Origin of the sequence: Pseudomonas sp. NPDC088429 (assembly GCF_044753305.1) — a bacterium.
Classification (GTDB): domain Bacteria; phylum Pseudomonadota; class Gammaproteobacteria; order Pseudomonadales; family Pseudomonadaceae; genus Aquipseudomonas; species Aquipseudomonas rustica.
Map to the genome: position 1 here is coordinate 1 of NZ_JBIVMX010000017.1, position 57671 is coordinate 57671.

Below are 57671 nucleotides of genomic sequence, written 5' to 3' on the forward strand. Positions count from 1 at the left end.
ACCAAAATTAACCACAAGCCTAGCATTCGCAGCGTTCCGGCACAGACCGGGTCCATATCGAGATGATTTCTATCATGTCCTCCGCTGCATCTTTCCGCACAGAAAACGACCTGCTTGGCGCCCTCGAAGTACCGGCTCAAGCGTATTACGGCATCCAGACCCTGCGAGCGGTGAATAACTTCCGTCTCTCCGGCGTTCCGATTTCGCATTACCCGAAACTGGTTGTCGGTCTGGCAATGGTCAAACAGGCCGCTGCTGACGCCAACCGTGAGTTGGGTCATCTGAGCGAAGCCAAGCACGCTGCCATCAGCGAAGCCTGTGCCCGATTGATCCGCGGTGATTTCCACGAAGAGTTCGTGGTCGACATGATTCAAGGTGGCGCCGGTACTTCCACCAACATGAACGCCAACGAAGTGATCGCCAACATTGCTCTGGAAGCAATGGGTCACCAGAAAGGCGAGTACCAGTTCCTGCACCCGAACGACGACGTCAACATGGCGCAGTCGACCAACGACGCTTACCCGACGGCAATCCGCCTGGGCCTGTTGCTCGGTCACGACACCCTGCTGGCCAGCCTCGACAGCCTGATTCAGGCGTTCGCGGCCAAGGGCAAAGAATTCGATCACGTCCTGAAAATGGGCCGTACTCAATTGCAAGACGCCGTGCCGATGACCCTCGGCCAGGAATTCCGTGCTTTCGCCACCACCATGGGCGAAGACCTGGCCCGTCTGAAGACGCTGGCCCCGGAACTGTTGACTGAAGTGAACCTGGGCGGCACCGCGATCGGTACCGGCATCAACGCCGACCCGCGTTATCAAGCGCTGGCGGTTCAGCGTCTGGCCCTGATCAGCGGTCAACCGCTGGTTCCAGCCGCCGACCTGATCGAAGCGACTTCCGACATGGGCGCCTTTGTACTGTTCTCCGGCATGCTCAAGCGCACCGCGGTCAAGCTGTCGAAGATCTGCAACGACTTGCGTCTGCTGTCCAGCGGCCCACGCACCGGCATCAACGAAATCAACCTGCCAGCGCGTCAGCCAGGCAGCTCGATCATGCCTGGCAAGGTCAACCCGGTGATCCCGGAAGCTGTGAACCAAGTTGCTTTCCAGGTCATCGGTAACGACCTGGCGCTGACGATGGCAGCCGAAGGCGGCCAACTGCAGCTGAACGTGATGGAGCCGCTGATCGCGTTCAAGATCTTCGACTCGATCCGCCTGCTGCAACGCGCCATGGACATGCTGCGCGAGCACTGCATCGTCGGCATCACCGCCAACGAAGCGCGCTGCCGTGAACTGGTCGAGCACTCGATCGGTCTGGTCACCGCATTGAACCCGTACATCGGCTACAAAAACGCCACCCGCATCGCCGGCCTCGCCCTTGAAAGCGGCCGCGGCGTGCTGGAACTGGTGCGCGAAGAAGGTCTGCTCGACGAAGCCATGCTCGCCGACATCCTGCGCCCGGAAAACATGATTGCTCCGCGTCTGGTTCCGCTGAAAGGCTGAATCGACGCGTTACTTGTAGCACCGCTCACCAGGTCGAGGGACTAGACACCTCTCACCTTTTGAGGGCTTGGGGATTTAGTCCCCAGGCCCTTTTTTTTAACTTCTTTGCGGGCAGGACGTTAAATGTTTTGTGTATTTGATACCGCCAAGATCGCAGCCTTCGGCAGCTCCTACATGATGGATGTACACCTGTAGGAGCTGCCGAAGGCTGCGATCTTTTGATCTTGCAGCATCCTCGTTTCGTCGCTTGCACCACGACTGTGCAGACGGGCGCCGCACTGATCGGTATAGTGCCGCCCCTCTTCGCATGAGCGGTCGTCGGTAACGAGGCCATCACCCATGTGAAACCCGAACTAATAACAAACCCGCGATTTGGAACCGGGACGAAACCTTCGCCTCACCTGTTGTGCCGCGCGCAAACCGGTGTAACACGATGTTTCTCCCATCCAGCATTTGCTTACACAAAAAACAGCGAGGAAAAATCCATGCTCGAAGTCATTAACGACTTCCTCTCAGGCAAAGTACTGATCGTGCTCATTGTCGGGCTCGGTAGCTACTTCACGATTCGCTCGCGTTTCGTTCAACTGCCGCACTTCTTCCACATGTTCGCGGTGTACCGCGACAGCCTCACAGGCAGCGCCGGCCAACTCAGCTCGTTCCAGGCCCTGATGCTCAGCCTCGCCGGCCGTGTCGGTGCAGGCAACATCGCCGGTGTCGGCATTGCCGTGACCCTCGGCGGTCCGGGTGCGGTGTTCTGGATGTGGGTGACCGCACTGGTCGGCATGTCCAGCAGCTTCTTCGAATGTACTCTGGCCCAAGTCTACAAACGCGCCGATGGCGACGGTCTGTACCGTGGTGGCCCGGCCTACTACATTCAGCACGGCCTGAAGCTCAAAGGCATGGCAGTGGTGTTCTCCGTTCTGCTGCTGGTCACCTACGGCTTCGCCTTCATCGGCCTGCAGTCCTACACCGTGACCCACTCGCTACAGAACGCCTTTGAGTTCAATCCACAACACACCGGTATCGTCCTGGCGGTGCTGCTGGCCATCACCTTCCTCGGCGGCATCAAACGCATCGCTTCGGTGTCCGACCTGTTGGTACCGATCAAGACCCTGGCCTACATCGGCGTGACCCTGTACGTGATCGGCACCCAGATCGAACACGTGCCCGCCATGCTGGAAACCATCATCAAGAGCGCCTTCGGTCTCGACCCGGCCTTTGGTGGTCTGCTCGGCAGCGCCATCGTCATGGGCGTGAAGCGTGGCGTGTTCGCCAACGAAGCGGGCCTGGGCAGTGCGCCGAACGTCGCCGCCGTGGCTGCGGTGAAACACCCGGGCGCGCAAGGCGTGGTTCAGGCTTTCAGCGTGTTCCTCGACACCTTCGTGATCTGCACCTGCACCGCGCTGCTGATCCTGCTGTCGGGCTTCTACACGCCGGGTTTCGAAGGTGACGGCATCGTCCTGACCCAAAACTCGCTGGCCGCCGTGGTCGGTGACTGGGGCCGCATGTTCGTCAGCGTCGCGCTGTCGCTGTTCGTCTTCACCTGCATCCTCTACAACTACTACCTGGGCGAGAACAGCTTGCAGTTCCTCACCCGCAACCGCGCTGCGCTGATGATTTTCCGTGGCCTGGTGCTGGCGCTGGTTGTCTGGGGTTCGATGCAGGATCTGTCGACCGTGTTCGCCTTCGCCGACATCACCATGACCTGCCTGGCCTTCGTCAACCTGGTGGCCCTGGCCATGCTGTTCAAGGTCGGCATGCGCGTAATGCGCGACTACGACGAGCAGCGTCGCGCCGGCGTCAAACAGCCGGTGTTCGACTCCAGCAAATTCACTGACCTGGATCTGGACCTGAAAGCCTGGCCAACCAACCCGCCGGCAACAGCGGGCAAGACCGAAGCCGAGCCGCAAGGCGTACCTGCAGCGCAACGCTGACAGGTGAATGACGGGCGCATCCCCTGCGCCCGTCAGTTATTGTGATGCAATAACTTGTAGGAGTGAGCCTGCTCGCGATAGCGGTTCATCATTCAACATTTATGTTGGCTGAAAGACCGCTATCGCGAGCAGGCTCACTCCTACAGGAACTCATCGTTTCGGAGAATCCTATGAATTCGTCGACTTATCCCGCCGCCCAACACGTCATGGTGCTCTACACCGGTGGCACCATCGGCATGCAAGCCAGTGCCAACGGCCTGGCCCCAGCGTCCGGTTTTGAAGCGCGGATGCGCGATTACCTGCACAGCCAGCCTGAACTCGTCGTGCCGCAGTGGCGCTTTCGCGAGATGTCGCCGCTGATCGACAGCGCCAACATGACCCCGACCTATTGGCAGCAACTGCGTGAAGCGGTGGTCGATGCCGTGGACGTGCAAGGCTGCGACAGCGTGTTGATCCTGCACGGCACCGACACGCTGGCGTACAGCGCGGCGGCGATGAGCTTTCAGTTGCTCGGCCTGCATGCGCGTGTGTGCTTCACCGGTTCGATGCTGCCGGCGGGCGTGACCGACAGCGATGCCTGGGAAAACCTCGGTGGCGCACTGGTTTCCCTCGGCCAAGGCCTGGCGCCGGGCGTGCATTTGTACTTCCACGGTGAACTACTGGCACCGACCCGTTGCGCAAAAGTGCGCAGCTTTGGCCGTCATCCGTTCAAGCGTCTGGAGCGTCAGGGCGGCGGTGTGAAAGCGCCTTCGATTCCGGCGTCGTTGAACTACAACCAGCCGAAGCAACTGGCCAAAGTTGCCGTGCTGCCGCTGTTCCCCGGTATTAGCGCTGGAGTCCTTGATGGTGTGCTCGACAGCGGCATTCAGGGTCTGGTGCTGGAGTGTTATGGCAGCGGCACCGGGCCGAGCGACAACCCGGAGTTTCTGGCGAGCCTCGGCCGCGCGCGGGACAACGGCGTGGTGGTGGTGGCGGTTACGCAATGCCATGAAGGTGGGGTTGAGCTGGATGTGTATGAGGCGGGCAGCCGCTTGCGCGGGGTTGGCGTGTTGTCCGGTGGCGGCATGACCCGTGAGGCGGCGTTTGGCAAGTTGCACGGGTTGCTCGGTGCTGGGCTTGAAACTGAAGAAGTGCGCCGACTGATTGAACTCGACCTCTGCGGCGAACTCCTCTGACACCACCCCGCCCTTGTAGGAGCAAGGCTTGCCCGCGAATGGCCCACCTCGATGACACAGATACACCGTGTCATCGTTCTTCGCGGGCAAGCCTTGCTCCTACAAGGATCGCGTACGGCATGCAACTTGCTGCATTCCAGCCATCTCAAGGCTGGAAGATCCCATGCTGCACTCCCACCTCACCACCCTCAACGCTGTCTCGCTAATCCTCAACACCTTCAAAGCCGAAGGCCTGTCGAGCGAGGCGCTGCTCAACGGCAGCGGCATCAGTGCGGCGGATTTAAACCGTGCCGACACACGCATCACCACCAACCAAGAGATGCAGGTCTGCGCCAACGCGGTCGCGCTCAAGCACGATATCGGCCTGGAACTGGGCCGGCGCATGCACGTTTCCTGCTACGGCATCCTCGGTTACGCGCTGCTGACCTGTGCCACCTTCGGTGACGCTTTGCGCCTGGCGATCCGTTATCCGGCGCTGTTGGGAACACTTTTCGAACTGAGCCTGGAAGACGATGGCGAGCGCGTCTGGTTCGTTGCGGCGGACTATCGCGAAAGTCCGGCAATGGCGGTGTTCAATGCCGAGTTCTGCTTGGTCTCGCTGAAGGTGATTTGCGATGACTTGCTCGGGCATCCGCTGCCGCTGCTCGCCACGCGGTTCGAACACGCCGCGCCGGATTACCGCGACAGCTATGCCGAACACTTCAACGCGCCGCTGCACTTCGCCGCCAAGGACAACGCCTTCGCCTTCGACCGACACTGGCTCGATCAGCCGTTGCCCTTGGCGGATGCCATTACGCATCAAGCCATGGCCGAACGTTGCCGCAAGCAGAACCTCGAATTCACCGGGCGTCAGGCATGGCTGGGGCGCATTCGTCAGTTGCTCAGTGCGCAATTGAATGCCGCGCCGGGGCTGGAAGGATTGGCGCAGCAGATGAAATGTTCGCCACGCACCTTGCGCCGCCATCTGAAGGACATGGGCAGCAGCTATCAGGAACTGCTCGATGAACTGCGTTTCGAGCGGGCCAAGCAGATGTTGTGTGAGGATCAGTTGCCGATCTATCGCATTGCCGAAACGCTGGGCTTCAGCGAGACCGCGAGTTTCCGCCATGCCTTTGTACGCTGGAGCGGCGTTGCCCCCAGCCAATTCAGGGCTTGAAAATCTAAAGATCGCAGCCTTCGGCAGCTCCTACAGGGATCGGTGTAGGAGCTGCCGCAGGCTGCGATCTTTTGATCCTCAGGGGGCGAATTGCGGTCAGAGGTTTTGGCCAGATCAATCCCCTTTTGGCCTTTCCTGCCGTTCTCCGATTCGTCTCGCGCCGCAACACTGGACGCAACCGAACCAGCCTTGCGGAGAACAACAAATGCTGACGATCTACTCAGACGATCACCACCTGCACCATGGCCGCTGCGAACTCATCGATGGCCAGCTAAAACCGTGTTTCGAGATGCCCTCGCGCGCCGACCATGTGTTGCAACGCGTACAAAATCAGAACCTTGGCGCGGTCGAAGCACCGAAGGATTTCGGCCTCGACCCGATCGCCCGCATCCACAGCCGCGACTACCTCGATTTCTTCAAAGGCGCCTGGGATCGCTGGACTGAATTCAACACCGACGGCGACTTGCTGCCCTATACCTGGCCGGCGCGAACCTTGCGCGCGATCAAACCGACCAGCCTGCACGGCCAACTCGGTTATTACAGCTTCGACGGCGGCGCCCCGATCACCGCCGGTACCTGGCAAGCGGCCTACAGCGCGGCGCAGGTTGCCCTCACCGCACAAGCAGAAATCCAGCGTGGCGCACGCGCTGCTTTCGCTCTGTGCCGCCCACCGGGACACCACGCTGCCAGCGATTTGATGGGCGGTTATTGCTACCTCAACAACGCCGCCATCGCCGCGCAAGCCTTCCTCGATGCAGGCCACAAGAAAGTCGCGATCCTCGACGTCGACTACCACCACGGCAACGGCACGCAGTCGATTTTCTACGAGCGCAGCGACGTGCTGTTCACTTCGATCCACGGCCACCCGGAAGCGGAATTCCCGTTCTTCCTCGGTTATGACGATGAACGCGGTGAAGGCGCCGGTGAAGGCTTCAACTTCAACTATCCATTGCCGGCCGGTTCCGGCTACGACGTCTGGAGCGCAGCGCTGGAGCAGTGCTGCGACGAGATCGACCGCTACGGCGCCGACGTCATCGTCGTGTCGCTCGGCGTCGATACGTTCAAGGACGATCCGATCTCGCAGTTCAAACTCGACAGCCCGGATTACCTGGCGATGGGCAAGCGCATTGCCGCTCTCGGCAAGCCAACCCTGTTCGTCATGGAGGGCGGTTACGCGGTAGAAGAAATCGGCATCAACGCGGTGAACGTGCTCGAAGGCTTTGAACAATGAAAACGCTCAAGCAGGTGATCGCCCCAGCAATGTGCGCGGCGCTGCTGAGCGGTGTCGTCCACGCCGAAGAACGCACGTTGCGCGTCTACAACTGGTTCGACTACATCACGCCCAAGGCGCTGGAAGACTTCAAGGCGCAGAACACCCAGACCAGATTGATCTACGACATCTTCGACACCAACGAAGCGCTGGAGGCCAAGCTGCTCACCGGTAATTCCGGCTACGACGTAGTGGTGCCGTCCAACGTGTTCCTCGCCAAGCAGATCGAGGCCGGGGTGTTCCAGCCGCTGGATCGCAGCAAGCTGCCGAACTGGAATCACCTCGATCCGAAACTGATGAAGCTGATCGAAGCCAACGACCCGGGTAACAAGTTTGCCGTGCCGTACATGTACGGCACGATCCTGATCGGCTTCAACCCGGCCAAGGTCAAAGCCGCACTGGGTGACAACGCGCCGGTGGACAGTTGGGATCTGATTTTCAAGGAAGAAAACATCAGCAAACTCAAACAGTGCGGCGTCGCCCTGCTGGATTCGCCGTCAGAGATTCTGCCGCTGGCCTTGCAACATCTCGGCCTCGATCCGAACAGCAAAAACCCGGCCGACTATGCCAAAGCCGAAGCACTGCTGATGAAGATCCGTCCATACGTGACCTACTTCCACTCGTCCAAATACATGGCCGATATCGCCAACGGTGACATCTGCGTTGCGGTCGGTTATTCCGGCAGTTTTTCGCAGGCCGCCAATCGGGCGAAGGAAGCCAAAAACGGCGTGGTGGTCGACATGCGCCTGCCCAAAGAAGGCGCACCGATCTGGTTCGACATGCTCGCCATTCCGAAAGGCGCGAAGAACACCGAGGACGCCTATACCTTTATCAACTACCTGCTACAACCGGCAGTGATTGCCCCGGTCAGCGACTTTGTCGGCTATCCGAACCCAAACAAGGACGCCACCGAACGGGTCGATCCGACGATCCGCAACAACCCCAATCTGTACCCGACCGACGCGGCGATGAACACCCTGTACACCCTGCAACCGCTACCGCGTGATGCCGAACGCGCACGCACCCGGGCCTGGACGAAAATCAAATCCGGTACCTGATGATTTGCTTCTGAAACAATCCGACCCGCCATCGTGCGGGTCTTTTTTTGGCGTGCGATACATAGATACCACCACGCCCCACAAACGCCTCGCTACCGTCATGTGCTTTCCCGACCCAACCGTCAGAAGGATCTGCACATGCCCACCCTCGAGCCCAACGCGCCAAACCTATCCGTCCCCGCCACCGATTTGCTGACGCAACTGATCACTGGCCCGTCTCTGCGAGAAGTCGCCACCACGGTGCTGCGCGCAGAACTGAACGTGCTGTATCCGACACTCGAACTCAACCCCGATCTGGTCATGGTCGGCACACCGTCCTGGATCAATCGGGATGGGCACATCGTTGCCGGCGCCACCCGATTCGAATCATTGACCGACGCACTGTTGCGTCACGCGATCGCGCGCCAACCAGTCATGTACATCGACGGCGAACACTTCCTGACCCGGCAACCGGGCGCCAGCCCTTCCATCCAGTTGCCGGTCAATATCGACGCGGTCGGACGTCAGCTCAACTTGCTCGTTTCGATCCTCTTCTCCGCCTACCAGGAACAGCAACTTGATTACTGGAATCAGCCGGTCACTCTTCGCTTGCCGCGATGGCAGGAGCTCTCGCTGGCCTTGCGCGTACGCTGGAACATCAAGCAGGCCAAACACTGGGATGCCGATCAACTCGCCCTCGCGCGCCTTGTGTTCAACTACCCCGATCGTGCCACGCGCAAGCCTCACGACCCCTATCAGACGCGCGTCTGCCTGATCGATCTGGACAGCGCCGGCGAAACCTCCACCCACCTGAACATGATGGATATCGCCGTGGTCATCGGCGTGTCGAATGAGCGCACCCTGATTCTTACGCATTCAATCATCATGGGTTTTCGTACTCATTCGTCATTCGAAGCACTGGGCAACTATCTCAGAATGTTCACCGCTGGCTTGTCCGCTGATAGCCAGCTCGACTGGCGGCTGGTTGAGCCCGAGGGCGATTTTTTCGACACCCAGGCCTGCACGCTGATTGCTCTGCAAGCGCAGGCGCTGGGCGAGCTGGACTTCAGTAGTCCTGCGCCGACGACTGTCACCCAGGCCAACGCCCACCACGTCCACAAGACCGATGCGCGCTTTAATCGCATCGATCCGCTGTTGCCAGACTGGCTGACCCAAGCGCTTCCCAACGACCTCAGTGCCTTCAGCCGACATTTGATGGATCTGGCCGCCGTGCGGCAGAGCAGCACCACCTCTTTCGACGATGAAATTCCCCCCATCGAGCGCTTTGCCTTGAAAAGTCTCAGGCGGCAAATTGAAAAGACCCACCCGCAGGCCACTCAACTAAAACTCAAGAACCTGCGCATCAGCATTACCACCCCGGTGGTCTGGGGCACCCAGGCAACGGGCTCCAGCGAAACACTCACACTGAGCATTGCCGAGCTGGCTCTGGAAAACCTGATTGCCGTCCCGCTCGGCAATAAAGTGCTCTGGTTTACCACCGGTGAAGCGGTTCCGGACTGGCTGACCCCGACCTACGTCGAAGGGTTGGTGACCACGGTCAATATCGGCAAAACCTACCCGGCACTGATCAAGGAGCGACTGGTTGATGACCCGATCAAATCTTTAGAGTTGTCGAGGCTGTACCGCGCGCACTTGCAGGTGCAGCTGCCATTGCTGGCCCTGCAATGCAAGATCCGCAAAGAAGGCGCTATCGATGAGCAGGGTTACCGCTACATCGTGGCCGTGATGAGTGCGGCGGGTGAAGCGCGGCGGGTCGATGATCAGGAAATCGTCATCCGTCCGTTATCGTTTGTGCTCGATCAACAGACCGACGACAGCGCCGACATCGTCACCAACATGTTCGTGATCGGCCCGCGTGATCAAAGCAAAGGGCCGTGCTTGCTTTATCGTCCGCTGCTGGAAAACCCGCTGACTCAGTACCCGACGCCGTCGAGCCTGATCTACGCGATCAAACACTCGAAAAAGATCCGTGAATCAGTGCTCGCCTGGCTGCCGGACAGCGTTCGCGCCAACTATTCGAACTTCATTTACCACGGTGACGTGCCCGACCTCGCGGTATTCGCCGAGCTGCTGACCAATCCACTGCTGAACATCAACCTCAACACCCCGGTGCGGCTGGGTAGCAATGTGCTTGAGGGTGATTACCTGCGCAGCTTGTTCACCGCCAACGCCAATGCCCTGATCGAGCTCGCTGACCGGCAATCCTTATCGAACGCCGAAAGCCATTGGGCGACGCTCAAGCAAGGCGCGTGGAAACTGTTCAACGCCGTCCTGCCGTTTCTCGACCCGACCGTAGGCACGGCGGTGTGGATATGGCAGTTGTTCGATGATCTGCAACAGACCATCGAGGCGACCCACAACGACGATCGTGAGCTGGCCGCCAGCGCGCTCACCGATTTGCTCCTGTCACTGGCCATGGTGCTGGCGCATCGCGCAGCGACTCGCGGCAAGCCGGCACGACGTGCAGATGAGTTACCCGCAAAGACCAAGACCCCACTCATCGAAACACTGTCGCGCCCCGGTAAGATCCAGTTGAAACAGCTGGCGGACATCGCGCCCGTTGACCTGCCAGGCAACCATGAGTCGGCCATCCACATTCTCGGCGCGCTCAATCGTGAAGCAACGAGCCTTGGCCAGACGCTTGAGCGATTCGCCATCGACCCACCGCCAGATCTCGGCCAGCCCATCAGCGAGGGTGCGCAACAACACCTCTACGCCCTGGGTGAAAAACGTTACGCCAAAGTGGGTACGCGCTGGTTCGAGGTGCGCCTCAATGAACAGCAAGATGTGCAAATCATCGACGCCCGCAAACAGCCGCCACGCTCTGGGCCATTGCTGATTAACAATCGTCAGGGACGCTGGTTCATCGACACGCGCCTGCGTTTGCGCGGGGGCGGCCTCAAGAGCCGAAAGGCCGATCTGCTACGCAAGAATGCGCAACGGATCGATGAACTGCGCCAGAACCTAAAAACGTTCAACGATAATCTCAGCCCTGCCAAAGACGCATTGATCGCGGCGCGCAAAGCGCTGACGTCGGCAACCGATGAGACGTACAAGGCGCACGAAGCGGTGTTTCTGGAAAAGCTTGAAGCACAGATCCGCACCTACGACAACACTATCGGCTACATCAAGGAGTTGAACCGCATTGATGCGGTGCCACGATACCGCGCTTCAATGGTTGAAATGCTCAGCTCCCAGCTGTTTTTCAACCAGTCGTGGATCGAGCAGATCGGACCCGCATTCAAATCGTCGCTGGATCTGACGTTGACCCTGCTGGCCGAAGAAGAGGCCGGCAACAGACCCACCGATAACGCGCCCTACCAGGAGATGCGCCGGCTGACCACGCTGATGATCGAGCGCATCGAAATGGCTCAGGCGAGTTTTAACGAACTGAGCGTGCTTGGCAAAGAAGCCGCGCAAGTCGTCAGCAAATTTAAACAGAAGTTGCCGGTCTTCGACGTGCAGGACATGAAAGCGTTAAGGATTACCCTGGCGCGCGAATTTTGCGTCAAAGAAGGCAGTGGCCGCGCACTCGAGGAGGCGCGCGAGCAGGTCGAGCGCCTGGTTGATGAGGCCGATCTGGCGATCCAGAACTCGCTCGATCTGCAACGCGAAGACCATCAGCTCAGCGACCCGCAACGTATTGAGGCGCTCAACACTTTGGTCGAACAATTCGTCAGTATCGATTCCCGGCTGCAGGATCTGCCCCAGCAATTTGCCGAACAGATGCTGACTGATCAGCTTGCGCAACTGCAGCTCAATATCGATGAGTTCGGCCAGCAAAGTACCCGACAACTGTCGCAGCTGCTGCGTGATCGTGGCCCTCAACATCCGCAGCCCGGGCCGTCGCGGGCACCGGCAAAAAAAGTCATCAAGACCCGCTTCAAAGGCACGCAACTCGCGGTGCCGCGCAAAGAAGCACAAGGTCATGCGCAATTTGCAGACGTCAAAGCCAGCCTCACCGGCAAGGTGCTGGCAACCTTCCACGAGAAGGAACCCGGCGTGTGGGTGCAGCGCTTGCGCAGCAAACCGGCGAAAACCCTGCCCGCCAAAAGTTTGAGCAACGCCATGAGTTCAGGGCAGACGCTGCTGGATGCGGTGCAAGGCTTTATCGAACAGCAAAAGGCCCGCGCCCATGAGCCGAATCGCTTGCCGGTGGAAATCGAAGAAGCCCTCGCCCGTCACGCCACGCAACTGAGCGACACCGCCAAAGCCATCGACCAGTCGCTGGCGTCCGGCCCCTCCTCTCATGCGCAAGCCAGCACGGCGGCGCAGCTCAAACAGAAAATCGAAGTGGCAGTAAAACTACTGAAAAGCGAAGGTCATACGCTGCGGGTGAACATGACCAAACGCCAGTTGCCCACCGCGCCGCGTGTGGAGTGGTTGCTCGCTCAGCAAGAGGTGACGATCGAGATAATCCCTGGTCGCCGGCAGCTCAAAGGCTCGAAGAAAGACTTTCTGCAGGAATACGAAATTCGCGATCGCAAGAGCAAAGCGGTGCTGTGGTACGCGCATTTTCACTATGAACGAGCCAATACCGCCGATGAGTTTTTCAGCGCCGCGCACCTTAAAACCAAAGAGCAACGATTGCTCGGCAGCGGTTACTCCCTGGAAAACGCGTCGAGTACCCAGGAGGTGATCGCCATCTACCGCAGCGAAATCGGCGTGACACTGGCAAAAACCCTGTTTTTCCCGGTCAAGCCGCCCACCGCGCCCGTGGCCTGAATCTGCCGCTGTCACTGTGGAGAGGGACCTTGCGCCCTCACCACAGTTTTTTTACCGAACAATATCTATGTACCACCATCGTACGGCGGCCATTCATTACTTTCGGGGTTTACGCAGGAGGCAATCCAGCTTCCTCGACCGCTTTGGAATTTTGAACATGAGCCCCCCGGTCACCCTGTCCTCCCACAGCTCCACACCCTTGCTCGACAAAAGCCGGCTGGTGAATCTGACCAGCCACGGCCCGACGCTGGGTGATGTCGCCGCACAAATGCTCAGTGAAGCCTTGCGTGCGCTGTATCCTGACCTGGCCCTTGACCCGAATGAATGCATGATCGGCACGCCGCAATGGCGTGAGGAAAACGGTCATGTAGTCGCCGGGATCACCCGTTTCGAATCACTGAGCCATGCACTGGTTCGTCTTAATCTGTACAGCGTCTCAGCCAATTTCATGGCTGCCGAACATTTCCTCACCCTGGAACCCGACATTGCAACACCGCGACATCTGGCGGTCGACATCGAAGAGATCGGCCGGCTACTCAATGACAACGCACCGTTGTTGTTCGTCGAGTATCAGGAACGCCAACTGGATTTTTGGAACAACGACGACCGCAGCCTGCCGCGCTGGCAAGAACTCGCCGACGCCTTGCGCAAAGCGCTGGATATCACGCAGGTACAGGGTTGGAGCGATGAAGAATGCGCGTTGGCCCGAGTGATTTTCACCTCGCCGGACAAGCAAACCCGGCAAGCGGTGCACGGCGAATTCAGCGACATTCAGGCCGGCCTGGTCGATATCGATACCCTGGAAAGCACCAGCATCGCCCACCTGCTGCTCGGCGGCGCGCTGGTCATGCGCGCGCGACTTGAGCAGCGCGAGCTGGTGTTGATGTACACCATTGAAAGCGGCTACGAGTCTTTTGCCTCGATGGACGCCCTCGGCGCATCACTGCCTTCGCGTATCTCAGAGCAATTGAATGGACGTCCGATGCAGTGGCGCCTGTTCGAGCCCGAAGGAGATATTTTCGATCAAATGGCCTGGGCGTTGGTCGCCTCGCAACTCGACGCGATTGTCGCGATTGGCGACGGCTCGGCCTCATCCGCTCCGGCCACCTTGAGTGCGCCGGTGGTGCCTGCGGACGAGCAGGCCCGCCTCGACAAACTCGAATCAGCGATCCCCGCCTGGCTGCACAGCGCCTCGGCCAAGGATCTGACGGCTTACAGCAAGTACATCACCGGTCTGGGCAAGCTCTACCGCGATCCGCAGATGAAAGCCGGCAAAGATCTGATCGAACCCATCGACCGCTTTGCTCAACGCCTGATGCGCGAAGCCATTACTCGTGACAAACACGCCGAAGGCGCATCGACACTGCCGCTGGATGAACTGGAAATAACCATCACCAACAGCTTCACCGCCGGCGACCTGACCCTGCCCAACGCGCTCGACACCTACACGCGAACCCTCGGCCAATTTGCCCTGGAAAATACCGCGCCCTATCAGGCCACTTTGCGCTTCAAAACGGCTGAAACCGTTCCGGCCTGGCTGACGGTCGATCTGTTGGTGAATCTGTCCCGACAAATCGACATCGGCAGCGTTTATCCGCAGCTGATCAAACGCCAACTGATCGACGATCCACAGGAAAACAAACGTCAGGCCGGGCTGTATCAAAAACAACTGCGCTTGCTGCTGCCGCTGGCGGCGCTTGAAAGCAAAGTTCGTTCGCAGAGCGGTTTTGATGAAACCGGCTACGCCTATATCTGCCAGCTGGTCGGTGAGCGGGTGGTGTCCTCACAGAAAATATCGATCTGCCCGCTGACATTGATCCCACAGCATCGCTTGGTCAGCGCTGCGGACAACGTGACCAACATGTTCATCATTGGCCCGACTGATCCTGACAGTGGCCCCTGCATCCTCTATCGCCCGTTGTTCGAACCGGCCTTGCTGCAATTCCCGTCCCGACAGAATCTGTTGTACGCGCTGCATCAACCGGGCGAACTCAGGGACTCGGTACTGGCCTGGTTGCCTGACCGCCACTTGAGTTTCGAATACGCGCAATACGTGTTCCCTGTAGGTTTGCCGTCGCCCTGGCTGATCACCCAGCAACTGTCCGACCCCAACCTGCGCCTCGATGGACTCGGTCACGTGAGCTTCGGCAATGACGACATCACCGGCGATCGCTTTCAGGCGCTGTTTGAAAGAAATGCGAAAGCCCTGGTCGAACTGGCGGATCGTCAATCGATGTCCAACGCCGACCAACGCTGGCTACTGCTGCAGGAAAGCAGCTGGAGTCTGTTCAATGTCGCCTCCAACTGCCTCAGTGGCGCGCTCGGAACTGCCGTATGGGTGTGGCAAAGCATTGAAGAAATCCAGCAGGCACTCGACGCCCATACGCGCGGTGATCGTCTCGGCGAATGGAGCTCGCTGGCCAATGTATTGCTGACTCTGGGAATTATTCTGACCCATCACGCCGTACGGCATCGCCGACGCGTGGCGGGTGAGCTGAAGCCGGAGCCACACTTCGTCGACGACTTGCGTAAAACCGATAACGCACTGGTCATTTCACGTTTTGACGCCGAGCCGTTGCGGGGTGAACTGCCGAGCACGCATTGCACCTCCGTCGAGGTGGGCGGATCGGTTCCTCGACGCGATCCGACCGCGCTGGGACGTTACCTGGACACGCTCAAGGTCGAGGCGCCCGATCTGGCCCAAGATGACATGATCAGGCTCAACGACCAACCGCCCCACCTCTATCAACTCGAGGACAAGACCTACGCGCAAGTGCGCGAACGCTGGTTCGAAGTTCATCTGGATATCAACGAACAAGTCACGATCCTTGATCCACATGACGCCTCCCGCAGCGGACCGCTGCTGACCCACGGTCTGCAGGGTCTGTGGTACATCGACACACGCCTGCGTCTGCGGGGTGGCGGGCGCAAAAGCCGGATTCAGCAACTCAGGCATGTTAACGCTCATCGCAAACTGGAACTGGAAAGTACCCTGCAAGCGTTCAAGGATCGCGAAACAACCCTCAAGACCGAATTGCGCGCAGCCCTCGATGCGCGGCTCAAGGCCACCGAGCAAACGATGCAAACCGTCACGAACGCCTACGCGGCAAAACTCGAGGAAACCATTGGCGAATACCAGAAAGCCCTGGAACATCTTCGCGAATGGCGCACCAAGGGTGGCTCGGTCGGTTATCTCTACGACACGGTGCGCCTGACCATCGAGCTGCAAAAAAACATCGCTCAGTGGTACGTCATTAAAGTGCACGCCTACACCAAGACCACTGAACCGCTGTATCTCACCCGGCCCGATGATCCGCCGGCGCAAGGCGCGAGCTACGCTGCGACCATTGCTCAGGCCATCGAGCTGGGCCAGCAACTGGAAGAAAAACTGAGTCTCGCTGATACCTCGCTGGAGCAGTTGAAACCTCTCGGCAAAACGGGCATTTCCAAAGCGGCGCAACTGCGCGCCATGTTGCCGTCTGCCACCGCCCTGGAGTTCAAAGCCAACGAAATTGGCATGTCGCATGAGCCCTGCATGGAGGAAACAACGGGGCCACTGATGGATCAGGCACGCGATCAAATGGGCAGCATTATTGTCAATGCGGCGAGCGCCGCACAGGATCTGGCGATGCTGATCAAAGAGCCTGCACCGATGGCCGAACCGTCAGCCACTCTGGAAAAAATGAGCCACTTCGTCGACACCTTCAACGATGCCGACCAGCGTCTGCAGGAGCTACTCGACAACTTCCCGCAACAGGTCAAGCGCCCGCGCGTGATGCATCTGCGAACACTGATCGAAGAGTTTCGCCAACTGGCTCAGGCCCGGCTCGATTCCTTGTTGCTGAATGATCCGACGCTGCAGCAACGGAAGGCCACCACCACCGAGCAACCCGGTCCGTCGCGCGCGATGATCAAGGTTTACAAGACCCGACCACGCGAACCAGCACCTGCCGTACCTGAGAAAAGCAGTGCCGATCCGATCAACAGAATCCTTCCCGACACACGCCCCGCGCTAAGCCCGGTTCGCGATGATCTCGATACCATCGACAATGCCCTTCTACTGAATCTCGATTGCCCGAATTTTCTCAAACGCACCCGAAAAGACGCACTGCGCCCTTCACGGATCCCTGCCGATATGCAAGATATCCACGAACAGTACGCGCGGAAACTGGAGCAAAGCGCAACAGACGTCGAACAAGCCTTGAGCAACTTGCGTGCGGCAAAAAAAAGCGTTCCCCCTATTGCCAGTCTGAGTACCGAAATGCGTGAATCGGCCACACGGGTCAGGCGCGAAGGCGTGGACATCCGCGCGAGCATGTACAAACTGCGCAAACCGACTCAAACCAATTTCAAATGGATGCACGAGAATGCTCAACTCAGCCTCGCTCGCGACGAGCGTGGACGTATCCCGACGAAACAGTTCGGCGATTATTTTCAGGAGTTCCGGATTCTCGACAAGGCAAACAACGACCAACCCCTGTGGGTCGCGCACTTTCACTACAAAACCCTGAAAACCCCGGCGGATCAACCGACCACCGCCCACCTGAAAGTCGCCGACAGTTACCTTGCGACCCTTACACCGGATCAGCAAAAAACCTTGAACGCTTTCGAGCCGATCAATGGCGTGTTGCGCAAGTTGAGCGATCCAGACCTGCGCAAATTGTTTCTTGATCTGCCCATACCGGAGAAACCAGTGGCCGGTGCTTCCGGGAAAAACTGATTTCAGTCGCGCCAGGCTTTCTTCAATCGCCCGAGCGCAGCGCTGATCGCTGCCTCGGGCACGGCGGCAAAACCCAACACCAGGCCGGCGCGTTGATCCGCCGGCAAGGTTGAATCCGGCAGCCAATAACTGCTTAAACCGTTGATCTCGACATCGGCGCTGGCGGCCAGACCGATCAACTGTTGCTCGCGGACCAGTGTGTCCACGGCAATGGTCAAATGCAGACCGGCCGCCACACTCGGCAGGCTGCCGACGCCGGGAATATCGCTCGGCCAACCGACCAACAAGGTATTGCGCCGGCTCAATGCGGCACGGCGCATCCGCCGGATGTGCCGCTGAAAATGCCCGGCCGCCATGAACTCGGCCATCACCGCTTGGGTGCTCACTTCCGAGTGGCGCACGTCCACCGCGCGGCGCTGGGAAAAGGCGTCCACCAGCGCTGGCGGCAACACCAGATAACCCAGGCGCAGCGCCGGGAACGCAACTTTGCCGAAGGTGCCGACGTACAACACCCGCCCCTGCCGATCGAGCGCCGCCAATGGCGCCAGCGGTGCGCCGGTGTAACGGTACTCGCCGTCGTAATCGTCCTCGACGATCCAGCCTTGCGTGCGCTCGGCCCACGCCAGCAATTCCAGACGTCGCGCCAGACTCATCACCACGCCGGTCGGGTATTGATGAGATGGCGTCACGTAGGCAACCCGACAATCCGTTGCCGCTGCCAATGCCGCGCAATCAATCCCCTCCTCGTCCACCGCAATTCCACGCAATCGCGCACCTGCTACAGCGAACGCGTGACCAGCGGCGCGGTAACCTGGATTTTCAATGCCGACGCCATCGCCCGGCTCCACCAGCAACTGTGCACAAAGGCTAATGCCCTGCTGCGCGCCACTGGTGATCACAATTTGCTCAGCGTTGCACTGCATGCCGCGCGAACTGCGCAGATAGGCGGCGATCATCGCGCGCAAACGCGCATCACCAGCCGGGTCGCCGTAACACAGCTGCTGCAAATCCGGCTTGCGCCAGAAAGCCGCGTTCAGCTTGGCCCAGACCTCAAAAGGGAACAGATCGAAGGCCGGCACACCGACACGAAAAGCACGCGGTGGACCACTCGGCGGCTTGGCCAAATGGTTGTTTTCGATGCGGGAAAAAGTATCGCTGTGGATAACTTTACTGGATGGAATCACAGGTAAATCCAGCCAATTTGTGGATAAGGCTGTGGGTAAGCCTGTTGAAAACCCTGTGGATACTTTTGTGGATAGTTTTTTTGCCGAGGGCGGCGGCGCCGACAATTGTGCGACGTAAGTGCCGTCGCCGACCCGCCCTTCGATAAACCCTTCGGCATACAACTGATCGTAGGCGCGCACCACGCTGTTACGCGAAATCGCCAACGCTGCCGCCAGATCGCGACTGGCCGGCAGCCGCGTGCCACTGGCCAAGCGGCCATCGAGTACGCGCAGACGCAATGCCTGATAGAGCTGGCGGCTCAGGCCCTGCCGGCGATCAAGCTCGATACCGGCGGGATTGAAGGGCATGGACAGCGTTAACGAATCAGGCATGGTAATGGACCTATGAAATTGGTCATCAATGGCTCTTACAACAGACCAATAGCCTGCCTAGGATGCAGGCATTCGCCAAGGAAAATCTGTCCATGTACACGCCGCGCGCCTTTGCCATCGAAGAACTATCCCAACTGCACGAACTGATCCTCGCCACCCGCCTCGCCATTCTGGTGACCCACGGCGAAAACGGTCTGCAAGCCAGCCATGTGCCGGTGCTGCTGCATTGCGAACAAGGCGAGTACGGCACGCTGTACGGGCACCTGGCCCGCGCCAATCCACAATGGAAAGACCTGCGTGACGGCGCCGAAGCCATGTTGATTTTTGCCGGCCCCGACGCCTACGTCAGCCCCGGTTTTTACCCGAGCAAGGCCGAGCACGGCAAAGTCGTGCCGACCTGGAACTACATCGCCGTGCACGCCTATGGCCACGCCGAAACCTTCAGCGATGGTGGACGCCTGCTCGACATCGTCAGCACCCTCACCGACCGTCATGAAGCCGGCCGCGCGCAACCGTGGTCCGTCGCCGATGCGCCCGCCGATTACATCGACGGCATGCTCAAGGCGATTGTCGGTTTTGCCATTCCCATCGACCGTCTCGAGGGCAAGCGCAAACTCAGTCAGAACCGCAGCGCCGAAGACATTGCCGGCGTGCGTGAAGGTCTGGCCGCCAGCCCCGAAGTCAACGATCAAACCCTCGCCCAATTGATGCGCTAAGGAAATCACCATGAGTCAGATCGACATTCGCCAGGTCAGCGCCGCCGACCGCGCCGCGTGGCTGCCGTTGTGGCAGGCCTACCTGCGCTTCTACAACACCGAACTGCCGGACGCCGTCACCGACAGCACATGGCAGCGTTTCCTCGATCCGAGCGAACCGACCCACGCAGCGTTGGCCTGGGCCGATGGCAAAGCGGTCGGCATGGTGCATTACATCTATCATCGCTCGAACTGGAGCATCGAAAATTCCTGCTACCTGCAGGATTTGCTGGTGACCGAGGAAACACGCGGCACCGGCGTCGGCCGCCTGCTGATCGAACACGTTTACGCCACCGCCAAGGCTGACGGTTGCTGCAAAGTGCACTGGCTGACCCACGAATCCAACGCCACCGCGATCCAGCTCTACGAGCGCATCGCCGAGCGCCCGGGCTTCATCCAGTTTCGAAAAGCCATTTAAGGAGAGGCACCCATGATCATTTCACCTGCTGACTGGAAAGGCGTCCCCGCCCCTACCGCCACATTGCTTGAAGGGCGTTTTATTCGCCTCGAACGCCTCGACCCGGCGCGCCATGGCGAACAACTGTTCGCCGCCCTCGAAGGCCCCGGCGCCGACCCGAAGCTCTGGGATTATTTGCCCTACGGCCCGTTCCCGGAACGCAGCGTTTTCGACGCCTGGCTGAACAACCATGCCGCCGCCAGCGACCCGTATTTCTTCGCGGTCATCGACCGTGCGAACAACCAGGTGCAAGGCATCCTCAGCCTGATGTCGATCGTCCCGGCGCAGGGCCGCATCGAGATCGGCCACGTCACCTTCGGCGCGCCAATGCAGCGCTCGCCGAAAAGCACCGAGGCGGTATACCTGCTGGCCAAACATTCCTTCGACCTCGGCTACCGCCGCCTCGAATGGAAATGCAACAACGGCAACGCCCGCTCCAAATACGCCGCCGAACGTCTGGGCTTCAGCTTTGAAGGCGTGTTCCGCCAGCACATGGTGGTCAAAGGCCAGAACCGCGACACCGCGTGGTACTCGATTGTGGATTCGGAATGGCCGGCGATCGGCGCCGGGTTCGAGCGCTGGTTGAGCGATGAAAACCAGACGCCGGATGGACAGCTGAAAGGCTTGGTTGAGTGCCGTAGCTGAAGCGCAAAGCAAAAGATCGCAGCCTGCGGCAGCTCCTACATTGACCTGTGCAGGAGCTGCCGCAGGCTGCGATCTTTTGATCTTTAACCCACGTCCCTACGGATGCGCACCACGCTCATTTTCATCCCGAAACAACGGAACACTGCATTCAACGACTTCATCGTCTGATTACCTTCACCGTGCTCGATATGAACTAATGTACGGACTGAAATTTTGCACATCCTTGCGAACTGGTTTTGATGCAACCCAGTCACTTCCACGCGTAAACGCCGAACGGCTTCACCGATTTCCAGTGTGCCCTCAGCGATTGCCTCTTGGATGCTTTCCATTAGCACCATTCGCTCAGCAACTGTCATTCCCACATCATTACCTCCGCTTTTTTTAACGCAGTAGGCTTCACAGCCATATTGGAGTGAGTCTGATGAACTAATCAGCGCTCAATCTGCAATGTATTGCGATTCAAAGGGCAAAGGCGCTAAGAAAACTGCAACAAAATGCAGATATTCCCCAGCTATTTCCATAAAGCTGCAAAACAATGCAGATCACTCACCGACATCATTTTTTAAAAACCCTTCGCTATACAGGACGGCCCGCTTATAACAAAAAGGCCTTCCGCCCATGTCCTTCCCGCCGCAGCGTCTCTCCCTCGCCATCACTTTGCTGATTTCCGCCACGGCGGCCCACGGCAAAAACATTCAGATCGACACCGCCACCACCGCCGCGCAAACCTTGGGCGGGAATGACACGTTGACCATTTCAGCGCCGGGCAGCATCACCAATAGCGGCAAGACCGTCAGCCTGAAAGACAAGACCAGCGGCACCGGTGTGGTGATCGATAACGCCGGCAAAATCATCTCCACCGGTGGCCGCGCGATTGATAGCAGCGGCGACGAAAGCAAGGCGCGCGACTACGCGATCTATAACCGCAGCGGCGGGCAGATTCTCGGCGCCAACGACGCTTTGCGCATCGACAGCAATTTCGTCAGCGGCAGTCTGTTGATCGACAACAGTGGCGTGATTCGCTCCAGCACCGGCCAAGGTCTGGATCTCGATGCGCTGCGCAGCGACGGGGTGAAAACCACCATCATCAATCGCGCGGGCGGGCTGATTCGCGGCGACGCCAGCGACGGCATGAAGACCGGCGCCAACGCCACGATCACTAACTACGGCGAGATTTCTACCGGCGATTCGCACAACGCCGACGAGAAGTTCGACGGCATCGATATCGATTCGGCTGGCGGCGTTAGCGTGACCAACTACGGGGTGATTTCCGGTGGTCGTCACGGCATCACCACCGATCTCGGCGCGACTTTGGTCAACTATGGACAGATCACCGGGCGCAACGGCTCCGGGTTCGGTTCCGACGGTGACGGCACGGTGATCAACCACGGCACCATCACTGGCGCTTACTCCGGGTTGCAAGCGAACGGTGACGGCGACGGCGTGGACATCGACAACATCGCCCACATCGAAAACTACGGCACCATTCAAGGCGTCGGCGCGGGCGGCGTGGACAAGGGTGGTTTCGCCAATGGCAGCGAAGGGATCGCGCTGGGCGGCGGCTATATTCTCAACGGCAAAGACGCACTGATCAGCGGCGCCGACAGCGCGATTCTGGTCGACGACGGCAGCGGCAATTCGGGGCTGGCAGCGACCACGCTGGAGAACTTCGGCACCATTCAGGGCCTCAACGGTTTCGGCGTGAAGTTCGTCGGCGAGTTCGATGACAACGTGGTCAACGGCGGCACCATCAGCGGCAGCAATGGCCTGGCGCTGGATCTCGGTGGCGGCAACGACAGCCTGACCTTGCGCAACGGCAGCCGCTTTGGCGGCGTGGTCGATGGCGGCAGCGGTGATGACCAAGTGGTGATGGACGACGCCGCGGGCGGCAGCTTCGGCGACAGTCGCAACTTCGAATGGCTGGAAGTGAAACAAGGCGCGTGGACGCTGACCGGCAACGGCGATTTCAGCGACGGTGGCGCGGTGCGCAATGGCGCGACGTTGATCAACCAGGGCAGCATCGCTGGCGACCTGACCGTCGATGCGGGCGGTGTGTATGCCGGCGGCGGTTCGGTGGGCAGTCTCGACGTCAACGGTACCTTGCGCACCGACACCAGCCTCGGTCGTGCAACCGTCGTGCATGATTTGAATATGGGCAGCGGCTCGACCCTCGCCTATGGTGTCAACGCCGACGGCAGCAGCGCCCCGGTGCAAGTCGGCGGCACCGCCAACCTTAACGGCGCGACGCTGGCGGTCAATCCCGGCCCCGGCACGTATCCGTGGCAAAGCCAGTACACCGTGTTGCAGGCCGGGCAAGTCAATGGCACCTTCGGCAGCGTCACCAGCGACTACGCGTTCCTCACGCCGACCCTCGCCTACACGCCGACGCAGGTTGATCTGAGTTACAACCGCAACGACGTGGCGTTCAACGAGTTCGCTACCACTGGCAATGGCCGCAACGCCGCCAACAGCATCGCTTCGATGGGCAGCAACAACGCGTTGTACAACGCGCTGCTCAACACCTCGCAAAGCACGGCGGGCGCCGCAATCGAACAACTCGCCGGTTCAAGCAACGCCAACCTGACCAGCGCCACCCTCGCCGCCAGCAGTCAGGTCGGCAACAGCATGCTCTCGGCGATGCAACAAATCGGCGGCAGCCCGGGCCTGGCTGTCGGCCTCGATCAGCGCGATACACCGGTGCTGGCGGCGAACGGCGTGCCTTCCGAGGCGCGCAATCTGAATGACCCGAACGCCCGTGGCCGTCTGTGGCTGCAAGGCATCGGCGGCTACGGCAAGCTCGACGGCGAACATGGCAGCAGCGGTCTGGAACAACGCACCAAGGGCAGCGTGCTCGGCGCCGACTGGTCGATGACCCCGGCGTGGCGCGTGGGTGTGCTCGGCGGTTATTCGAAAACCGATCTCGACGCCAGCGGTGTCGACGGCAACGTCGAGAGCTGGCACGCCGGCGTTTATGCGCTGCATCAGAATGGCCCGATTTCAGTGCGTCTCGGCGCGGCGTACAGCGGCCATCAGGGGGACAGCAAACGCACCGTCGCCTTCAACGGTTTCAGCGATCGCCCGAAAGGCGATTACGACGCCGACAGTCAGCAAGCCTTCGCCGAACTCGGCTACGCCATGGGCAGCGGTCGACTCAACGCCGAACCCTTCGCCAGCCTCGGCTACCAGCGCTACCACCGCGATAGTTATCAGGAAAAGGGTGGTGCCGCCGCGCTGCAAGTCGACAGCGAAACCCAGGACAACTTCAGCAGCACCTTCGGCTTGCGTCTGGCCCACCTGAATACGTTGGATAACGGTATGAGCCTGACGCCGCGCATGACGGCTGGTTGGAAGCATACCTATGGCGATGTGAGCAATTCGACGCGTCAGGCTTTCGTCACCGGTGGCACCGCGTTCAGTGTCGATGGCAGCTCGCTGGATCGTGACAGCCTGGTGCTGGAAGCGGGTCTGGAAGTCGGCATCTCGGCGCGGCATACGCTGGGTGTCGGTTACAGCGGCGAGATCGGCAGCAACAGCCGCAATCACGGGCTGATCGGGCAATGGCAGATGAGTTTCTGAGAGTGCCAGCGGGTTACATCTGTAAACATTGTAGGAAAACACGTCGTAAGGGCTGGATAAAAACAGCCGTTGCTTCGGTCTCGACGATTTTCCCCGGAGGAAACTGAAGGAAGCCGCAAGCCTGTGGGAAGCAGCTGACATCGGCCCCACAGGCCTTCAACTTAGAGTTTGGCCTCCAGTCAAAGAGGCCTTACTTGATGCCCGTTCAACACTTTTACCAACCGAAAAAACTGGCGCTGGCCATCACCCTCGCGGTGAGCTGCGCTCAATACACACAGGCCGAAGAAGTGCCTGCCAACGTGCCAACCCCTGGCGCGCTGACGGCGCTACTCGACACCTTCATCAACGATCCCGACACCCTTAAAACACCGATCGACAAGAAGGGTTATGCCGAGCCTTTTAGTGAGCGCAGTGATCTGCTCATCGTCACCGGTAAAGGCAGCTTTGCAGGCCCGGTGGATGGCGCCGGCGGTGTGAATGTCCTGCAACTTGATGCGGCCAAGGGCTCGCTGGGTGATACGCAGAACTTCCATGGCCTTGAGGTCAAGCAAGGTGTCTGGACTCGAGTCAAAAATACGCCCTCGGACTTCACCGCAGGGGTTGTGGTGCGCCCTGAAGCGACCTTCACCAATGAAGGTGCGATTGCTGGACATGCCGTGGTCGAAGGCACGCTGATCAATAAAGGCGGGATCAATCAAGGCGCCTTTGTATCTGCTGGCGGTAACCTCAACAACCGGGGAATCATTGGCGGGGCAGTCCACGTTGATGAAAAGGGCCAATTCGCTGGTGGAGGTGCAACTGGCACATTGAATGTTCATGGAATGCTGAAGGTTAATCAGGCGCTCGGCGCACCTTCCGTGAATGGCGATTTGAACCTGAAGCCCAGCGCGACGTTGGCTTACGAGGTTAAAGCGAAAGGAGTTAGCAAGACCATCGTGGTCGCCGGGACGGCCGATCTGGGTAATTCGACGTTGCAACTCACAACGGCGGGCGACTACCCGAAAAGCAGTCAGCACACGATTCTGACAGCGGGAAAAGTCGTTGGGGAATTTGGCCGTATTGAAAACGATCTGGCGTTCATGACACCAACGCTGAAATACGGCGAGAAACAGGTCGGGCTGACGTTTAGCCGAAATGCAGAGAAGGTTGAAAACGCCGCCTCATCGGAAAATGCTGGCGAAATTGGTAAACAAATCGATCAGATGCTTGATGCTTCCACCACTCCGGTCGCGCCGCCAGAAGTAGTGCCGGTGGTGGCTGAGACGACGGGAGCGCAGGTGGAAACGCCAGTGATCGAAACGGCGATTTCGGAGTCTTCTGCTCCAGCGATAGCGACGGTTTCTGAGGTGGTTACGGAGCCAGCGGACACTGCTGTTTCGGTTGTTTCTGGTGAGGCCGCCGCTTCAATCGGAACTGCCGTCTCCGCCGAGGCGGTTATTTCGGCTGTTGCGGCTAATCCCGTTGATACTTCCCCTACAGTTGAAACACCTGTTGCCGTTGCGGCTACCGAGCCAGCTGAAAATGCAGCCCCTGTCCTGGCTTCCGCGTCGGCCGCGACTCAAGCTGTTCCTGCGGCGCCTGCAACGACTGCACCAACTGCAAGCGTCGTCCCGGCCAGTGTTTCTGCACCGATCGCACCTGCGAACCAAGCCCTCGTCGCCCTGCTCGGCAGTAACAGAAACACCGCTGCTTTGGCGCTCGATCAACTCGCCGCCGGCAGCAACGCCAACCTCGCCAAAGCCACACTAAGCGCCGTGTCACCGGTCAGCGACAGCATGCTGTCGGCCATGCGTCAGCTCGACACCGATGCAAGATCAGCTAAAGCAGGTGACGGTAACGGCCGAGTCTGGGTTCAGGCATTAGGCAATGGCGGCAAAATCGATCGCGACACCGATAGCACCCTGAAACACTCCACCCAAGGTCTCGTTGCAGGTGCTGACTGGCGTCTCGATGAGCAATGGCATGTCGGGATCATCGGTGGTAACTCGCAGACCAAACTCAATGCGCGCCATGCCGATGGCGATCTCGACAGCTGGCATGTCGGTGCCTACGCGGTGCGTCAGGACGGCCCGCTGGCACTGCGCCTTGGCGCCACCTATGCCAGTCACGACGGCAGCAGCAAACGTCGGGTCGCGTTCAACGGTTTTAGCGATCGCCTCAAAGGCAGTTATGACGCCGCCACCCAACAGGCCTTTGCCGAACTGGGTTACGACTTCGGCGAAGGCGATTTCACACTCGAGCCCTTCGCCAATCTCGGTTACCAGCGCTACCAGCGTGACAGTTACAGCGAAAAAGGTGGCGACGCGGCGTTGAAGGTTCACGGGCAGTCACAAAAAAACCTGAGCAGTACCTTCGGTTTGCGCATGGCAAAAACCAACAACCTCGACAACGGCATGCAACTGACGCCACGTCTGAGTGCGGGTTGGAAACATACCTACGGCGAACTCGACATGCACACGCGCCAGCAGTTGCTGAACGGCGGGATCGGCTTTGAAATCGCTGGGGCGCAACTGGATCGCAACAGTTTGTCGCTGGATGCCGGCCTCGATCTGGCGCTATCAGCCAGTCATACGCTGGGCATGGGCGTCACCGGCGACATCGCCTCCGACAGCCGCAACACTGGCCTGATGGGCCAATGGCGCATGGCGTTCTAACGACCTGATGGGCTGTTGTGGGGGCGGGCTTGCCAGCGAAGAGGTAATGTCAGCCAGTTTTTGCTGCAACTGACACACCGCTTTCGCGAGCAAGCTCTGCTCCTACAAGGTTCTGCGCCACCCGCAAATCCCCTGTAGGAGCTGCCGCAGGCTGCGATCTTTTGATCTTGCCCTTAAACAACAACATCAAAAGATCGCAGCCTGCGGCAGCTCCTACAGAGAAAAAAAGGCAAAAAAAAGGGGAGCACATGCCCCCCCGAGGTTTAAAGCGTTGGATCGCGGCGGTTATCTCAGCCTTCGATCTCGATCAGGATTTCGCCCGGATTGACCCGATCACCCTTGGCCACATGAATCGCGGTGACCTTGCCGGCAATAGCTGCCTGGACTTCGGTTTCCATCTTCATCGCTTCGGTGATCAGCACAGCCTGGCCAGCCTTGACGGTGTCGCCTTCCTTGACCAGTACATCAACGATGTTGCCCGGCATGGTCGTGCTGACGTGGCCCGGTGCCGAAGCTTGCTTACGCTTGCTACTGCCACCGCCGACGAATTCATTGAGCGGTTCGAACACCACTTCTTCCGGCATGCCGTCGATGGACAGGTAGAAGTGACGTTTGCCTTCCGCTTTCACACCGACACCGGTGATGTCGACGCGGTAGGTTTCGCCGTGCACGTCGATGACGAACTCGGTCGGTACGCCTTCGCCGCCCGCCTTGGTCACACCGCCCGCTTCAGGAATCGGCAGCAGCACTTCAGGGGTCAGGGTGCCGGCGGCACGCTCTTCGAGGAACTTGCGGCCGATGTCCGGGAACATGGCGAAGGTCAGCACGTCTTCTTCCGACTTGGCCAGTGCGCCGATGTCGGCACGCAGCTTGGTCATTTCCGGCTTGAGCAGATCGGCCGGACGCACGTCGATGACTTCTTCGCTGCCGATCGCCTGACGACGCAGCTTCTCGTTGACCACGCCCGGCGCCTTGCCGTAGCCGCCTTGCAAGTAGAGCTTCACTTCGTTGGTGATGGTCTTGTAGCGCTCGCCGGCCAGCACGTTGAAGAACGCCTGGGTGCCGACGATCTGCGAAGTCGGGGTCACCAGCGGCGGGAAGCCGAGGTCTTCACGCACGCGCGGGATTTCCGCGAGCACTTCGCCCATGCGGTTGAGAGCGCCCTGCTCTTTCAACTGGTTCGCGAGGTTGGAGATCATCCCGCCCGGCACCTGGTTGACTTGCACGCGGGTGTCGACGGCGGTGAATTCGCTTTCAAACTGGTGGTACTTCTTGCGCACGGCGTAGAAGTACAGGCCGATCTCTTGCAGCAGTTCGAGGTTCAGACCGGTATCGAATTCGGTGCCCTTGAGCGCAGCGACCATCGACTCGGTGCCCGGGTGGCTGGTGCCCGAAGCGAAGCTGGAGATCGCGGTGTCAATGTGGTCGGCGCCGTTTTCGATCGCCTTGAGCTGGCACATGGTCGCCAGACCGGCCGTGTCGTGCGAGTGGATGAAAACCGGCAGCGATTGCTCGGCCTTCAACGCACGAACCAGTTCACCGGTGGCGTACGGGGTCAGCAGACCGGCCATGTCCTTGATCGCCACCGAGTCGCAACCCATGGCTTCCATTTGCTTGGCCTGGGTGACGAACGCGTCGATCGTGTGCACCGGGCTGGTGGTGTAAGCGATGGTGCCTTGGGCATGTTTGCCGGCCGCTTTCACCGCTTCGATGGCCACGCGCAGGTTACGCACGTCGTTCATTGCATCGAAGATGCGGAACACGTCGATGCCATTGACGGCAGCTTTGGCGACGAAGGCTTTGACCACGTCGTCGCTGTAGTGACGGTAGCCCAGCAGGTTCTGCCCGCGCAGGAGCATTTGCAGTCGGGTGTTAGGCAGCGCCGCGCGCAGTTGGCGCAGACGCTCCCACGGGTCTTCTTTCAGAAAGCGTACGCAGGCGTCGAACGTCGCGCCGCCCCAGCACTCCAGCGACCAGTAGCCGACTTTGTCGAGCTTGTCGCAGATCGGCAGCATGTCTTCGGTGCGCATGCGGGTGGCGAGCAGCGATTGGTGAGCGTCGCGCAGGATGGTGTCGGTAACGAAGATCTTCTTAGTCATTGGTATCTCCTCATAGCGGCAAGCTTCAAGCTAAAAGCTGCAAGAAAAAGCCAATCTGCTTTTACTTGCCGCTTGCAGCTAAAAGCTCGCAGCTGTTTCATTCATAGGCCTGCGTGGGCGGCGATGGCGGCGGCGATGGCCAGGGCCAGCTCTTCGGGTTTGCGCTTGATCGAGTAGTTGGTCAGTTCAGGGTGGCTTTCAACGAAGCTGGTATTGAACTGGCCGCTACGGAATTCCGGGTTGCGCAGGATTTCCTGGTAGTACGCGGCGGTGGTCTTCACGCCTTGCAGACGCATGTCGTCCAGCGCACGCAGGCCACGATCCATCGCCTCTTCCCAGGTCAGTGCCCAGACCACCAGTTTCAGGCACATCGAGTCGTAGAACGGCGGAATGGTGTAGCCGGTGTAAATCGCTGTGTCGGTGCGCACGCCCGGGCCACCGGGGGCGTAGTAACGGGTGATCTTGCCGAAGCTCGGCAGAAAGTTGTTCTTCGGGTCTTCGGCGTTGATACGGAACTGCAACGCGAAACCACGGTGCTGAATGTCTTCCTGTTTCACTGACAGCGGCAGGCCGGAAGCGATGCGAATCTGTTCGCGGACGATGTCGATCCCGGTGATTTCTTCGGTGATGGTGTGTTCCACCTGCACCCGAGTGTTCATCTCCATGAAGTACACCTCGCCCTCGGCGAGCAGGAACTCTACGGTGCCGGCGTTCTCGTAACCCACTGCCTTGGCCGCACGCACCGACAGGTCGCCGATGTAGGCGCGCTGTTCCGGGGTCAGTTGCGGGCTAGGGGCGATTTCGATGAGCTTCTGGTTGCGACGCTGGATCGAGCAGTCACGCTCGAACAGGTGCACGACGTTGCCGAAGCTGTCGCCAAGGATCTGCGCTTCGATGTGCTTGGGATTGACGATGCATTTTTCCAGGAACACTTCGGCAGAACCGAACGCCTTGGTCGCTTCGGAAATCACCCGAGGGAAATTCTGTTCGAGTTCTTCACGGCTGTTGCAGCGACGGATACCACGGCCGCCACCACCGGAGGTGGCCTTGAGCATCACCGGATAACCGATGCGGTCGCCCTCGACCAAAGCTTCTTCGATGTCGGCGACGTTGCCTTCAGTGCCCGGCGTGACCGGTACGCCGGCCTTGATCATGCTGCGGCGCGCTTCGGTCTTGTCGCCCATGCGGCGAATGACTTCTGCCGACGGGCCAATGAACTTGATCCCGCGTTCGGCACAGATATCAGCCAGTTCGGCGTTTTCCGAAAGGAAACCGTAGCCGGGATGCAGGGCATCGCAACCAGTTTCCACGGCGAGGTTCACCAGCTTGCGCGGGTTCAGATAACCGGCCAGTGGCTCGGCACCGATGCTGTGGGCCTCGTCCGCACGCTTCACATGCAGCGCATGGCGGTCGGCGTCGGAAAAAATCGCTACCGAGCGAATGCCCATTTCGGCGCAGGCTCGCACGATTCGTACGGCAATCTCACCACGGTTGGCGATCAGGATCTTTGTTATCACTTGGAGGTTCCCTTGAGCCGGTGGCACCACGACCTGCTAGACCCAGGTCGACGCGTGACCAAATGTTTCAATTTAGTCGCAGATCCACACTAGCGCTCATAAGGGATTAACAAAAATGAATAATAATTGGGTTAGCCATAAGTAAAGACTTATAGTTCAAACATCTATCCGCGTGCCGAGCCCGAATAAAATGCGTAAGTCCTTGATGCGTATGACATTGCGTCAGCTGCAGATCTTCAACGAGGTGTGTGATTTACGCTCTTACAGCCGCGCCGCGGATGAAATGTCGCTCACCCAACCGGCGGTTAGCCTGCAAATAAAGCAGCTGGAAGAGCTGATCGGCCAGCCATTATTCGATTATGTCGGCAAAAAACTCTACATGACCGAAGCCGCTGAAGCTCTTCAGCGCGCCAGCCGGGATATTTTCGGGCGTCTGGAAAACCTCGATATGCAGCTGTCGGACATGCAGGGTTCGCTGCAGGGTCAGCTGAAACTGGCGGTGGAATCCAGCGCCAAATATTTCGTCCCACACCTGTTTGCCGCGTTCAAACGCCAGCACCCGGAAGTGAATCTGCAACTGACCGTGGTCAACCGTGGCCAGGTCATTCGCAGGCTCTCGGACAACCGTGACGATCTGGTGATCATGTCGATGGTGCCGCAGGACATGGGCCTGGAATTTTTGCCATTCCTCAACAACCCGATTGTTGCCGTGGCGCGCCCGGATCATCCGTTGGCGCACATGGGCCCGTTGCGGTTACAGGATCTGGAACCCTACACGCTGCTGATCCGCGAGCCCGGCTCGGGTACGCGACTGGCGTGCGAAGAGTATTTCAAAGAGAAACGCGTGCACTTCACTCAGACTCAGGAAGTGGCGTCGGCCGAAGCGCAGCGTGAATGTGTGCAAGCGGGTCTGGGCCTGGCGCTGTTGACGCGCCATGCCCTGAACCTGGAGCTGGCGACCGGCGGGCTCGTCGAGCTGCAGGTCGAGGAATTGCCGCTGTTCCGTAGCTGGTGCCTGGTGCAAGCGAAAGCCAAACGCTTGTCACCGGTGGCGCACGCCTTCCTGGCGTTTATCCGCAGCGAACGCGTGCAGATCAGCGCGCTGGTTGAGCGCTTCGACGGGAAGCTGCGGGTGCCGCCTGCCAGTGAGTGATATCGGGAAAGTCGCCGATTTCGGCTTGAAGCTGACGGAGTTCGAAGCGATCTTCGATAGCGCGGCGAAATTCCATGCGGCGCTGGTCTTCCTGCTGACGACGGGTTTTCGCGGCGCTGTTGCGTTCTTCGTAGGGCTGAGCCATTTCGAGTCTCCCAAGGCGATGACGGGAGTTTCACAATAGGCGTGGGGGATGACGGTTTGATGAAAGTTGCCGACTACAAAGCAAAAGATCGCAGCCTTCGGCAGCTCCTACACGGTCAATGTAGGAGCTGCCGAAGGCTGCGATCTTTTGATCTTAATCATCCAGAGCTTTGGCGGCTTTCGGAGAGAGGCGCAAACTACGCAAACTGCGCTTCACGCTCTTGAGGTGGTTAACCAGGCTCGGCCCACGCGCCATGGCCACGCCCATCGCCAACACATCAATCACCACCAGGTGCGCGATACGCGAGGTCAGCGGCGTATAGATCTCAGTGTCTTCATGCACATCGATCGCCAGATTAACAGTCGACAACTCGGCCAACGGCGTCTGGCTCGGGCACAAGGTAATCAACGACGCCCCGCTCTCACGCACCAGATTGGCGGTGATCAGCAAATCCTTGGAGCGCCCGGACTGGGAAATACAGATCGCCACATCGGTCGGCTTCAACGTCACCGCCGACATCGCCTGCATGTGCGGATCGGAATACGCCGCTGCGGTCAGCAACAACCGGAAGAACTTGTGCTGCGCATCCGCCGCCACCGCGCCCGACGCGCCAAAACCATAGAACTCAACGCGCTGCGCCTGCGACATCAACGTCACCGCACGCTGCAACTCAATCGGATCGAGCTTCTCGCGAACCTCCATCAACGTGTGCAACGTGGTGTCAAAAATCTTCAGGCTGTAATCGGCAACCGAGTCGTCTTCGTGGATCGCGAACTGGCCGAAGCTGGCACCGGCCGCAAGGCTCTGCGCTAACTTCAGTTTGAGATCCTGAAAACCGGAGCAACCGATGGCGCGACAGAAGCGCACGATGGTCGGCTCACTGATGCCGACGTTGTGGGCCAGGTCGGCCATGGAACTGTGCATCACGGCCGCAGGGTCAAGCAGCACGTGGTCGGCGACCTTGAGCTCCGACTTGCGTAACAGGTGACGTGACTGGGCGATGTGTTGCAGCAGATTCAAGGGGCTGGACTCTTCTTATGGGCAAGGATGTAGCACGCTTGTAGTTATACTACATGAATTGGCTTTTTGCCTGCTCAATGCGTAACTCCATGTCCCCATATCAGGCGCGATGAGGTGCATGTAGCCCTTAAAACGGTTTTTCCTGTTCACGCAAAAGCCCGGCCAGAGCGGCAGCCTCCACCGGACGACTGATCAGATAGCCCTGCACCTCATCGCAACGTTCGGCGCGTAAAAATTCCAGCTGATCCTGACGTTCAACGCCCTCCGCGACCACTTTCAGCGACAGCCCGTGGGCCATGGCGATGATCGCACGGGTAATCGCCGCATCCTCACTGCCCTCGCCCAATCCGCGTATGAACGCCTGATCGATCTTCACGTAATCCACCGGAATACGCTTGAGATAACTCAATGACGAATAGCCTGTGCCGAAGTCGTCAATGGCCAGTTTCACGCCCAGATCGCGCAGTTGCTGGAAGGTCGCGATGATGTGTTCGACGCTGTCGAGCAACTGGCTTTCGGTCAGTTCCAGTTCGAGGTAGTGCGGCGCCAGACCGGTTTCCTCCAGCACCTGACGTACCAGACTGACCAGTTTGCCCTGCCGCAATTGATGCACCGAGAGGTTCACCGAAACCCGGATCGGCTCCAGCCCTTGCCGCTGCCATTCGCACGCTTGCCAGCAAGCCTGACGCAAGACGAATTCGCCGATCGGCCCGATCAATCCGGTCTCCTCGGCCAGCCCGATAAAATCCCCCGGCGGCACCCGGCCCATGGTCGGATGATCCCAGCGCACCAGTGCTTCCGCCGCGTTCAAGCGACCTGATTCGAGGCACAGCTTTGGCTGGTAAAACACTTTGAGCTGCTTGTCCTCGATGGCTTTGCGCAACTGGTTTTCCAGCTGCAAGCGCTCGAGGGTGCTGGCCTGCAGGCTCTCGGTGTAGAACTGGAAGTTGTTGCCGCCGAGGTGTTTGGCGTGTTGCATGGCCATGTTCGATTGACTGACCAGCGCAGCAATTTCCCGCGCGTTGTCCGGCAACATGCTGATGCCCATCGAGGCGCTGACCACCAGTTCATGCCCTTCAACCGTCAGCGGCAAACGCAGCTTGGCCGACAATCGCGTAGCGACCCGCGCCAGACTCGACAGGTTGCCGTAAGCATCGAACAGCACCGCAAATTCATCGCCGGACAAACGCGCAATGGTGTCAGCCTCCGGCAACGCGTTGACCAGCCGCCGCGCCATCTTCTGCAACAACTGGTCAGCGACTTCATGGCCGAGACTGTCGTTGAGCAATTTGAAGCGATCCAGATTGATGTGCAGCAACGCCAGACTGCGCCGACCCTGACGTGAACGCTGATGCGCTTCGTGCAGACGTTCACGGAACAGCGAGCGATTGGCCAACCCGGTGAGTTCGTCGTAATGGGTCAGGTAACGCATGCGCTCTTCGGATTCGCGTCGCGCGGAGAGATCGGCGAAGAAGCCGACGATATGGCTGACATTACCGCGACTGTCGCGCACCGCATTCAATTGCAGCCACTGCGGATACAGCTCGCCGTTCTTGCGCGTCTCGACCAACTCACCCTGCCAACTGCCGTGCTGCTCCAGTGCATGACGGATCGCCACGTAATGACGGCGCGCATCGCGGCTGCACGGCAGTTCGACGACATTGCGCCCGAGCATGTCGTCGATGTCGTAACCGGTGACACGACTGAACGCCTGATTGATCGCGATCAGCGCGTAGTTCGGGTCGAGAATGACGATGCCTTCGCTGGCCGCTTCAAAAACCGTCGCCGCCAGTCGCTGCTGTTCTTCGAGGCTTTTGCTGACGCTGATGTCGCGGCGGGTGCCGACCATGCGGATCACCCGTCCGCTGTCACTGCGCTCCACCGCGCGGCCACGGTCTTCGATCCACACCCAATGACCGTCGCCGTGACGCACGCGGTACTCAATCTGATAATCCTCTGTGCGACCCTTTAAATGCTCGGTCAGCGCGAGTTTGAGGTTCGGTACGTCTTCGGGGTGCAATCGCGGTTTGAGATCGCGCAGCAACGCCGTGACGTATTCCGGGGCGAGGCCGAACAGTTCCTGAATCTGCGTGTGATGGACTTCGTCGGTTTGCAGGTTCCAGTCCCACAATCCCAGCTCACTGGCTTTCAACGCCAGCGCCAGCCGCGCTTCGCTTTTGCTCAGGGCCTGATTGGCGGCGTCCAGTTCGCGGCTGCGCTGGGCAACACGATCCTCAAGGGCGACCTGGGCTTCACGCAACTTGCCCTCGGCACAGCGCCGGTGGTCGATCTCCTTGGCCAGTTCCTGATTGAGTTGCTCGCTACGGGATTGGGTCTGTTGCAGGTGTTCAATGAGGTGCTGATTCTGAAAGCGCCGCAGCAAGCCGCGATCGATCAGCCGATTGACCTGCCACGCCACCACACTCAGCGAGCCGAGCAAGATCAACCCGAGCCAGCCCCAACCGCGCGCCTGCTCGTCGCCGCCCCAAAACAGATAGCCAATCGCTGGCAACAGACACGGCAAGGTGAAGGACAAAAACGCGGGCAGACTCACCGCGTACGCGACACTGGCTGACAACGTCGCGGCGCCAATCAGGCCGAACACCCAGGCTTGCTGCATAAAGTTGTCGGCGGGCACCAGGGCGATGCCGGCGCCGGCGAGCGTCAGGCCGGTCATGGTCGAGCCGAGCAGGAACATTCGGCGCCAGATCGGCTGCGCCTGTCGATTGGGAATGGCGGAATCGAACGCGGCCACTTGGATCACCCGCAGCGCGACCAGCGACAGCAACCACACCAGCCAAATACTGACCACGAAGTAGCGCTGCGGGCTCCAGAGCAAACCGGCGCAGACCAGACCATTGATCAACATGAACAGCGTGGGCAATAAAGAACCCTGATACAGCAGGCGCGTGCGCTCGACCGCCATCTCGGTGGCGTAGTGCTTGCGGATAACCCGGGGTTCCACGGAGGGGCCCGACAGTTCGGAGCTGAGGGTCATGGGCAACGTTCTTGTTCTTATAAGGAGGGCGTGCGCCCGAAACGTGGACGGAGCATACACAAGCCGATCAACTTGCCAAACCACGCCAGATCATAATTTGCGCAAAACTTTTCCCCCCTCAGGCACCGTTGAAACCCGCAGAGCCAAGCGGGCCAACGGCTGTCGCCGGTGACCGACCGGTCGTCATTGGCAGCACTTTCATCGGCTAATGCAAAGCTCGGTTTGCCCGGGCCTGCGGCGCACCCTAGAATGCCCCGATGCGCGATGATCTCTCCCTTCTGCTGAACTCCCTCAACGATGCCCAACGCCAGGCTGTAGCAGCCTCCGTTGGCCGTCAGTTGGTCCTGGCCGGTGCTGGCTCCGGTAAAACCCGAGTGCTGGTGCACCGTATCGCCTGGTTGATCCAGGTCGAAAACGCCTCGCCCCACTCCATTCTGTCGGTGACCTTCACCAACAAGGCCGCTGCCGAGATGCGTCACCGCATCGAGCAGTTGCTGGGTATCAACCCGGCGGGCATGTGGGTCGGCACCTTCCACGGCCTGGCGCACCGCTTGTTGCGGGCGCACTGGCAGGAAGCGGGCTTGAGCCAGACGTTTCAGATTCTCGACAGCGACGACCAGCAACGGCTGGTCAAGCGGGTGATCCGCGAGCTGGGTCTCGACGAGCAACGCTGGCCGGCCCGTCAGGCTCAGTGGTTCATCAACGGCCAGAAAGACGAAGGTCTGCGGCCGCAACATATTCAGGCCAGCGGCGATTTGTACCTGGCGACCATGCGCAGCATTTACGAAGCCTACGAGGCGGCGTGCCTGCGCGCCGGTGTGATCGACTTCTCCGAACTGCTGCTGCGCGCCCTCGATTTGTGGCGCGATCATCCGGGCCTGTTGGCGCACTACCAAAAGCGCTTCCGCCATATTCTGGTGGACGAGTTCCAGGACACCAACGCCGTGCAGTACGCCTGGTTGCGCCTGCTCGGCAAGGGCGGCGACAGCCTGATGGTGGTCGGCGACGATGACCAGTCGATTTACGGCTGGCGCGGCGCGAAGATCGAGAACATTCATCAGTACTCGTCCGACTTCGCCGATTCGGTGACCATTCGTCTCGAGCAGAACTACCGCTCCACCGCCGGCATCCTCAAGGCTGCCAACGCCTTGATCGCCAACAACACCGGGCGCCTCGGCAAAGAGCTGTGGACGGACGGCGGCGATGGCGAGGCGATCAATCTGTACGCCGCGTTCAACGAACACGACGAAGCACGCTACGTTGTCGAAACCATCGAAAGCGCGCTGAAAACAGGCTTGGCCCGTAGCGATATCGCGATTCTCTATCGCTCCAACGCCCAATCGCGCGTTTTGGAAGAAGCGTTGCTGCGCGAGCGTATTCCGTATCGCATCTATGGCGGTCAGCGCTTCTTCGAGCGTGCGGAAATCAAGAACGCCATGGCGTACCTGCGTTTGCTCGAAGGTCGCGGTAACGACGCGGCGCTGGAACGGGTGATCAACGTTCCGGCCCGTGGCATCGGCGAGAAAACCGTCGAAGCCATCCGCGAGCACGCACGTCACAGCGATGTGTCGATGTGGGAAGCCATGCGCCTGCTGGTCGCTAATAAAGGCCTGACCGGTCGTGCGGCGGGAGCTTTGGGCGCGTTTATCGAGCTGATCGAGAACCTCGCCGCCAAGTGCGCCGAGATGCCGCTGCACTTGATGACGCAAACCGTCATCGAGCAATCCGGACTCATCGCTTATCACGAAGCGGAGAAAGGCGAAAAGGGCCAGGCTCGGGTAGAAAACCTTGAGGAATTGGTCAGCGCCGCGCGCAACTTCGAGAACAACGAAGAAGACGAAGAGCTGACGCCACTGGCGGCATTCCTCGGCCACGCTTCGCTGGAGGCCGGCGACACTCAGGCTGACGAGCACGAAGACAGCATTCAGTTAATGACGCTGCACAGCGCCAAAGGCCTGGAATTTCCTTACGTGTTCCTCGTGGGCATGGAAGAAGGCCTGTTCCCGCACAAGATGAGCCTGGAAGAGCCGGGGCGTCTTGAGGAAGAACGGCGTCTGGCTTACGTCGGCATCACCCGGGCGATGCAGAATCTGGTGATGACCTACGCGGAAACTCGCCGCTTGTACGGGAGCGAAACCTACAACAAGGTCTCGCGTTTCGTACGCGAAGTGCCGAAAGGTCTGATTCAGGAAGTCCGTTTGTCGAACAGCGTCAGCCGACCGTTCGGCGGCAATCAGTCGATGAGCGGCAGCAACCTGTTCGCCGGCAGTGAAATTCCGGAAACCGGGTTGAGTCTGGGCCAGGCGGTACGCCATTCGATTTTTGGTGAGGGCGTGATCCTTAACTTCGAAGGCGCGGGTGCGCAGGCACGGGTGCAGGTGAACTTCAGCGAAGGCAGCAAGTGGCTGATGCTCGGTTACGCCAAGCTGGAAGCTATCTAAGCCCCATTCAATTGCTCTTTGCTCTTTGCTCTTTGCTCTTTGTAGGAGCCGAGCTTGCTCGCGAAAGCGGCGGAACATTCAACTGTTGTGTTGACTGACAGACCGCCTTCGCGAGCAAGCTCGGCTCCTACAGGGTTTGATGTTTTGAGCCAAAATCCGGCTGAACCAATCCCCTTTTCCTACAGCCAAAAGTACATCCGCTGATTGCCTCGCGAAGCTGAACGCTACCTGTCAGGCAAAAGCCCGAAACACTCTCTCGCTAGCCAGTAACACTTCAGCTGTGCAACATGGCGCGCGTGTCTCCACAAACGGGAAATCCCTTTATGAAACGTTTTCTTAGCATCGCCATGGCGTTGTGCATCGGCCTGACGATGAGCCTCCACGCCAACGCCAAGCGCTTTGGTGGTGGCAAAAGCGCCGGCGCTGCGCCGTCGCACCAGACCAGCCAGATGGCTCCTTCTTCTCCAGGCATGGGCGGCGCTGCGGCGACCGCTGGTGCTGCCGGTGCCGCAGGCGCTGCGGCCAAGGCCGGCGGTGCTTCGAAATGGCTCGGCCCACTGGCCGGTATCGCTGCCGGTGGTCTGCTCGCTTCCATGTTCATGGGCGGCGGCTTCCAGGGCATGCAGATCTTCGACATCCTGATCATGGCCGTGATCGCGTTCGTGATCTTCCGCTTCATCGCCGCACGTCGACGCAAGCAGCAGGAGCACTTGGCTCCGGCCGGCGCGCCAATGCAGCGTGAAGTGTTCGAGCAGAAGCCTGCCGGCATGGGTTCGATCTTCGGTGGTTCGGCTGCACCTGCTGCCGTCCGTCCGGTGATCAACGCGCCAGCCTGGTTCAACGAGCAGAACTTCCTTGAAGCTGCACGCAGCCACTTCCAGTCGCTGCAGCAGCACTGGGACGCCAACGAAATGGACAAGATCGCCGAGTTCGTAACCCCGCAAATGCTTGAGTTCCTCAAGCGTGAGCGTGCGGATCTGGGCGACGCGTTCCAGTCGACCTACATCGACAACCTCCAGGTTCAACTGGATGGCGTGGATGACCGTGCCGACAAGACCATCGCCACCCTGACCTTCAACGGTGTGTCGAAGTCCTCGCGTTTCGATCAGGGCGAAGTGTTCAGCGAAAGCTGGAACATGGAACGTCCGCAGGGCGAGAACCAGCCTTGGCTGGTCGCCGGTATCCGCCAGAACGGCTGATCCCCTCACGCGGTTCACTTGCTGTAATAAAAAACCCCAGCCTCGGCTGGGGTTTTCTATTTCGCGGTTGCATCTATAGCGAGCTACTGTATAAACCGGCCCATATAAACCGCGCCATTCAAGCAAGAGGATCCCGGACGTGGAAGAAATCATCGAACAACTGCGCGAAGCCAACGAACCCGTACCGGTTCCATTGGAGTTGCCTGACGAAGACCAACTGGTGGAAGTCGAAGAAGAACTCTTCATCAACATCCCGTTTGTTTTCAAAGAATTTTTGCTGACCGTCAGCGATGTGGTCTACGGCAGCCTGGAACCGGTAACCGTCACCGACCCGCAGTCGCACACCTATTTGCCGGATGTTGCGGCCAATGCGTGGGACATCGGCGTACCGCGTGACCTCATCCCGATCTGCCAGGACGGTGAGAACTACTACTGCGTCGAAGAAGACGGCACCGTGGTGCTGTGGTCGGGCGAAGAAGAGCTGATCACCGAAGAGTCCTGGGAATCGGTATGGCACTGGGCGCGGGACGTCTGGCTGGAAAGCTGATCGGCCAGCCGCCCCGGCCGGTCAATGCCCCGACGACTCTTTGTGGTTGTCGAGGGTTTCCAGCAGCGCCACCTGCATCCGCGTGTGCACGCGGATGAACCAGCGCCAGAGCAGCGCCGCCACGGCGGCCGCGACCACGGCGATGAGCATCAGCAACTTGTTGGTCGGCAAAATACTGGCCGACAAGGCTGACAACAGCAGGAAAATCACCAGCAGCGAGAGAATCGGGATCACTTCGGCGATCACCCGGCGCACTCGCTGCGTGTGCCGCCCAGCCATCTCGGGTTTCACGCCCATCTCCGCCAGCAGCATCGACAGTGCCTTGAGCTTGCGATAAGCAGCGATCAAGAACGGCAACGACACCAGCAACGCCCCGCCCCAGATCAACGCCTTCTGCCAGCTAGGATCGGCGATCCAGTCCTGCAGCCAGGTCGAAAGACGTTCAGCGAAGAATGCGCCGGTAAAGAAAATCGCGATCACCAGCGCCAGATTGACCCCGACTTGCAGCAGGATCTTGCGAATGATCGACGCCAGCATCGCGCCCTCGCCTTGCGGCTGAATGCTGCGCAGCCATTCGCCATACATCCCCAGTACGCGCCCAAGACGCTTGGGCATCGCGCTCGACAGCTTGATCGACAGCGGATCGGCAGCGCGAATCAGGTATGGCGTCAGCAGCGTGGTGATCACCGAAACGGCCACGGCCACTGGATAGAGGAAGTTGCTGGTGACCTGCAAGGTCATGCCCAGCGCGGCGATGATGAAGGAAAATTCGCCAATCTGTGAAAGACCCATGCCCACGCGCAGTGAGGTGCGTCCGTCATTGCCGGCGATAAACGCCCCTAGGCCGCAGGACAACATCTTGCCGAGCACCACGGCGACGGTAATCACCGCGATCGGCCACGCGTATTGCAGCAGGATCATCGGGTCGAGCATCAGGCCGATGGCGACGAAAAAGATTGCGCTGAACAGGTCGCGAACCGGCTCGATCAACCGTTCGATTTTCAGCAACTGACGCGACTCGGCCATGATCGCGCCGATCAGGAATGCGCCGAGCACCATGCTGTATTCAAGTTTGACCACCAGCAGGCAGAAGCCGAAACACAGGCCTAGCACGGTGATAAGCAGCATTTCGTTGCTTTCGAATTTGGCCACATAAGCCAGCAGGCGCGGCACCAACAGAATGCCGATGACCAGCGCGACGATCATGAACAGCGAGAGCTTGCCGACCGTGGAGAACACTTCGCCGGAGCTGACCGTGCCGCTGACGGCGATACTGGATAGCAGCGCAATGATACCGATGCCGAGGATGTCTTCAACGATCAGCACGCCGAAGATCAGCTGCGCAAAGCGCTCGTTCTTCATCTTCAGATCGTTGAGCGCCTTGACGATGATGGTGGTCGAGGAGATCGCCAGAATCGCGCCGAGGAACAGCGAGTCCATGGTGTTCCAGTCGAACCAGCGGCCGATTTCGTAGCCGATCCAGATCATCAGGACAATTTCGAGGAACGCCGCAATAAACGCCGTCGCGCCGACCTTGAACAACTTGCGCAGACTGAACTCCAGCCCGAGGCAGAACATCAGGAAAATCACCCCAAGCTCGGCGAGAGTCTTGATGGTTTCTTCGTCGTGGATCAGGCCGAACGGCGGCGTGTGCGGGCCGATGATGAAACCGGCGACGATATAGCCGAGCACCACCGGTTGCTTGAAGCGGTGGAACAACACGGTCACCACACCCGCGACCAACATGATCACTGCCAGGTCCTGAATAAAACTGATGGCATGCATGGCGTGGGCTCCTTGATGGACGAGGCTCGCAGTCAGACGTCAGAAAAGTCTGAGCGAGCGAAGTAAAAATCCGCTTTTCGTGTGGGAATTGCCCTTGAGAGGGGCTTTTGCAGGTTAACACCGCGACTTGCGGCTGGAAGGCGGTGCAATATATGGAAACAGATCGATCCCGGCGTGACGGCGGCCCGTCGCCCGGCGTCCCGATAACGGTGCTTTTGAAAAGCGACCAGGCACCCGCAGAGGTGCTTCCAGAATTCAGCCTTGATCCGTGAGAACGTTATGGAACCCGGAAACGCCCAGCTGTCGATGACGGTACTGATGACCCCCGACATGGCCAACTTCTCTGGCAATGTCCACGGCGGCACCCTGCTCAAATACCTCGACGAAGTGGCCTACGCCTGCGCGAGCCGTTATGCCGGCCGTTACGTAGTGACGCTGTCGGTGGATCAGGTGATTTTCCGCGAGCCGATCCATGTCGGCGAACTGGTGACCTTCCTCGCTTCGGTCAACTACACCGGCAATACCTCGATGGAAGTCGGCATCAAAGTGGTGACCGAAAACATCCGCGAGCGCTCGGTGCGCCACACCAATAGCTGCTTTTTCACCATGGTCGCGGTCGATGACCAGCGCAAGCCGGCCGCCGTGCCGCCACTGCAACCGCAGAACAGTGAAGACAAGCGTCGGTATATGCAGGCGCAGCAGCGTCGGCAGATTCGTCAGGAGCTGGAGAAGCGTTATCAGGAGATCAAGGGCGACGCCTGAGATCAAAAGCAAAAGATCGCAGCCTTCGGCAGCTCCTACAGGGTTTTGTATTCCCCTGTAGGAGCTGCCGCAGGCTGCGATCTTTTTTGAACGATAACGCGATTACAGACTGATCGCCGTCGCCTCAAACTTCACCCGCGGATGCGCAATCCGATCCTGCGCCCGCACCAGCTGCAGCTCGTAACTAGCGCACGCCTGGGTCTCCAGCAACACTTCATGCACCGCCGCCGCCGTGAATTCGAACGCTGCCACCAGGCTATCACCCAACAGCACCCGCGCCAGAAACAGGCCGGACGTCAGATCGCCGACGCCCACCGGCTGACGCGGAAACGCCAGCAGCGGGCGACGCAGATGCCAGCTGCCTTCAGCCGTCACCAGCAACATCTCGAAGCCATCCGCCGGTTTGCCCGGATAATCCAGATGTTTGACGAGCACCGCTTTCGGCCCACGCGCCAGCAACGCCCGCGCCATGGCCAGGCAATCAAACAGCGACTGCGGTTTACGCCCGGAAAAGCTGTCCAGCTCCAACTGGTTCGGGCACATGATGTCGGCCACGGCCGCCGCTTCTTCCAACAGGAAGTCGCTGACCTCGGTCGGCACGCTGCAACCCTTCTCGGGATGGCCCATCACTGGATCACACAGATACAGAGCCTTCGGGTTGACCGACTTGATGCGCTCTACGCCGCTGAGAATCGCCCGGCCCTGCGCCGCGCTGCCGAGGTAACCGGACAGCACCGCATCGCAGTTGCCCAACTCGCCAATCGCGGCAATGCCTTCGACCAGCTCGGGAATTTGCTGCGGCGCCAGCACTTCACCAGTCCACTGGCCATACTGAGTGTGGTTGGAAAACTGCACCGTGTTCAGCGGCCAGACGTTGACGCCGACCCGCTGCATCGGAAAAACCGCAGCGCTGTTGCCGGCGTGGCCGAACACCACGTGGGACTGAATGGCGAGCAGATGAGGCGTACGTTTCATTCGGGGCATTCCGTAAAACGATTGAAATTCAAGCCGCGCAGTATGCGACGAAACGCAGCCTGTACGACAGACCGGCGACGCAGTTAAGCTGACGCTATCTTTTGGAGTTTGATGTTGATGCTGACCCTCGAAAACATCTTCGTGCTGATGCTGTTCGCCGTGGCCGGCGCGTGGCTGTGGCACAACCACGGTTTGCGCGAGCGCGCGCTGGCGCGGGTCAAACAGCATTGCATCAATGTCGGCGTCGAGCTGCTGGACGGGAATGTCGCGCTGAAAAAGATCGGTTTGATCAAGGACGCCAACGGTCGTCGACGGCTGGCGCGGGTCTACAACTTCGAATTCACCGTGACTGGCGAATCCCGGCATAACGGCACGATTACCCAGTTTGGTGCGCACAGTGCGCAGATTGAGCTGGCGCCCTACCCGGCACCGTTCGACGATACGCCGCCGGTGGTTGAGGTGCAGCGGCCGCGGGCGGAAGTTATCGAGCTGAGCCAGTGGCGGCAGGAACATACCAAGTGGAAACCCTAAAGATCGCAGCCTTCGGCAGCTCCTACATGGGATTTATGTACACCCTGTAGGAGCTGCCGAAGGCTGCGATCTTTTGATCTACCCCTCCCGACACCCCGACAAACCCCGCTGCAACACCTCAACATCCAGCGCCTCACCGAAGATCAGCTCGATCCGCGAATCCCTCCGCCACTCGCTGACCTGCCAATTCAACTCGGCATTATCCAAAGCATTCGCAGACACCCAGCCCTCCGCGCTGTGGATAACCAGTTTCACCCGCTGCCAATTGAGGCTGGTCAGCCAGTCAGCAATGCGCTGCTTGTCGAATATCTGCCCCGGATGCCAACGCCAGCCAATGCTCCAGCCTCCCTCCTGCGCCTGACTCAGGCAAATCGGCAGCATCGGATCGCTCCAGACGGCCGGCATCTGCCCTAATCCCTTGGGTACGACCAAGTTATCCACACCGCTGACCGCTTGTGCAGCCAGGCCCGGCAATTCGCTGAGCGATAGTTGCGCCTGTTGCGTCCAGATCAACCGGACTGGCGGCAACTGGCTGGCGATTTTTGCCCGGGCCGGTTCATCGAGATTTTCAGCCTTGTTCAACAGCAACAGGCCCGCGCTTTCCAACGCTTCCCGCTGCGCTGCCGGCAACGCTTTCCCCGCCTCAAGCGCTTGAGCATCCAGCACCAAAACACAAGGCTGCACCGCCAGCACACCCAGCCAAGGCGCCTCATTTAACTGTTTGAGCAATTGCGCCGGATGCCCCAGTCCGGACGGTTCGATAAACAATCGATCGGGTTTGGCCTTACGCAGCAAACGTCCGAGGCCGATCTGAAACGGCGCGCCATTGACGCAACACAAGCAGCCCCCGGCCACTTCGCCCAGTGCGATACCATCGGCGTCGCTGGTCAACAGCGCGGCGTCGAGGCCGATCTGGCCGAATTCATTGATCAGCACTGCCCAACGCTCGCCCTCTGGCCGCTGGGCCATGAGCTGGCGAATCAGGCTGGTCTTGCCGGCGCCCAAAGGGCCAGCAATGACATGGGTAGGAATGTTCTGCAACATGGCCGGGAATTTTCTTGGGAGATTCGAAGATGCGTTGGATGGGATGGTCGTTGCTGTTGGCGCTGCTGTCGAGCGAAGCGTGGGCTCAGGCCTGCGTGGTGCACAGTCAGGGCGAGCGGCTCGACGTCAAAGTCTGTCAGCAGAACCGCAACATTCCGCAGAAACTGTTCAACGATGGCTTCTGCCAACCGACGCTGGCCGGGCAGAAAGTCGAGGTGCAGTACGTCGATCAGTGCCCGAGCGGTGCCTTCGGTGTGTGCAGCAACGCGCAAGTCGCCAATATGCCTTATCGCCAGGACATCCACTATTACGGCGTCGCCACCGATGCCGCATATTTAAAGCCGTATTGCGAAGGCCAGAGCCAAGGGTCGTGGCTCAAGCCTTAACCGAGCCAGTCGAGGGTCAGTATTAATCGGCGCTCGCCAGCGGCCGGTTGCGGTGAGCGATGAATGAGACCGAAACCTTCATTGCCGTGCCATTTCTCGCCTTTCAATAGCGCAACGTCGCCGCTGTTGAGTTGCTGGATTTGCGCTTGGGGTTCGGCGTTGGCCTGCCCCAGTTGCTGGCGATCCATCGTGCCTTCCTTCAGCCATTGGCTGCCGACGCCGGCGTAGGTGGTGATCAGCCGCACCGGCACGTGATCGACATGAAATCGCGGGCACATGGCTTTATCGAGCACCCGCAGGCGCAGGCCGATGCGCTTGGCGCCCAGCAAACAGGCGAAGGCGCTGACCAGCCATTTCAGATCGGCGACAAAGCCTTCATAGCCTTCCAGATCACGGAAGCCTGAGGCCAACCCGGTCAGGTCAGGCTCGGCATCCTCTTTCGCCAGCTCCAGGCATAACGATTCCGCCAAGGGTTCGTTGAGCGATAGCAGTAACTGAGCGAAATCGCTGATGTGCAACGGCAATTGCCGCTGCCACACGGCGAGGTTGGTGTCGTCCTGGAGGATTTTCGTCAGCGTTTCAGGTGTCGGCCATTGGTGCTGATGGCGCGTACGGTTTTGCATGAGTTTGAGGGCGAGCATCAGGCGGCCTCTTCATGCCAAGGGCCGAACGGATCCGCCAGCAATCGCCAGCCTTCTACGCCGAGGGCCATTTCTTCATCGGTGAGCAGGCAGTCGTCCAACTCGTCGGAGAGCTGTAGGAAATCGATGTTCTGACCGATGAACACCAGTTCCTGACGGCAATCTCCTACGCTCGGTATCCAGTTTTCCATGATCGCGGCGGTGCTTTCCTGATCCTGCGGCCACTGGTTTTTCGGTACAAATCGCCACCAGCGCCCGGCGAAACCGTGACGCATCAAGCCGCCGGCCTGCGACCAGCTACCGGCGTCTGTGGGTTTGCTCGCCAGCCAGAAGAATCCTTTGGAGCGCAGCAGTTTGCCGTTCAGCCATGGGCGATCGATGAAGTTGAAGAAACGTTGCGGATGAAACGGCCGGCGCGCACGGTAGGCCGTCGAGGCGATGCCGTACTCGTCGGTTTCCGGCACGTGCTCACCACGCAATTCCTGCAGCCAGCCCGGTGCTTGCGCGGCTCGGTCGAAATCGAAGCGGCCAGTGTTGAGGATCTTCTCCAGCGGCACTTCGCCCATCACCATCGGAATGATCTCGGCTTGAGCGTTGAGGCGTTTGAGGATGGCGATCAATTCCTCACGCTCGGGCTGGCTGATCAGGTCGATCTTGCTGATCAACAGCACGTCGGCGAACTCGATCTGTTCGATCAACAGGTCGGTGATCGAGCGCTCGTCTTCCTCGCCGAGAATTTCGCCACGGGAGGCGAGGCTTTCCGCCGCCTGGTAGTCCGGCAGGAAATTCACACCGTCGACTACAGTCACCATGGTGTCGAGACGCGCGATGTCGGAGAGGCTTTGCCCGTGTTCATCGCGGAAGGTGAAGGTTTCAGCGACCGGTAACGGCTCGGAGATACCGGTGGATTCGATCAGCAAATAGTCGAAGCGCCCTTCCCGGGCGAGTTTGCTGACTTCTTCGAGCAAGTCTTCGCGTAACGTACAGCAGATACAGCCGTTGCTCATTTCGACTATTTTTTCTTCTGCGCGGTTTAAGCTGACATCACGCTGGACTTCGCTGCCATCGATATTGATCTCGCTCATATCATTGACGATAACTGCGACGCGAAGGCCCTTTCGATTACGTAGTACGTAATTCAAAAGTGTACTTTTTCCGGCGCCCAAAAATCCTGAAAGTACGGTGACGGGCAATTCGGCTGACATTGGATAATCCTCATAGGAAGGCAGCCGATTGACGCTTTTACTAGCGCTTGGCGTTTTGAGGCTTCATACGAGGGTTTCGTTGAAGCTAAACGCTTGAAATCGGCCTGCTCAGGCTCAGTTATTATTTATGTTATAGTATAACAACATGAATAAACCAGCCCTGCTCTTGTCCTGAGCGATAAACAGCAGGAAGCTGAGCCCATCCCACACGCGGAATTGGTAATGAAAACTGCGCTGAAATGCTCGTTGTTGAGCCTTGGATTGCTGATTGCTGGCAATGCGTCGGCGCAGTTGCCGACGCTGGCCAGCTGCACACGTAGCGCTAATCTGCTGGCGTGCATCGATGCCGAGGGCAATGCGTATAGCGTCAACACTGTCGGCAATACGCTTTACCTGCGTGGATTTGAAAAGATTGGGCAGCGTTATTGGGCGCAAACCAACAGTCGCTTTGGCCAACTGACATTCTTCACCGGTGTCGCCTCTGATGGCGAAGCGTGGGTTGGCTACACCCGCCGCGTCGGCTGGACGACCATTAATCGCTTTTCCAGCTCGGGCGGCAGCAGTGCGAAATTCACTTGCAGCCGAATCGTCGGCTGCTAGACCGATGCTTTTTGCTGCTCCTGTCGCCAGGCGAGATAGCTATCGATCGGTGGATTTTTCTCGAAATAGCGCTGCAATCCCTCAAACAAACCATCCGCCACGGCCTGTTGATGCCGCGCCGTGACCAGTCGCTGACTGTCGCGAACATTGGAAATGAAGCCGGTTTCCACCAGAATCGACGGCACATCGGGCGACTTCAACACGGCAAATCCAGCCTGTTCCACGCGCTTCTGATGCAGCGTAGTGATACTGGCCAGACTGCCCAGCACGGTGTTGCCCAGTTGCAGACTGGCGGCGATCGTCGCGTTCATCGACATATCAAGAATCACCCCGGCGAGCATTGGATCTTTGTCCTTGAGATTGAGCAGGCTGGTAGCGCCAAGTAGATCCGCGCCGTTCTCCCGCTGCGCCATAAAGCGCGCCGTCGCCGATGTCGCACCACCTTCAGACAAGCAATACACAGAGGCGCCGGAGGCTGTCAGCCGTGGCGCCGCATCGGCATGCACCGAGATAAACATGTCGGCTTTATGCTGACGGGCAATCTCCACGCGCTTACGTAAAGGCACGAAGAAGTCGTCATTGCGCACCAGTTTTACATCGAATCCTTTTTCCTTTTTCAGGCGTTTGCCGAGTAGCTGAGCAATGGAAAGCACCACATCTTTCTCCCGCTCACCTTTCGCGCCGACCGCACCGGGATCCTTTCCGCCGTGTCCTGGATCGACGACTACGATGATGTCGCGCTTGGGATGAGCGCCGATGTTGGGTGTTTCACGTGGAACCATTGTGGTGGTCACTGGCGACGTTTTCGCAGTGATTAAATCCAAAACCAACCGATGACTTTGGCCATCCTGCGGCGCCAAAAGGAAGCTGTTCAGCAGCACTGGATTACTCAGATCGAGAACAATCCGCGTGTCTCCCTGACCAAAAGGCCCGGATCGAATCGACCGGATTACCGTGCCGTTAAGCGTCAACTGACTGAAATCCCCGCTCAGATTTGCGCCGGACACATCGATGATCAGCCGTTCAGGAGCACTGAGGGTGAAGGTCTTGTAGCGCACAGGCCCACTTAAATCGAAAACCAATCGCAGCTTTTCAGCAGAACGCCACAGCCGCGCGTTGCGAATTTGCGCGGCCGAAACACTGAACGGAAGGGCGAAGGCCGCGCTGGCCAAAATCAAATTGAGCAGATGGCGTCTGTGCATATGAAAACCTGTTCATGAAAAAGGCATCGTGGATTGCATTGTTATAATATAACATCCAATTCATTCAACACGATGGCTTCGAACATGAATTCGCTGACACTTCCGGATATCGCCGCGCAGTCCGCTCGCCAAGCCTTGCCCCTCGAATGGGTGGGCATGCACGGCATCGCATTACCTGTTTTATTGGAAGGCCAACGCTTGAGTGCGAAGGCTGATGCGGGAGTGAGTCTGGATGACGGCAAGGCTCGCGGGATTCACATGTCGCGGCTTTATCTGGCGCTGGAAGCGCTGGAACAGCAGAGCCTTTCCCCTGCTCTGCTGCACCAGGTGCTCAAACGTTTTCTGGATAGCCACAAAGGTTTATCCAACTGCGCCTACCTGAATATCCACACCGATTTACTGCTGAAACGTCCTGCGTTGATCAGTCCATTGGCCGGTTGGAAATCCTATCCCGCGACCGTTTCAGCCAGTCTGAAAAACAAGATGTTCCACGTGGAACTCAAAATTGAAGTGCCCTACTCTTCGACTTGCCCCTGTTCAGCAGCCTTGGCTCGACAGTTAATCCAGCAACAATTCGTCGACGACTTCGCCAATAAAGCCCTTCAGCATGCAGACGTTCTAGCTTGGCTCGGCTCGACCCAAGGCATCATCGCCACGCCTCACAGCCAACGCAGCACCGCACAACTGCATGTGCACCTCGACGAGTTCATCGACGAGTTACCGCTGAGCGCGATCATCAATGACGCTGAAGCCGCCCTAGGCACCGCCGTACAAACCGCCGTAAAACGCGCCGACGAACAAGCCTTCGCCCTCGCCAACGGGCAGAACCTGATGTTCTGCGAAGACGCCGCACGCCGATTGAATCTCGCACTTCGCCGTACACCCGGGGTTAACCAATTCCATTTGCGAGTGATCCACGCAGAAAGTCTTCACGCCCACGACGCCGTCGCCGAAAGCCACTGGCAGCGTGAGCAAGCATGATCCGCTGCCAATCCCTGAGCTGGGGAGCTCCCGGTCAACCGCTGACCACGCCCCTCAATCTAGAGCTGGAAAGCGGTAGCCTCACAGCAATCGTCGGTGCCAACGGCTGTGGCAAAAGCAGCCTTCTGAAAGTCATCGCCGGCCTGCAAAATCCTTTGGCAGGCAAAGTCAGCCTGAGTGTTCCACGTCAAAGCGGCTTGTCGTTCCTGCCCCAACAACAGCACCTCGACCGCCAATTCCCCATCAGCCTCGAGGAACTGATCGCCGCCGGTTTCTGGGGACGCCGACTCTCCACCCAACTGCGCGCACAACGCCTGAAAGACGCACTGGAAAACTGGCACCTCAGCGGACTGGAAAACCGCCCGCTCATGGCCCTCTCCGGCGGCGAATTACAACGCGCCCTGCTCGCTCGTTTGAGCCTGACCGATGCCCCGGTTCTGCTCCTCGACGAACCCCACGCCGCCCTCGATGAACTCGGCCAACAATTGCTCTGGCAACACATCCATGCCTGGCATAACCAGGGTCGAACCATCGTCGTGGTCTGCCACGACCTCGCCGCCGTACGCCAACATATTCCGCAAACGTTACTGATCAAAAACCGCGAATGCGTATTCGGCGCCAGCGTCGAACTGATCCAGCAAACCCCTCACACGCAGGTGGCCTGATGCTCGCCGTCGCCCACTTATGGCAACCGTTCAACGAGTTCGTGTTCATGCGCCGCGCCCTGCTCGGCGGCCTGGTCTTGGCGTGCAGTACGGCACCACTCGGTGTGTTTTTGATCCTGCGACGGATGAGCCTGATCGGTGACGCCATCGCCCACGGCATCCTTCCCGGCGCCGCGCTGGGATTCTGGTTCGCCGGCCTGAGCCTTCCCGCACTGACACTCGGCGGCCTCGGCGCCGGCCTGAGCATGGCCGGACTCGCCGCATGGATCACCCGCCGCACCGGTCTGCGCGAAGACGCCAGCCTCGCCGCGATCTACCCGATCTCCCTCGCCAGCGGAGTGCTGATTCTCGGCATCGCCGGCAAACGCCTCGACCTGCTTCATCTGCTGTTCGGCTCAGCATTGGCCGTCGACGGCCCGACCCTCACCGGCATGTTGTGGGTCTCGGGATTCAGCTTGATCGCTATGGCACTGATCTATAAACCGCTGCTGCTCGACACCCTCGACCCGCTATTCCTGAGAACCGTCAGCCGCCTCGGCCCTCTCGCCCACGGCGTGTTCCTGACGCTGGTAGTACTCAATCTGGTGATCGGTTTCCAGGCCATCGGCGCGCTAATGGTCGTCGGACTGATGATGCTCCCCGCCGCTGCCTCGCGATTCTGGAGCCGCCGCTTACCGATCCTGATTGCCATCGCCGCCGTCATCGGTTGCCTCTCGGTGTGGTTCGGTTTGCTCCTGTCGTTCTACTACTCGCTGCCAAGCGGCCCGGCCATCGTGCTGGTCGCCGGCGTCGGCTATCTGTTGTCGGTGGTGTTCGGGCCGGTTCACGGTCTGCTGCGCCGCCCGCCCCTGCTCACATCCCAATGAGGTGTTTCCCGATGCGCGCTCTACTCGTGTTGTTCAGCCTGCTGCTGTCGATGTCATTGTCGGCGGCAGAAAAATTACCGGTGGTGACCAGCTTCAGCATTCTCGGCGACATGGTGCATCAGGTCGGCGGCGAGCATATTCAGATCACCAACATGGTCGGCCCGGACGCCGATGCGCACACTTACGAGCCGACACCGGACGATGCCAAAGCGTTGCTCGGCGCTAAACTGATCATCAAGAACGGCCTCGGTTTCGAGCCGTGGCTGGATCGACTGGTGACCAGCACCGAGACCAAAGCTAGGATCATCAGTGCCAGCCATGGCGTGATTCCACGCTCGCTGGATGAGGACGGCGAAACCGTTCCCGACCCGCACGCCTGGCACAATCTGGCGAACACCGAGCTGTACATCGCCAACATCACCAAAGCGCTGATCGCTGCCGACCCAGCGAACAAGGCCGACTACGAACGCAACAGCCAAGCCTATCTGAAGCAGATCTACGCGCTGCTCGCCGAAGCAAAAACCAAGCTTGGTTCGCTGCCGCCGGGCAATCGCAAGATCGTCACCAGCCACGATGCCTTCGGTTATCTCGGTCAGGCCTATGGCATCGACTTTATGGCGCCACAGGGTTTGTCCACCGAGCGTGAACCCTCGGCCGCTGAAGTCGCTGCGCTGATCACCCAGATTCGTCAGGCCAAGGTCAAAGCGGTGTTCATGGAAAACATCAAGGACGCTCGCTTGCTCAAGCAGATCGCTGATGAAAGCGGCGCGCACATCGGCGGTACGTTGTACTCCGACGCCCTCGCCGCCAGCGGCCCGGCCAGCACCTTCACCGGTCTGTTCGAATACAACCTCAATACCCTTTACGACGCGCTGAGCAAACCATGATCCGCAAGAATCCTTCAGGCGATTTGCCGCAAATCGCCGAGTCGGCTTACGTCGATAAAACCGCGATCATCTGCGGCAAAGTGGTGATTGGCGAGAACGTTTTCGTTGGCCCCTACGCAGTAATACGCGCCGACGAAGTGGACGCCTCAGGCGACATGGAGCCGATCACCATCGGCGCCAATTCGAACATTCAGGACGGTGTGGTGATCCACTCAAAATCCGGTGCGGCGGTGACCATCGGCGAGTTCAGTTCCATCGCCCACCGCTCGATCGTGCATGGCCCATGCGTGGTCGGCGACCGCGTGTTCATCGGTTTCAACAGCGTGCTGTTCAACTGCATCGTCGGCAACGGCTGCGTGGTACGGCACAACTCGGTGGTCGATGGTCGCGATTTGCCGGACGCGATCTACGTGCCCTCCACCACCCGCATCGGCCCGAACACCGACCTCTCCTTATTCCCACCGGTGAGCGTCAGCGCTTCGGAGTTTTCCGAAGACGTGGCGCGCACCAATGTCGATCTGGTGCGCGGCTACAAAGCCTTGCAGAACGAGTTCTGAAACCATGAGCAGCGTGCTGATTCGCAACGCCAGGCTGGTCAACGAAGGACGCGAGTTTGACGGCGATCTGTTGGTCAGCAACGGGCGCATCGTCAAAATTGCGCGAAGCATTGAAGGTGAAAACGCCACGGTAGAAATCGACGCCAACGGCCAATGGTTACTGCCGGGGATGATCGATGATCAGGTGCATTTCCGTGAACCGGGTGCGCCGGCCAAGGGCAGCATTCACACCGAGTCGCGCGCGGCGGTCGCCGGTGGCATCACCAGCTTCATGGACATGCCCAACACCAACCCGGCCACCCTCACCCTCGAAGCACTGGCGGATAAAAAGCGTCGGGCGGCGATCAACTCAGTGGCTAACTATGGCTTTCACTTTGGCGTGAGCCGGGACAATCTCGATTCGGTGGCTGCGCTCAATCCGTGTGAAGTGGCCGGGGTGAAAGTGTTCATGGGCGCGTCGACCGGCAACATGCTGGTGGATGATCCGCAGATCCTTGAGCGACTGTTCGCCGAAGTGCCAACCATCCTGTTGGCGCACTGCGAACACACACCAAGCATCGACGCTAACGCGGCCAATCTGCGCGAGCTGTTCGGCGATCGTATTCCGCCTGCCGCTCACCCGCTCATCCGCAATGCCGAGGCGTGTCATCGATCCTCATCACTGGCGGTGGAACTGGCGAAACGTCACGGCACACGCCTTCACGTTTTGCACCTCACCACCGCGCGAGAGTTGGCGTTGTTTGAGGACAAACCGTTGGCGCAGAAACGCATCACCGCTGAAGTGTGTCTGCATCATTTGTTGTTCGATGATCGCGACTATCCAAGCCTCGGCAACCTGATCAAGTGCAACCCGGCGATAAAGAGTCAGAACGATCGTGATGCTTTGCGGGAGGCTTTGAACAGCAATCGGTTGGACGTTATCGGCAGCGATCATGCGCCGCATACCTGGGAAGAAAAGCAGCAGCCTTACGCACAGGCGCCGTCGGGATTGCCACTGGTGCAGCATGCGTTGCCGGCGCTGATGGAGTTGGTGGCGGATGGGGTTTTGCCGGTCACGACGTTAGTGGCGAAGACCAGCCATCGCGTCGCGGATCTGTTTGCGATTCCGGATCGTGGCTATTTGCGTGAGGGGTATTGGGCGGATCTGGTGTTGGTTGAAGCGCAGAGGCTGGAGGTCGATCGGCAGCCGATTCTGTCGCAGTGCGGATGGACGCCGTTTGCCGGGCGCAGCTTTCGGCATCGGGTGAATGCGACGATTGTGTCGGGGCAGATTGCGTGGCGGGAGGGACGGGTGAACGAGGGGTGTCGCGGGCTAGCGCTACGATTCATGCGCTGATTCAAAAACCCTGTAGGAGCTGACGAGTGCAACGAGGCTGCGATCTTTTGATCTTGTTTTTGGCAATCAAGATCAAAAGATCGCAGCGTGCCGCAGCTCCTACAGGGATCGCATTAAGCGCGGGGTTTCACAGCGCCGCAATCCTGGCCCAGCCAAACCGCACGGGTTTCCAGACTGCCCCTCTGGTTGATCCCGATCGCATTGAACGTGCCGTTGGCCACCGTGGTGAATTCACGATCACTGAGGAACGTCGCCACGCCGGTGCCCTGTGCTTTCGGGCAGCTGAAGCGGAATTTCCACTGGTTGCCGGTGCGATCGGTGATCTGCTGTTTGCAGCCCGACTGCGGGTCGGCCAACGGAATATCGTTGGTCGCCACCTGCTCTGGCGTCAGGCAGGCGCGGATGCCTTTGCCGCCGATATTGATGCCGTTTTTCTCCAGCGCCGCACGCTGTTGCGGGGTCATCTGCCCTTGCAGTTGACCGAGGATCGATTGCACATCCATAGGCTGATCATCGACCTTGACGTTGCTCGATGTCATTTCCCACAGACCCGGCTGCAGCATCTGCGCCTGAGCAACCACCGGCAAAGCCAAACCCAGACCCAGCGCCAAACCCAGCAGACGAACGTTCATCGAAAAACTCCTGATCAGTAGTGGCCGTTAGACGTCGGCCGGTTGCTTCGGTTCATGCACCAATTAAATAGCGACAATCGCGACAGAACATGGTCTGTTAAGCATTGAATCTTCCGGAGCAAGGCTGCCCCATGGATTATTTTGGACCGCACATTTTCGGTTACCTGATCGCCCTGATACACACCCTCGGCTTGATCGCCGCCCTTCACGCGGTGCTCACCGTGCGCACGGCTCAAGGCTCGATCGCCTGGGCATTGTCGCTGATCTTTATTCCCTACCTCACGCTAATTCCGTACCTGGTGTTCGGCCGAAGCACGTTTGATGGTTACATCAAGGCGCGGCGCCAGGCCAACGAACAAATGCGTCAGGCCATTTCCGAACTGAACTGGCGGCCTTGGGTGGAAGAAGCCCTGACCGCGCGCGCCTCGAATGCCTACGCCTCACTGCGGGCGATGCCCAAGCTTGGGCGCATGCCGTGTCTGGCGAACAACGAAGTGCAGCTGCTGATCAACGGCACCGCGACGTTCGAGTCGATTTTCCACGCCATCGAGCAGGCGAAGGAAGCGGTACTGATCCAGTTTTTCATCATCCACGATGACCGCCTCGGCCAGCGCCTGCGTGATCTGCTGCTGAAGAAAGCTGCCGATGGCGTGACCATTCACCTGCTCTACGACCGCATCGGCAGCCACGCCCTGCCCCACAGTTATGTGCAGGCGCTGCGTGATGGCGGTGTCGAGGTCAAAGCCTTCGCCACGCGCAGCGGCTGGCTCAATCGCTTTCAGGTCAACTTCCGTAACCACCGCAAGATCGTCGTGGTCGATGGCGTGGTCGGTTTCGTCGGCGGGCACAACGTCGGCGATGAATACATGGGCGAAAAACCACCGCTGGCACCGTGGCGCGATACCCACGTCAAAGTGCGTGGTCCGGTGGTGGCGTGCATGCAGGAATCGTTTGCCGAAGACTGGTTCTGGGCCGCACGCACCCTGCCGCCGCTGATCCTGCCGGATGAATACCCCGAAGACGGCGTGCTCTGCCAATTGCTCGCCAGCGGCCCAGCCGATGCGTACGAAACCTGCTCGCTGTTCTTCGTCGAAGCGATCCACGCGGCGACAGAACGGGTGTGGATCACCAGCCCGTATTTCATCCCCGATGAAGCGGTTTTCGCCGCGTTAAGACTGGCGGTGTTGCGCGGTGTCGATGTGCGATTGCTACTGCCTTCACGCCCCGACCACCGCATCGTCTACGCCGCTTCCAGCCTTTATGCCTTCGAAGCGGTGCGCGCCGGCGTGCGGGTGTTCCGTTACCGTCCCGGTTTCCTGCATCAGAAAGTGGTGTTGATCGACAGCGAGATCAGCGCGATAGGCAGCGCCAATCTGGACAACCGTTCGTTCCGGCTGAATTTCGAAGTGATGTTGCTGACGGTCGACAGTGCGTTCGCCGCCGACGTGGAACAAATGCTTAACGACGACTTCGCGCAGTCTGATGAAGTCGCCAAAGAAGAAAGCCGGGAGATCCACCGCCTGCAACAACTCGGCATGCGGATCGCCCGGCTTATTTCACCGATTCTCTAAAGCCCCCCTCTCCCTAAGGAGAGGAAAAGGTTTAGGGGTTATAGATGTCGTCGCGTGTCCATGGCAGTTCGTGGCTGCCATCCGGATGTGCTTTCACCGCGAGGATCTGGTGCAGATTGATCCAGCCGCGCGCGAAGGCGTAAGCACAGCCGGCCAGGTACAAACGCCAGATGCGCAGCGCCTGATCCGGCACCAGTTTGCCCGCAGCTTCGAGATTGTCCTCGAGCCGTTCGCTCCAGTGATCCAGTGTGCGCGCGTAATGCAGGCGCAAGCTTTCGACGTCGACAATCTCTAGCCCCGCTTCGCTGATCTCCGCCGAGATCATCGACAGGTGCGGCAGCTCGCCGTTGGGGAATACGTATTTCTCGATAAAGTCGCCGGCGCCGCGTCCCACCGGACGGCCATCCGTGTGTTTGGCGGTGATGCCGTGGTTCATCACCAGACCGCCCTCCTTCACCGCGCCGAACAGGGTTTTGCAGTACTCGGCGAGATTGGCGTGGCCAACGTGCTCGAACATGCCGACGCTGACCACCTTATCGAAACGGCCATCCTGCGGCAGGTCGCGATAGTCGAGCAGTTGCAGTTCGACCTGGTCTTCGAGGCCCTCGGCTTTTACTCGCTCGCGCGCCAGTTCCAGTTGTTCTTTGCTCAAGGTGATGCCGAAGACTTTCGCGCCGAATTCGCGTGCAGCAAAACGTGCCAGCCCACCCCAACCGCAACCGACATCCAACAGGTATTCGCCCGGC

At 59.3% G+C, this 57671-nt stretch carries 43 protein-coding genes (1 of these 43 running past the window's edge); 28 read left to right on the forward strand and 15 right to left on the reverse strand.

Going from position 1 to position 57671, the window contains the following annotated elements; genetic code table 11:
• The first annotated feature begins 74 nt into the window (after positions 1-74).
• The 8 genes from ACIP66_RS11615 to ACIP66_RS11650 all read left to right on the forward strand — a co-directional run bounded on the left by ACIP66_RS11615 (position 75) and on the right by ACIP66_RS11650 (position 17537).
• Positions 75-1499, forward strand: a complete 1425-nt coding sequence (locus tag ACIP66_RS11615; protein ID WP_159814480.1) for an aspartate ammonia-lyase — start codon at positions 75-77, stop codon at positions 1497-1499.
• 485 nt (positions 1500-1984) lie between these two features.
• The gene (locus tag ACIP66_RS11620; protein WP_400648132.1) at positions 1985-3433 is read left to right on the forward strand and encodes an alanine/glycine:cation symporter family protein; all 1449 of its coding nucleotides are present in this window, start codon (positions 1985-1987) and stop codon (positions 3431-3433) included.
• Positions 3434-3603: 170 nt separating this feature from the next.
• On the forward strand, positions 3604-4608 hold the full coding sequence (locus ACIP66_RS11625) for an asparaginase (RefSeq protein WP_400648135.1): 1005 nt from the start codon (positions 3604-3606) through the stop codon (positions 4606-4608).
• A 163-nt stretch (positions 4609-4771) separates the two neighbouring features.
• Positions 4772-5764, forward strand: coding sequence for an AraC family transcriptional regulator (locus ACIP66_RS11630; RefSeq protein WP_282351617.1), 993 nt, complete (start codon positions 4772-4774; stop codon positions 5762-5764).
• 205 nt (positions 5765-5969) lie between these two features.
• On the forward strand, positions 5970-6995 hold the full coding sequence (locus ACIP66_RS11635; protein ID WP_400648138.1) for a histone deacetylase family protein: 1026 nt from the start codon (positions 5970-5972) through the stop codon (positions 6993-6995).
• Complete coding sequence (locus ACIP66_RS11640) at positions 6992-8092, forward strand: polyamine ABC transporter substrate-binding protein (protein WP_400648141.1); 1101 nt, start codon at positions 6992-6994, stop codon at positions 8090-8092. Before ACIP66_RS11635 ends, ACIP66_RS11640 begins: the two co-directional genes overlap by 4 nt.
• A 138-nt stretch (positions 8093-8230) precedes the next feature.
• Positions 8231-12817, forward strand: a complete 4587-nt coding sequence (locus ACIP66_RS11645; protein WP_400648144.1) for a hypothetical protein — start codon at positions 8231-8233, stop codon at positions 12815-12817.
• A gap of 157 nt (positions 12818-12974) precedes the next feature.
• Positions 12975-17537 carry a dermonecrotic toxin domain-containing protein gene (locus ACIP66_RS11650; RefSeq protein WP_400648146.1) on the forward strand — a complete coding sequence of 1521 codons (4563 nt, stop codon included), beginning with the start codon at positions 12975-12977 and terminating at the stop codon, positions 17535-17537.
• 2 nt (positions 17538-17539) lie between these two features.
• Here the strand turns inward: ACIP66_RS11650 and ACIP66_RS11655 are convergent, their stop codons facing one another.
• Positions 17540-19093, reverse strand: coding sequence for a PLP-dependent aminotransferase family protein (locus ACIP66_RS11655; RefSeq protein ID WP_400648148.1), 1554 nt, complete (start codon positions 19091-19093; stop codon positions 17540-17542).
• 92 nt (positions 19094-19185) lie between these two features.
• Between ACIP66_RS11655 and ACIP66_RS11660 the strand changes: the two genes are divergently transcribed.
• Genes ACIP66_RS11660 through ACIP66_RS11670 form a run of 3 tightly spaced genes read left to right on the forward strand, consistent with a single transcriptional unit; the run spans position 19186 to position 20950 of the window.
• On the forward strand, positions 19186-19809 hold the full coding sequence (locus tag ACIP66_RS11660; RefSeq protein ID WP_212550321.1) for an FMN-binding negative transcriptional regulator: 624 nt from the start codon (positions 19186-19188) through the stop codon (positions 19807-19809).
• Positions 19810-19819: 10 nt separating this feature from the next.
• On the forward strand, positions 19820-20266 hold the full coding sequence (locus tag ACIP66_RS11665) for a GNAT family N-acetyltransferase (RefSeq protein ID WP_008078822.1): 447 nt from the start codon (positions 19820-19822) through the stop codon (positions 20264-20266).
• A gap of 12 nt (positions 20267-20278) precedes the next feature.
• Entirely contained in the window at positions 20279-20950 is a 672-nt protein-coding gene (locus ACIP66_RS11670; protein ID WP_053125167.1) for a GNAT family N-acetyltransferase, read from the forward strand.
• Positions 20951-21033: 83 nt separating this feature from the next.
• On the opposite strand, the gene ACIP66_RS11675 is transcribed toward ACIP66_RS11670, so the two are convergent.
• Positions 21034-21312, reverse strand: a complete 279-nt coding sequence (locus ACIP66_RS11675; RefSeq protein WP_400648153.1) for a helix-turn-helix domain-containing protein — start codon at positions 21310-21312, stop codon at positions 21034-21036.
• A 256-nt stretch (positions 21313-21568) separates the two neighbouring features.
• Here ACIP66_RS11675 and ACIP66_RS11680 point away from each other — a divergent pair, with 256 nt between their 5' ends.
• A complete protein-coding gene (locus ACIP66_RS11680; RefSeq protein ID WP_400648156.1) occupies positions 21569-24526 on the forward strand; it encodes an autotransporter domain-containing protein in 2958 nt (985 codons plus the stop codon).
• Between the two features lie 287 nt (positions 24527-24813).
• Positions 24814-27180, forward strand: coding sequence for an autotransporter domain-containing protein (locus ACIP66_RS11685; protein WP_400648159.1), 2367 nt, complete (start codon positions 24814-24816; stop codon positions 27178-27180).
• A 290-nt stretch (positions 27181-27470) separates the two neighbouring features.
• Here the strand turns inward: ACIP66_RS11685 and oadA are convergent, their stop codons facing one another.
• Both oadA and ACIP66_RS11695 read right to left on the reverse strand, forming a co-directional pair.
• A complete protein-coding gene (gene oadA / locus ACIP66_RS11690) occupies positions 27471-29279 on the reverse strand; it encodes a sodium-extruding oxaloacetate decarboxylase subunit alpha (RefSeq protein ID WP_159813191.1) in 1809 nt (602 codons plus the stop codon).
• Positions 29280-29380: 101 nt separating this feature from the next.
• Positions 29381-30796: an acetyl-CoA carboxylase biotin carboxylase subunit gene (locus ACIP66_RS11695; RefSeq protein WP_053125176.1), complete on the reverse strand. Its 1416-nt coding sequence runs from the start codon at positions 30794-30796 to the stop codon at positions 29381-29383.
• A gap of 190 nt (positions 30797-30986) precedes the next feature.
• Here ACIP66_RS11695 and ACIP66_RS11700 point away from each other — a divergent pair, with 190 nt between their 5' ends.
• A complete protein-coding gene (locus ACIP66_RS11700; RefSeq protein ID WP_400648163.1) occupies positions 30987-31949 on the forward strand; it encodes a LysR family transcriptional regulator in 963 nt (320 codons plus the stop codon).
• On the opposite strand, the gene ACIP66_RS11705 is transcribed toward ACIP66_RS11700, so the two are convergent.
• The 3 genes from ACIP66_RS11705 to ACIP66_RS11715 all read right to left on the reverse strand — a co-directional run bounded on the left by ACIP66_RS11705 (position 31891) and on the right by ACIP66_RS11715 (position 36112).
• Positions 31891-32094, reverse strand: coding sequence for a PA3496 family putative envelope integrity protein (locus tag ACIP66_RS11705; RefSeq protein ID WP_077575111.1), 204 nt, complete (start codon positions 32092-32094; stop codon positions 31891-31893). The genes ACIP66_RS11700 and ACIP66_RS11705 overlap by 59 nt on opposite strands.
• A 153-nt stretch (positions 32095-32247) precedes the next feature.
• Positions 32248-33114: a transcriptional regulator HexR gene (gene hexR, locus ACIP66_RS11710; RefSeq protein ID WP_053125183.1), complete on the reverse strand. Its 867-nt coding sequence runs from the start codon at positions 33112-33114 to the stop codon at positions 32248-32250.
• A gap of 127 nt (positions 33115-33241) precedes the next feature.
• On the reverse strand, positions 33242-36112 hold the full coding sequence (locus tag ACIP66_RS11715) for a putative bifunctional diguanylate cyclase/phosphodiesterase (protein WP_400648168.1): 2871 nt from the start codon (positions 36110-36112) through the stop codon (positions 33242-33244).
• Positions 36113-36369: 257 nt separating this feature from the next.
• On the opposite strand from ACIP66_RS11715, the gene uvrD reads away from it, so the two are divergent.
• The 3 genes from uvrD (at position 36370) to ACIP66_RS11730 (ending at position 40299) form a co-directional block, all read left to right on the forward strand.
• Positions 36370-38553 (forward strand): DNA helicase II, encoded by a 2184-nt coding sequence (uvrD, locus tag ACIP66_RS11720; protein WP_053125187.1) that lies wholly within the window; start codon positions 36370-36372, stop codon positions 38551-38553.
• A gap of 323 nt (positions 38554-38876) precedes the next feature.
• On the forward strand, positions 38877-39752 hold the full coding sequence (locus tag ACIP66_RS11725; protein ID WP_400648171.1) for a Tim44 domain-containing protein: 876 nt from the start codon (positions 38877-38879) through the stop codon (positions 39750-39752).
• Between the two features lie 139 nt (positions 39753-39891).
• Complete coding sequence (locus tag ACIP66_RS11730; RefSeq protein ID WP_008078852.1) at positions 39892-40299, forward strand: SMI1/KNR4 family protein; 408 nt, start codon at positions 39892-39894, stop codon at positions 40297-40299.
• A 21-nt stretch (positions 40300-40320) separates the two neighbouring features.
• On the opposite strand, the gene ACIP66_RS11735 is transcribed toward ACIP66_RS11730, so the two are convergent.
• Positions 40321-42084, reverse strand: coding sequence for a cation:proton antiporter (locus ACIP66_RS11735; RefSeq protein WP_053125192.1), 1764 nt, complete (start codon positions 42082-42084; stop codon positions 40321-40323).
• Positions 42085-42363: 279 nt separating this feature from the next.
• Between ACIP66_RS11735 and ACIP66_RS11740 the strand changes: the two genes are divergently transcribed.
• Positions 42364-42846, forward strand: a complete 483-nt coding sequence (locus ACIP66_RS11740) for an acyl-CoA thioesterase (RefSeq protein ID WP_003229693.1) — start codon at positions 42364-42366, stop codon at positions 42844-42846.
• Between the two features lie 102 nt (positions 42847-42948).
• Here the strand turns inward: ACIP66_RS11740 and pdxY are convergent, their stop codons facing one another.
• Positions 42949-43821: a pyridoxal kinase PdxY gene (gene pdxY, locus ACIP66_RS11745; RefSeq protein ID WP_053125194.1), complete on the reverse strand. Its 873-nt coding sequence runs from the start codon at positions 43819-43821 to the stop codon at positions 42949-42951.
• Positions 43822-43938: 117 nt separating this feature from the next.
• Between pdxY and ACIP66_RS11750 the strand changes: the two genes are divergently transcribed.
• Positions 43939-44352, forward strand: coding sequence for a DUF3301 domain-containing protein (locus tag ACIP66_RS11750; protein ID WP_159813311.1), 414 nt, complete (start codon positions 43939-43941; stop codon positions 44350-44352).
• Positions 44353-44430: 78 nt separating this feature from the next.
• On the opposite strand, the gene ACIP66_RS11755 is transcribed toward ACIP66_RS11750, so the two are convergent.
• Positions 44431-45396, reverse strand: a complete 966-nt coding sequence (locus ACIP66_RS11755; RefSeq protein WP_400648178.1) for a CobW family GTP-binding protein — start codon at positions 45394-45396, stop codon at positions 44431-44433.
• A 29-nt stretch (positions 45397-45425) separates the two neighbouring features.
• Here ACIP66_RS11755 and ACIP66_RS11760 point away from each other — a divergent pair, with 29 nt between their 5' ends.
• A complete protein-coding gene (locus ACIP66_RS11760) occupies positions 45426-45782 on the forward strand; it encodes an NADH:ubiquinone oxidoreductase (RefSeq protein WP_159813203.1) in 357 nt (118 codons plus the stop codon).
• On the opposite strand, the gene ACIP66_RS11765 is transcribed toward ACIP66_RS11760, so the two are convergent.
• Together ACIP66_RS11765 and zigA are read right to left on the reverse strand one after the other, a co-directional pair.
• On the reverse strand, positions 45779-46423 hold the full coding sequence (locus ACIP66_RS11765; protein ID WP_400648181.1) for a DUF1826 domain-containing protein: 645 nt from the start codon (positions 46421-46423) through the stop codon (positions 45779-45781). The genes ACIP66_RS11760 and ACIP66_RS11765 overlap by 4 nt on opposite strands.
• Positions 46423-47628, reverse strand: a complete 1206-nt coding sequence (zigA, locus tag ACIP66_RS11770) for a zinc metallochaperone GTPase ZigA (RefSeq protein ID WP_212550311.1) — start codon at positions 47626-47628, stop codon at positions 46423-46425. Before zigA ends, ACIP66_RS11765 begins: the two co-directional genes overlap by 1 nt.
• Before the next feature lie 222 nt (positions 47629-47850).
• On the opposite strand from zigA, the gene ACIP66_RS11775 reads away from it, so the two are divergent.
• Complete coding sequence (locus ACIP66_RS11775) at positions 47851-48228, forward strand: glutamine synthetase (RefSeq protein ID WP_159813209.1); 378 nt, start codon at positions 47851-47853, stop codon at positions 48226-48228.
• Here the strand turns inward: ACIP66_RS11775 and ACIP66_RS11780 are convergent.
• Complete coding sequence (locus ACIP66_RS11780; RefSeq protein ID WP_400648185.1) at positions 48225-49430, reverse strand: N-acetylmuramoyl-L-alanine amidase; 1206 nt, start codon at positions 49428-49430, stop codon at positions 48225-48227. The two genes, ACIP66_RS11775 and ACIP66_RS11780, sit on opposite strands and share 4 nt — an antisense overlap.
• Positions 49431-49514: 84 nt before the next feature.
• On the opposite strand from ACIP66_RS11780, the gene folE2 reads away from it, so the two are divergent.
• Genes folE2 through ACIP66_RS11810 form a run of 6 tightly spaced genes read left to right on the forward strand, consistent with a single transcriptional unit; the run spans position 49515 to position 54722 of the window.
• The gene (gene folE2, locus ACIP66_RS11785; protein ID WP_400648188.1) at positions 49515-50411 is read left to right on the forward strand and encodes a GTP cyclohydrolase FolE2; all 897 of its coding nucleotides are present in this window, start codon (positions 49515-49517) and stop codon (positions 50409-50411) included.
• On the forward strand, positions 50408-51076 hold the full coding sequence (locus ACIP66_RS11790; RefSeq protein ID WP_400648191.1) for a metal ABC transporter ATP-binding protein: 669 nt from the start codon (positions 50408-50410) through the stop codon (positions 51074-51076). Before folE2 ends, ACIP66_RS11790 begins: the two co-directional genes overlap by 4 nt.
• On the forward strand, positions 51076-51942 hold the full coding sequence (locus ACIP66_RS11795) for a metal ABC transporter permease (RefSeq protein WP_400648193.1): 867 nt from the start codon (positions 51076-51078) through the stop codon (positions 51940-51942). The genes ACIP66_RS11790 and ACIP66_RS11795 overlap by 1 nt, the downstream gene beginning before the upstream one ends.
• An 11-nt stretch (positions 51943-51953) precedes the next feature.
• Positions 51954-52829, forward strand: a complete 876-nt coding sequence (locus ACIP66_RS11800) for a metal ABC transporter substrate-binding protein (protein WP_400648196.1) — start codon at positions 51954-51956, stop codon at positions 52827-52829.
• Positions 52826-53386, forward strand: coding sequence for a carbonate dehydratase (locus ACIP66_RS11805; RefSeq protein ID WP_400648199.1), 561 nt, complete (start codon positions 52826-52828; stop codon positions 53384-53386). Before ACIP66_RS11800 ends, ACIP66_RS11805 begins: the two co-directional genes overlap by 4 nt.
• A 4-nt stretch (positions 53387-53390) precedes the next feature.
• Positions 53391-54722, forward strand: coding sequence for a dihydroorotase (locus tag ACIP66_RS11810; RefSeq protein ID WP_400648202.1), 1332 nt, complete (start codon positions 53391-53393; stop codon positions 54720-54722).
• A gap of 113 nt (positions 54723-54835) precedes the next feature.
• On the opposite strand, the gene ACIP66_RS11815 is transcribed toward ACIP66_RS11810, so the two are convergent.
• The gene (locus tag ACIP66_RS11815) at positions 54836-55354 is read right to left on the reverse strand and encodes a DUF3617 domain-containing protein (RefSeq protein WP_400648204.1); all 519 of its coding nucleotides are present in this window, start codon (positions 55352-55354) and stop codon (positions 54836-54838) included.
• A gap of 131 nt (positions 55355-55485) precedes the next feature.
• Here ACIP66_RS11815 and cls point away from each other — a divergent pair, with 131 nt between their 5' ends.
• Positions 55486-56925, forward strand: coding sequence for a cardiolipin synthase (cls, locus tag ACIP66_RS11820; protein ID WP_053125224.1), 1440 nt, complete (start codon positions 55486-55488; stop codon positions 56923-56925).
• A gap of 31 nt (positions 56926-56956) precedes the next feature.
• On the opposite strand, the gene cfaB is transcribed toward cls, so the two are convergent.
• Positions 56957-57671 carry the 3' portion of a C17 cyclopropane fatty acid synthase CfaB gene (gene cfaB / locus ACIP66_RS11825; protein WP_400648207.1) on the reverse strand. The gene runs 473 nt beyond the window's last position, so only the last 715 of its 1188 coding nucleotides appear in the window; its start codon lies off the right edge, out of view; the stop codon is at positions 56957-56959.

Coding starts and splice junctions, on each gene's coding strand:
- ACIP66_RS11615 (WP_159814480.1), top strand. CDS start 75: ATGTCCTCCGCTGCATCTTTCCGCACAGAAAACGACCTGCTTGGCGCC.
- ACIP66_RS11620 (WP_400648132.1), top strand. CDS start 1,985: ATGCTCGAAGTCATTAACGACTTCCTCTCAGGCAAAGTACTGATCGTG.
- ACIP66_RS11625 (WP_400648135.1), top strand. CDS start 3,604: ATGAATTCGTCGACTTATCCCGCCGCCCAACACGTCATGGTGCTCTAC.
- ACIP66_RS11630 (WP_282351617.1), top strand. CDS start 4,772: ATGCTGCACTCCCACCTCACCACCCTCAACGCTGTCTCGCTAATCCTC.
- ACIP66_RS11635 (WP_400648138.1), top strand. CDS start 5,970: ATGCTGACGATCTACTCAGACGATCACCACCTGCACCATGGCCGCTGC.
- ACIP66_RS11640 (WP_400648141.1), top strand. CDS start 6,992: ATGAAAACGCTCAAGCAGGTGATCGCCCCAGCAATGTGCGCGGCGCTG.
- ACIP66_RS11645 (WP_400648144.1), top strand. CDS start 8,231: ATGCCCACCCTCGAGCCCAACGCGCCAAACCTATCCGTCCCCGCCACC.
- ACIP66_RS11650 (WP_400648146.1), top strand. CDS start 12,975: ATGAGCCCCCCGGTCACCCTGTCCTCCCACAGCTCCACACCCTTGCTC.
- ACIP66_RS11655 (WP_400648148.1), bottom strand. CDS start 19,093: ATGCCTGATTCGTTAACGCTGTCCATGCCCTTCAATCCCGCCGGTATC.
- ACIP66_RS11660 (WP_212550321.1), top strand. CDS start 19,186: ATGTACACGCCGCGCGCCTTTGCCATCGAAGAACTATCCCAACTGCAC.
- ACIP66_RS11665 (WP_008078822.1), top strand. CDS start 19,820: ATGAGTCAGATCGACATTCGCCAGGTCAGCGCCGCCGACCGCGCCGCG.
- ACIP66_RS11670 (WP_053125167.1), top strand. CDS start 20,279: ATGATCATTTCACCTGCTGACTGGAAAGGCGTCCCCGCCCCTACCGCC.
- ACIP66_RS11680 (WP_400648156.1), top strand. CDS start 21,569: ATGTCCTTCCCGCCGCAGCGTCTCTCCCTCGCCATCACTTTGCTGATT.
- oadA (WP_159813191.1), bottom strand. CDS start 29,279: ATGACTAAGAAGATCTTCGTTACCGACACCATCCTGCGCGACGCTCAC.
- ACIP66_RS11700 (WP_400648163.1), top strand. CDS start 30,987: ATGCGTAAGTCCTTGATGCGTATGACATTGCGTCAGCTGCAGATCTTC.
- ACIP66_RS11705 (WP_077575111.1), bottom strand. CDS start 32,094: ATGGCTCAGCCCTACGAAGAACGCAACAGCGCCGCGAAAACCCGTCGT.
- ACIP66_RS11715 (WP_400648168.1), bottom strand. CDS start 36,112: ATGACCCTCAGCTCCGAACTGTCGGGCCCCTCCGTGGAACCCCGGGTT.
- uvrD (WP_053125187.1), top strand. CDS start 36,370: ATGCGCGATGATCTCTCCCTTCTGCTGAACTCCCTCAACGATGCCCAA.
- ACIP66_RS11725 (WP_400648171.1), top strand. CDS start 38,877: ATGAAACGTTTTCTTAGCATCGCCATGGCGTTGTGCATCGGCCTGACG.
- ACIP66_RS11735 (WP_053125192.1), bottom strand. CDS start 42,084: ATGCATGCCATCAGTTTTATTCAGGACCTGGCAGTGATCATGTTGGTC.
- ACIP66_RS11740 (WP_003229693.1), top strand. CDS start 42,364: ATGGAACCCGGAAACGCCCAGCTGTCGATGACGGTACTGATGACCCCC.
- pdxY (WP_053125194.1), bottom strand. CDS start 43,821: ATGAAACGTACGCCTCATCTGCTCGCCATTCAGTCCCACGTGGTGTTC.
- ACIP66_RS11750 (WP_159813311.1), top strand. CDS start 43,939: ATGCTGACCCTCGAAAACATCTTCGTGCTGATGCTGTTCGCCGTGGCC.
- ACIP66_RS11755 (WP_400648178.1), bottom strand. CDS start 45,396: ATGTTGCAGAACATTCCTACCCATGTCATTGCTGGCCCTTTGGGCGCC.
- ACIP66_RS11760 (WP_159813203.1), top strand. CDS start 45,426: ATGCGTTGGATGGGATGGTCGTTGCTGTTGGCGCTGCTGTCGAGCGAA.
- ACIP66_RS11765 (WP_400648181.1), bottom strand. CDS start 46,423: ATGCTCGCCCTCAAACTCATGCAAAACCGTACGCGCCATCAGCACCAA.
- zigA (WP_212550311.1), bottom strand. CDS start 47,628: ATGTCAGCCGAATTGCCCGTCACCGTACTTTCAGGATTTTTGGGCGCC.
- ACIP66_RS11775 (WP_159813209.1), top strand. CDS start 47,851: ATGAAAACTGCGCTGAAATGCTCGTTGTTGAGCCTTGGATTGCTGATT.
- ACIP66_RS11780 (WP_400648185.1), bottom strand. CDS start 49,430: ATGCACAGACGCCATCTGCTCAATTTGATTTTGGCCAGCGCGGCCTTC.
- folE2 (WP_400648188.1), top strand. CDS start 49,515: ATGAATTCGCTGACACTTCCGGATATCGCCGCGCAGTCCGCTCGCCAA.
- ACIP66_RS11790 (WP_400648191.1), top strand. CDS start 50,408: ATGATCCGCTGCCAATCCCTGAGCTGGGGAGCTCCCGGTCAACCGCTG.
- ACIP66_RS11795 (WP_400648193.1), top strand. CDS start 51,076: ATGCTCGCCGTCGCCCACTTATGGCAACCGTTCAACGAGTTCGTGTTC.
- ACIP66_RS11800 (WP_400648196.1), top strand. CDS start 51,954: ATGCGCGCTCTACTCGTGTTGTTCAGCCTGCTGCTGTCGATGTCATTG.
- ACIP66_RS11805 (WP_400648199.1), top strand. CDS start 52,826: ATGATCCGCAAGAATCCTTCAGGCGATTTGCCGCAAATCGCCGAGTCG.
- ACIP66_RS11810 (WP_400648202.1), top strand. CDS start 53,391: ATGAGCAGCGTGCTGATTCGCAACGCCAGGCTGGTCAACGAAGGACGC.
- ACIP66_RS11815 (WP_400648204.1), bottom strand. CDS start 55,354: ATGAACGTTCGTCTGCTGGGTTTGGCGCTGGGTCTGGGTTTGGCTTTG.
- cls (WP_053125224.1), top strand. CDS start 55,486: ATGGATTATTTTGGACCGCACATTTTCGGTTACCTGATCGCCCTGATA.